The organism is Chryseobacterium sp. JUb7, assembly GCF_024806495.1.
Lineage (GTDB): Bacteria > Bacteroidota > Bacteroidia > Flavobacteriales > Weeksellaceae > Chryseobacterium.
This window is the reverse complement of sequence record NZ_JANUFF010000019.1, coordinates 1-53,667: the sequence shown is the minus strand read 5'-3', so window position 1 is coordinate 53,667 and position 53,667 is coordinate 1. Positions and strand designations below refer to the sequence as shown.

General features: G+C 35.6%; 46 protein-coding genes. 27 read left to right on the top strand and 19 right to left on the bottom strand.

The genetic code is table 11. The annotated features are described in order from the left end of the window. Positions 1 to 629: 629 nt before the first annotated feature. Positions 630 to 2,399 (bottom strand): aminopeptidase P family protein, encoded by a 1,770-nt coding sequence (locus M2373_RS21730; protein WP_259113478.1) that lies wholly within the window; start codon positions 2,397 to 2,399, stop codon positions 630 to 632. Positions 2,400 to 2,785: 386 nt separating this feature from the next. On the opposite strand from M2373_RS21730, the gene M2373_RS21725 reads away from it, so the two are divergent. The 5 genes from M2373_RS21725 to M2373_RS21705 all read left to right on the top strand — a co-directional run bounded on the left by M2373_RS21725 (position 2,786) and on the right by M2373_RS21705 (position 7,317). After that, positions 2,786 to 3,223 (top strand): DUF6526 family protein, encoded by a 438-nt coding sequence (locus M2373_RS21725; RefSeq protein WP_259113476.1) that lies wholly within the window; start codon positions 2,786 to 2,788, stop codon positions 3,221 to 3,223. 205 nt (positions 3,224 to 3,428) lie between these two features. Beyond that, on the top strand, positions 3,429 to 4,532 hold the full coding sequence (locus M2373_RS21720; RefSeq protein ID WP_259113475.1) for a DNA topoisomerase IB: 1,104 nt from the start codon (positions 3,429 to 3,431) through the stop codon (positions 4,530 to 4,532). 80 nt (positions 4,533 to 4,612) lie between these two features. After that, positions 4,613 to 6,238, top strand: coding sequence for an L-glutamate gamma-semialdehyde dehydrogenase (pruA, locus tag M2373_RS21715; protein WP_259113473.1), 1,626 nt, complete (start codon positions 4,613 to 4,615; stop codon positions 6,236 to 6,238). 369 nt (positions 6,239 to 6,607) lie between these two features. Further along, positions 6,608 to 6,829: a cytochrome C551 gene (locus M2373_RS21710; RefSeq protein ID WP_259113472.1), complete on the top strand. Its 222-nt coding sequence runs from the start codon at positions 6,608 to 6,610 to the stop codon at positions 6,827 to 6,829. 281 nt (positions 6,830 to 7,110) lie between these two features. Continuing rightward, positions 7,111 to 7,317 (top strand): hypothetical protein, encoded by a 207-nt coding sequence (locus tag M2373_RS21705; protein ID WP_259113470.1) that lies wholly within the window; start codon positions 7,111 to 7,113, stop codon positions 7,315 to 7,317. A 98-nt stretch (positions 7,318 to 7,415) separates the two neighbouring features. On the opposite strand, the gene M2373_RS21700 is transcribed toward M2373_RS21705, so the two are convergent. Beyond that, entirely contained in the window at positions 7,416 to 8,309 is an 894-nt protein-coding gene (locus M2373_RS21700) for a hypothetical protein (RefSeq protein WP_259113469.1), read from the bottom strand. 276 nt (positions 8,310 to 8,585) lie between these two features. Further along, positions 8,586 to 10,208, bottom strand: a complete 1,623-nt coding sequence (locus M2373_RS21695; protein ID WP_259113467.1) for a helix-turn-helix domain-containing protein — start codon at positions 10,206 to 10,208, stop codon at positions 8,586 to 8,588. 268 nt (positions 10,209 to 10,476) lie between these two features. On the opposite strand from M2373_RS21695, the gene M2373_RS21690 reads away from it, so the two are divergent. Next, on the top strand, positions 10,477 to 11,637 hold the full coding sequence (locus tag M2373_RS21690; RefSeq protein ID WP_259113466.1) for a thioredoxin fold domain-containing protein: 1,161 nt from the start codon (positions 10,477 to 10,479) through the stop codon (positions 11,635 to 11,637). 71 nt (positions 11,638 to 11,708) lie between these two features. Here M2373_RS21690 and M2373_RS21685 read toward each other — a convergent pair whose 3' ends face one another. Further along, positions 11,709 to 13,358: a hypothetical protein gene (locus M2373_RS21685; protein ID WP_259113464.1), complete on the bottom strand. Its 1,650-nt coding sequence runs from the start codon at positions 13,356 to 13,358 to the stop codon at positions 11,709 to 11,711. 202 nt (positions 13,359 to 13,560) lie between these two features. Then, positions 13,561 to 14,583 carry a 3-oxoacyl-ACP synthase III family protein gene (locus tag M2373_RS21680; protein ID WP_259113463.1) on the bottom strand — a complete coding sequence of 341 codons (1,023 nt, stop codon included), beginning with the start codon at positions 14,581 to 14,583 and terminating at the stop codon, positions 13,561 to 13,563. Between the two features lie 73 nt (positions 14,584 to 14,656). Here M2373_RS21680 and M2373_RS21675 point away from each other — a divergent pair, with 73 nt between their 5' ends. From M2373_RS21675 to M2373_RS21650, 6 genes are all read left to right on the top strand, one after another. After that, positions 14,657 to 15,556, top strand: a complete 900-nt coding sequence (locus M2373_RS21675) for a CorA family divalent cation transporter (protein ID WP_259113462.1) — start codon at positions 14,657 to 14,659, stop codon at positions 15,554 to 15,556. Positions 15,557 to 15,732: 176 nt separating this feature from the next. Further along, positions 15,733 to 17,319 (top strand): patatin-like phospholipase family protein, encoded by a 1,587-nt coding sequence (locus M2373_RS21670; RefSeq protein ID WP_259113460.1) that lies wholly within the window; start codon positions 15,733 to 15,735, stop codon positions 17,317 to 17,319. Positions 17,320 to 17,396: 77 nt separating this feature from the next. Further along, positions 17,397 to 18,866, top strand: a complete 1,470-nt coding sequence (locus M2373_RS21665) for an FG-GAP repeat protein (protein WP_259113458.1) — start codon at positions 17,397 to 17,399, stop codon at positions 18,864 to 18,866. A gap of 40 nt (positions 18,867 to 18,906) precedes the next feature. After that, the gene (locus tag M2373_RS21660) at positions 18,907 to 19,248 is read left to right on the top strand and encodes a hypothetical protein (protein WP_259113456.1); all 342 of its coding nucleotides are present in this window, start codon (positions 18,907 to 18,909) and stop codon (positions 19,246 to 19,248) included. Between the two features lie 355 nt (positions 19,249 to 19,603). Then, positions 19,604 to 20,071: a DinB family protein gene (locus tag M2373_RS21655; RefSeq protein WP_259113455.1), complete on the top strand. Its 468-nt coding sequence runs from the start codon at positions 19,604 to 19,606 to the stop codon at positions 20,069 to 20,071. A gap of 72 nt (positions 20,072 to 20,143) precedes the next feature. Beyond that, positions 20,144 to 20,653, top strand: coding sequence for a hypothetical protein (locus M2373_RS21650; protein ID WP_259113453.1), 510 nt, complete (start codon positions 20,144 to 20,146; stop codon positions 20,651 to 20,653). A 112-nt stretch (positions 20,654 to 20,765) separates the two neighbouring features. On the opposite strand, the gene M2373_RS21645 is transcribed toward M2373_RS21650, so the two are convergent. From M2373_RS21645 to M2373_RS21630, 4 genes are all read right to left on the bottom strand, one after another. Beyond that, positions 20,766 to 21,317, bottom strand: coding sequence for a DNA-3-methyladenine glycosylase I (locus M2373_RS21645; RefSeq protein ID WP_259113451.1), 552 nt, complete (start codon positions 21,315 to 21,317; stop codon positions 20,766 to 20,768). Then, complete coding sequence (locus M2373_RS21640; RefSeq protein WP_259113450.1) at positions 21,314 to 21,634, bottom strand: MazG-like protein; 321 nt, start codon at positions 21,632 to 21,634, stop codon at positions 21,314 to 21,316. Before M2373_RS21640 ends, M2373_RS21645 begins: the two co-directional genes overlap by 4 nt. Next, positions 21,621 to 22,550 carry an AraC family transcriptional regulator gene (locus M2373_RS21635; protein ID WP_259113448.1) on the bottom strand — a complete coding sequence of 310 codons (930 nt, stop codon included), beginning with the start codon at positions 22,548 to 22,550 and terminating at the stop codon, positions 21,621 to 21,623. The genes M2373_RS21640 and M2373_RS21635 overlap by 14 nt, the downstream gene beginning before the upstream one ends. 193 nt (positions 22,551 to 22,743) lie before the next feature. Continuing rightward, positions 22,744 to 23,550, bottom strand: a complete 807-nt coding sequence (locus M2373_RS21630) for an SDR family oxidoreductase (RefSeq protein ID WP_259113447.1) — start codon at positions 23,548 to 23,550, stop codon at positions 22,744 to 22,746. 277 nt (positions 23,551 to 23,827) lie between these two features. On the opposite strand from M2373_RS21630, the gene M2373_RS21625 reads away from it, so the two are divergent. The 6 genes from M2373_RS21625 to M2373_RS21600 all read left to right on the top strand — a co-directional run bounded on the left by M2373_RS21625 (position 23,828) and on the right by M2373_RS21600 (position 30,249). Further along, entirely contained in the window at positions 23,828 to 25,432 is a 1,605-nt protein-coding gene (locus tag M2373_RS21625) for a helix-turn-helix domain-containing protein (protein ID WP_259113445.1), read from the top strand. Positions 25,433 to 26,312: 880 nt separating this feature from the next. After that, entirely contained in the window at positions 26,313 to 27,116 is an 804-nt protein-coding gene (locus M2373_RS21620) for a hypothetical protein (protein WP_259113444.1), read from the top strand. 6 nt (positions 27,117 to 27,122) lie between these two features. After that, positions 27,123 to 27,908, top strand: coding sequence for a hypothetical protein (locus tag M2373_RS21615; RefSeq protein ID WP_259113442.1), 786 nt, complete (start codon positions 27,123 to 27,125; stop codon positions 27,906 to 27,908). A 277-nt stretch (positions 27,909 to 28,185) separates the two neighbouring features. Then, a complete protein-coding gene (locus M2373_RS21610) occupies positions 28,186 to 28,791 on the top strand; it encodes a hypothetical protein (protein ID WP_259113441.1) in 606 nt (201 codons plus the stop codon). A gap of 17 nt (positions 28,792 to 28,808) precedes the next feature. Beyond that, the gene (locus M2373_RS21605; protein WP_259113439.1) at positions 28,809 to 29,186 is read left to right on the top strand and encodes a hypothetical protein; all 378 of its coding nucleotides are present in this window, start codon (positions 28,809 to 28,811) and stop codon (positions 29,184 to 29,186) included. Positions 29,187 to 29,235: 49 nt separating this feature from the next. Further along, a complete protein-coding gene (locus M2373_RS21600) occupies positions 29,236 to 30,249 on the top strand; it encodes a TQO small subunit DoxD (RefSeq protein WP_259113437.1) in 1,014 nt (337 codons plus the stop codon). A gap of 131 nt (positions 30,250 to 30,380) precedes the next feature. Here the strand turns inward: M2373_RS21600 and M2373_RS21595 are convergent, their stop codons facing one another. Then, a complete protein-coding gene (locus M2373_RS21595; RefSeq protein WP_259113435.1) occupies positions 30,381 to 30,911 on the bottom strand; it encodes an NAD(P)H-dependent oxidoreductase in 531 nt (176 codons plus the stop codon). A 90-nt stretch (positions 30,912 to 31,001) separates the two neighbouring features. On the opposite strand from M2373_RS21595, the gene M2373_RS21590 reads away from it, so the two are divergent. Then, positions 31,002 to 31,364: a helix-turn-helix domain-containing protein gene (locus tag M2373_RS21590; protein WP_259113433.1), complete on the top strand. Its 363-nt coding sequence runs from the start codon at positions 31,002 to 31,004 to the stop codon at positions 31,362 to 31,364. A 314-nt stretch (positions 31,365 to 31,678) separates the two neighbouring features. Here M2373_RS21590 and M2373_RS21585 read toward each other — a convergent pair whose 3' ends face one another. From M2373_RS21585 to M2373_RS21560, 6 genes are all read right to left on the bottom strand, one after another. After that, on the bottom strand, positions 31,679 to 33,253 hold the full coding sequence (locus tag M2373_RS21585; protein WP_259113432.1) for a DHA2 family efflux MFS transporter permease subunit: 1,575 nt from the start codon (positions 33,251 to 33,253) through the stop codon (positions 31,679 to 31,681). A gap of 346 nt (positions 33,254 to 33,599) precedes the next feature. Beyond that, entirely contained in the window at positions 33,600 to 33,758 is a 159-nt protein-coding gene (locus M2373_RS21580; protein ID WP_259113430.1) for a hypothetical protein, read from the bottom strand. 46 nt (positions 33,759 to 33,804) lie between these two features. Beyond that, the gene (locus M2373_RS21575) at positions 33,805 to 34,908 is read right to left on the bottom strand and encodes an HlyD family secretion protein (protein ID WP_259113429.1); all 1,104 of its coding nucleotides are present in this window, start codon (positions 34,906 to 34,908) and stop codon (positions 33,805 to 33,807) included. 20 nt (positions 34,909 to 34,928) lie between these two features. Then, the gene (locus M2373_RS21570) at positions 34,929 to 36,242 is read right to left on the bottom strand and encodes a TolC family protein (RefSeq protein WP_259113427.1); all 1,314 of its coding nucleotides are present in this window, start codon (positions 36,240 to 36,242) and stop codon (positions 34,929 to 34,931) included. After that, entirely contained in the window at positions 36,226 to 36,852 is a 627-nt protein-coding gene (locus M2373_RS21565; protein WP_259113425.1) for a TetR/AcrR family transcriptional regulator, read from the bottom strand. The genes M2373_RS21570 and M2373_RS21565 overlap by 17 nt, the downstream gene beginning before the upstream one ends. A gap of 300 nt (positions 36,853 to 37,152) precedes the next feature. Continuing rightward, on the bottom strand, positions 37,153 to 38,271 hold the full coding sequence (locus tag M2373_RS21560; protein ID WP_259113423.1) for a DNA polymerase III subunit delta': 1,119 nt from the start codon (positions 38,269 to 38,271) through the stop codon (positions 37,153 to 37,155). Between the two features lie 263 nt (positions 38,272 to 38,534). On the opposite strand from M2373_RS21560, the gene mdlD reads away from it, so the two are divergent. The 5 genes from mdlD (at position 38,535) to M2373_RS21535 (ending at position 44,178) form a co-directional block, all read left to right on the top strand. Next, positions 38,535 to 39,854, top strand: coding sequence for an NAD(P)-dependent benzaldehyde dehydrogenase MdlD (gene mdlD / locus M2373_RS21555; protein ID WP_259113421.1), 1,320 nt, complete (start codon positions 38,535 to 38,537; stop codon positions 39,852 to 39,854). A gap of 198 nt (positions 39,855 to 40,052) precedes the next feature. After that, the gene (locus M2373_RS21550; RefSeq protein WP_259113419.1) at positions 40,053 to 41,336 is read left to right on the top strand and encodes a hypothetical protein; all 1,284 of its coding nucleotides are present in this window, start codon (positions 40,053 to 40,055) and stop codon (positions 41,334 to 41,336) included. Positions 41,337 to 41,338: 2 nt separating this feature from the next. Continuing rightward, positions 41,339 to 41,932 carry an LPS export ABC transporter periplasmic protein LptC gene (gene lptC, locus M2373_RS21545; RefSeq protein WP_259113416.1) on the top strand — a complete coding sequence of 198 codons (594 nt, stop codon included), beginning with the start codon at positions 41,339 to 41,341 and terminating at the stop codon, positions 41,930 to 41,932. 5 nt (positions 41,933 to 41,937) lie between these two features. After that, positions 41,938 to 42,984 carry an anhydro-N-acetylmuramic acid kinase gene (locus M2373_RS21540; protein WP_409013222.1) on the top strand — a complete coding sequence of 349 codons (1,047 nt, stop codon included), beginning with the start codon at positions 41,938 to 41,940 and terminating at the stop codon, positions 42,982 to 42,984. A 147-nt stretch (positions 42,985 to 43,131) separates the two neighbouring features. Further along, positions 43,132 to 44,178, top strand: coding sequence for a squalene/phytoene synthase family protein (locus tag M2373_RS21535; RefSeq protein WP_259113415.1), 1,047 nt, complete (start codon positions 43,132 to 43,134; stop codon positions 44,176 to 44,178). A 44-nt stretch (positions 44,179 to 44,222) separates the two neighbouring features. Here M2373_RS21535 and M2373_RS21530 read toward each other — a convergent pair whose 3' ends face one another. After that, complete coding sequence (locus M2373_RS21530; RefSeq protein WP_259113413.1) at positions 44,223 to 44,612, bottom strand: SRPBCC family protein; 390 nt, start codon at positions 44,610 to 44,612, stop codon at positions 44,223 to 44,225. 40 nt (positions 44,613 to 44,652) lie between these two features. Between M2373_RS21530 and M2373_RS21525 the strand changes: the two genes are divergently transcribed. After that, on the top strand, positions 44,653 to 45,264 hold the full coding sequence (locus M2373_RS21525) for an NUDIX hydrolase (RefSeq protein ID WP_259113411.1): 612 nt from the start codon (positions 44,653 to 44,655) through the stop codon (positions 45,262 to 45,264). Here the strand turns inward: M2373_RS21525 and murF are convergent. Beyond that, complete coding sequence (gene murF / locus M2373_RS21520) at positions 45,257 to 46,528, bottom strand: UDP-N-acetylmuramoyl-tripeptide--D-alanyl-D-alanine ligase (RefSeq protein ID WP_259113410.1); 1,272 nt, start codon at positions 46,526 to 46,528, stop codon at positions 45,257 to 45,259. The genes M2373_RS21525 and murF overlap by 8 nt on opposite strands. Before the next feature lie 65 nt (positions 46,529 to 46,593). Then, the gene (gene gldJ, locus M2373_RS21515; RefSeq protein ID WP_259113408.1) at positions 46,594 to 48,198 is read right to left on the bottom strand and encodes a gliding motility lipoprotein GldJ; all 1,605 of its coding nucleotides are present in this window, start codon (positions 48,196 to 48,198) and stop codon (positions 46,594 to 46,596) included. Positions 48,199 to 48,362: 164 nt separating this feature from the next. On the opposite strand from gldJ, the gene porU reads away from it, so the two are divergent. Next, positions 48,363 to 52,271: a type IX secretion system sortase PorU gene (gene porU, locus M2373_RS21510; protein WP_259113406.1), complete on the top strand. Its 3,909-nt coding sequence runs from the start codon at positions 48,363 to 48,365 to the stop codon at positions 52,269 to 52,271. 59 nt (positions 52,272 to 52,330) lie between these two features. Beyond that, positions 52,331 to 53,494, top strand: a complete 1,164-nt coding sequence (gene porV, locus M2373_RS21505; RefSeq protein WP_259113403.1) for a type IX secretion system outer membrane channel protein PorV — start codon at positions 52,331 to 52,333, stop codon at positions 53,492 to 53,494. Positions 53,495 to 53,667 lie beyond the last annotated feature (173 nt).

The following is a 53,667-nucleotide window of genomic DNA, read 5'->3' as shown; positions in this document are numbered from 1 at the left end:
TATTTTAACAAACATAATAAAAAAACCTACTCCCCCCCCCCCCCCCCCCCCCCTTTTTTTTTTTTTTTTTTTTTTTGCGGGGGCGCCCCCCCCCCCCCCCCCCCACACTTCTCAAATGAGCTCAGACAAATGCTGCGATCGGGGCTAGCATCACGATCTCTTATTTAAAATCTGTCTTAAAATCCAAACCTCATAGGTTTTTAAAACCTATGAGGTTTGGAAATGCCCTACTTATTCATCTGCCACCATTATGAAAAAATCCTAACACAGAAAAATAACCGCTAATGACAATCTATTTGTGATATTGTCTCTATGAAGCTAAAAGTAAAATCACCTCGTTTCTGAGGTGATTCTACTGCTTTGAATTTACTAAGTTGTATATGAAGAATGATTTGTGTGCTTTTTTGTTGATACAAAGATAATCTGAACCTCAATTCATTATCTCAGGATAAACCCTAAAGTTTTATCCGTAAAAATACGGTTGTACAATAAAAAAAGCTTTGCAGTATTACCTACAAAGCTTTTTTCGTTTTGTGACACTCGTCTAACAGGTATACTTGGAAACATTATCTCAAGAAATAATTAAAGTTCCCGAATTGACGAACAGTTTTATCTGATTAAACCAAGCATTAAAGTGGACTTACCAATTCCTGGAACCACTCTTTAACTTCTCCATCAAGATGCGGACCTATTTTTTCTTCACATGTTTTGTGATAAGCGTTCAGCCACTCGATTTCTTTTTCAGAAAGAATTTCTTTTACGATCGTATCTTTAAAGAATGGGCAGAATGTCAGCGTTTCAAACTCATAGAATGTTCCGTGGATTGTTTTTTCAGCTTCTTTTACTGCAATTAAGTTTTCATGACGGATTCCGTAATCACCTTCCAAATAATAACCCGGTTCATTTGAACATACCATTCCTACTAAAAGATCCTGTGGATTCATATCTTTTCTGATATTTTGAGGACCTTCATGAACGTTCATGAAGCTTCCAACTCCGTGGCCGGTTCCATGATTGAAATCTTTCCCCTCCATCCATAGCGGAAGTCTTGCAATAGCATCCAGATGAACACCTTTTGTTCCTTTCGGGAATTTCACCATCGATAAACGGATGAGCCCCTGAAGAACTAATGTTGAATTTCTTTTAAAATCATCAGAAACAGCTCCCAGAGCCAATGTTCTTGTAATATCCGTTGTTCCCTCCAAGTACTGACCTCCGGAGTCTACCAGAATACTTGCATCGTTAGTTACCTCTTTGCTACCTTCGCTTTTTGCCGAATAATGCATAATCGCACCATTATCTTTATATCCGACGATACTTCCGAAGCTTTCGCCCACAAAGTTTTCACCTTCTGCACGGAAACCTCTCAGTTTTTCACCGATAGAAAACTCATTCATGGCCTCTTTTCCGGCATTGTGCGTTAACCAGTACAGGAATTTTACCATAGCAACACCATCTCTCACCATCACTTTTCTGAAACCTTCAAGTTCGGTTTCATTTTTCTGAGCTTTCATTAAATTCCCCGGAACCGGAGCTTTGATGAATTCATTATCTGATTTTAAAGCTTCAAAAACAGACTGATTGCTGTTTGGAGAAACCAGAACTTTTTCGTTTTTAAATACTTTTAAATGATTATAAAATTCTTCATAAGGCATCATTTTGACAAAAGAATCGTCCATCTGCTTTCTTGCTTCCACTTCTAATTTTTCAAGATCCGTGAACAGGATAGCGTCATTTTTAGTAATGATGATATATCCTAAAAATACAGGATTGCTCTGTACATCACTTCCTCTCAGATTTAAAGTCCACGCCACATCATCCAGACTTGAAATAATATGAACGGTAGCTTCCTGATCTTCCATTTTCTGGCGAATAGCAGAAATTTTATCTGTAACAGACTTTCCTGCTCTTTCTACAGGATGTACGAAAATAGGATTTTTTGAAGGTGTTCCCCTTTCCGTCCAGATTTGCTTCAGAAGAGGATTGTCAACAAGTGTTATATTTTTTGAATTTAATTTTTGAGTTAAAAGTTCCCAGTTTGCATGGGCTGTAGCAACAGCATTTACGGCTACTTTACCATTTGAAGGAATTTCTGAGATAATCCAGTCGATATAATTAGGAGTTCCTTCCATTCCATCTTTAAAAAGATCAATTCCTGAACCCTCCAATTCAATGGCAGCCTGTGTAAAATATCTTCCGTCTGTCCAAAGTCCGGCCTTATCTTTTGTAACAACCACAAATCCCGCAGAGCCCAAAAACCCCGATAGCCAAGATCTTTCCTGCCATTCTTCCGGCAGATATTCACTCATGTGCGGATCTGCAGAATATACTATAAATGCATCAACATTATTTTTCTGCATTTCTTCACGAAGCGCAGCTACTTTTTCCTTTGAAGTCATTTTTCAATAATTTTTTAAAGAGGTGAAGTTACGAATTTTTTGAGGTCCGGAAATGAATTCTGATGAGTTTTTTACACTTGTTATGGTTAAAATTTATTTAAATTTCATCGTTCATAAAAGCAGCTTTAAAATATTTTCAACCCTCGGTACCGCATCTGTAAACAGTATTTTTTTATTGCTTATTTAGTTTTTTTAGAGTTTTCATACAAAGACTTCAACACATACAATAAATAAAATTCAATGACTGCTAATCTCTTAAAAATCAACAATTAACCAAATACAAATTTTTCATTTATTTAGGCAAAACAAAACGTTAATAAGTACCACAAAGATCATTTATTATTAAAAATTTAAAGTTTTGGAAAGATTATTGTAGTATATATTTCATGGAAAGCCAGAATTATAAAAATCACAGGAAGTTTTATCCGCCTCATCATTTTATTTATCTCCCTATTTTAATTCTGTCAGATATTTTTGGGATCTATAAAATATTCAATGATGTACAGAATCAGTTGAACTGGATTTTATTTTCTGTTGTTATTTTTCTGATTTTCTATTTGGCAATTATGGTCAGACAGCATTATGCATTGGGACTTCAAAACCGATTGGTAAGACTTGAATTCAAACAAAGATATTTTGAAATTTTCAGTCAGCGATCTGATGAAGTAGAGGAAAAACTGAAATTTGATCAGATTGCAGCATTGAGATTCGCTCATGATGATGAGTTTAAAGATCTTTTATATAAAGCACTCCACGAAGACTTTTCTGGAGATCTTATCAAAAGATCAATTAAAAACTGGCGACCTGACCGACACAGAATTTAAAATAATAAACACCAAAAAATAAATTATCATGAAAAAATTGAGCTTATATAGTATTACAATATTCAGTTTACTATTATTGACAAGTTGTGAAGCAGTAGAAACAATCTTTAAAGCAGGAATGTGGTGGGGAATTATTTTAGTGGTAGGCGTAATAGCTGTTATTTTATGGCTATTTTCAAGGGGTAAGAACTCTTAACCAAAACTTATGGATAATTCAGACTTAGACATTATTTCTCACCTCAGACCTTCTAAGATTGTAAAAATTATGAAAGATCCGGAGGCTTCTGCAAGGGCGGTAAATCTTATTTACACGTCCGATGCAGAATCTGCGGGTATTATCCGAAAAAAACGAGGCAAAAAGTACTCCTATTTCAAAGACGGAGAAAAAATCAAAGATAAAGACGAAATTAAAAGAATCAACGGACTGGTCATTCCTCCCGCATGGGAAAATGTATGGATCTGTGCTTTGGATAACGGACATCTGCAGGCTACCGGTTTTGATGCTAAAAAGAGAAAGCAATACCGCTATCATCCGCTATGGAGTGCCTTGAGAAATCATACGAAATTTTACAGAATGCTTCAGTTTGGCTATGCTTTGCCCGAAATACGTCTGCATATTGAGCAGGATCTTGCCTTACGTAATTTCGAAAAAAGAAAGATTTTAGCTCTTATTGTGAGTCTGATGCAACGAACCAACATCAGAATAGGAAATAATGCCTATGAAAAACTTTACGGTTCTTTCGGACTAACCACTCTAAAGGATAAACACGTAAAAATTAAAGGGCAAAAGATGACCTTTTCGTTTAAAGGCAAAAAAGGAATTATGCATAATATAGATCTTAAAAGCAGAAGGCTTTCAAGGCTGGTTCAGAAATGCAAAGATATTCCCGGGAAAGAACTCTTTCAGTTTGTTGATGAAGAAGGACACCGTCATTCAATAGATTCGGGGATGGTGAATGATTACATAAAAGAAATAAGCGGTGAAGATTTTACGGCAAAAGATTTCAGAACCTGGTCCGGAACTGTAAATGCATTGATCGCTTTTAAAGAAATAGGTTATGCCGAAAACAATACCGAATACAAAAGAAAGGTAAAAGAAGCCTTAGAAATGGTGGCTTCTCATCTCGGAAATACGAGTACCGTTTGCAGAAAATATTATGTTCATCCATTAGTCATCAATCTTTATGAAAATAATTCTATCAAAAAATATCTTGATGAATTGGAAAAAATAGAAGAAAATGACGGCAAAGCAGACCTTACACAGGAAGAAAAACTGGTACTCAAAATATTAGAAAACGAAAAGATGTAAATAGTCTCTATCGATTTTTTGTCCAAATTAAATGTTGTAAATTTGTATCATTAGCAAATTAAAAAATAATACAACGTAATATGTCAAAAGCAATTTCGCAAGTACCATTTGCAGTAAATGAACCGGTAAATTCTTACGCACCGGGAACTCCAGAAGTAAAAAGCCTTATCGCTCAATACAAAAAAATGTGGGCTGAAAAAATAGAAATCCCAATGGTAATCAATGGTGAAGAAGTAAAAACGGGTGATACTGTTCAGCTTCAGTCTCCTCAGGACCATGCGCATGATTTCGGTTTCTATCACAGAGGAACAATGCAACACGTAGATGACGCTATCAACGCTGCATTGGCTGCAAAAAAAGAATGGAATGAGCTAGGTTGGGAACACCGTGCAGCAATTTTCTTAAAAGCTGCTGATTTATTAGCGGGACCTTACAGAGATGTGATCAACGCGGCTACCATGATCGGACAATCGAAAAATGTTCACCAGGCTGAAATTGATGCCGCTTGTGAATTTATCGATTTCTTAAGATTCAACGTAGAGTTTATGACAGAAATGTATTCTGAGCAGCCGGTTTCTGATGCTGGAATCTGGAACAGAGTTGAATACAGACCATTAGAAGGTTTTTGTTTTGCCGTAACTCCGTTCAACTTTACAGCGATTTCAGGAAATTTACCAACTTGTATGGCAATGCTTGGAAACGTAGTGGTTTGGAAGCCGTCTGACAAGCAGGTTTATTCTGCAAAAGTGATCATGGATGTTTTAACAGAAGCTGGTCTTCCAAAAGGGGTAATCAATATGATTTTCACGGATGGAAAAGAAACTGCTGAGAAAGTTTTAGCACACAGAGATTTTGCAGGACTTCACTTTACAGGTTCTACAAAAGTTTTCCAGGGAATGTGGAAAATGATCGGTGACAATATTCACAATTACAGAACTTATCCAAGAATTGTTGGAGAAACTGGTGGAAAAGATTTCGTTATCGCTCACCCGTCTGCCAATGTAGAAGCAGTAGCTACTGCTTTGGTAAGAGGTTCTTTTGAATACCAGGGACAAAAATGTTCTGCGGCTTCAAGAGCTTATATTCCTCAGTCTCTTTGGGCTGATGTGAAAAAAGTAATGGAAACTCAGATCGCTTCTATAAAAATCGGTTCTCCGGAAGATCCTTCAAACTTCGTGAATGCGGTAATCGACAAAAATTCTTTTGAAAAATGTAAAGGATATATCGACAGAGCGAATGCGTCAAGTGAAGCAAACGTTGTGATCGGTGGAAAAGTTGATGATTCTAAAGGTTGGTTTGTTAACCCTACTGTTATCGAAACGACAAACCCTCAATACGAAAGTATGGTGGAAGAAATCTTCGGACCTATCTTATCTGTTTTCGTTTACGAAGATAAAGATTGGGCAGAAACATTAAAAGTTGTAGATTCTTCTTCTCCTTATTCATTAACAGGTTCTGTGTTCGCACAAGATCGTTATGCTGTAAATGAAGCTTTCAAAGCATTGGAAAATGCGTCTGGAAACTTCTATATCAATGACAAGCCAACGGGTGCCGTTGTAGGTCAGCAGCCTTTCGGTGGTGGTAGAGCTTCAGGAACTAATGATAAAGCAGGTTCTAAAATGAATTTACTAAGATGGACCTCTGTAAGAAGTATCAAAGAAACCTTTGTTTCTCCTAAAGATTACAAATATCCGTATCTTGGTTAATAAGTAATGAATAATGGGCAATGAGTAATTGTTGTTCATTGATAAATACAGCCCCGAAATTTTGGTTTCGGGGCTTTTATTTTATGGAGGATTGTTATGATTGAGGGTTGCAGTTATTGCAGGGAGCGAAACGGACTTCTATTGAGCTTGCCTAAACAAAGTAAATGTTTTTATTGCGTCTATTATTAAACAGGATTTCATTCTACCTTAATTCAAATGGTTTTATTATTTTAATTTTTAAAATTTCAACATAAATATTTGAAAATTAACACATTTTAAACTATTTTATTGATATTTTAGTAATTACAAAACCTATTTCGGAATAATTATTGAACTTTTACTTACACACTAACAACAAAATATAAGATTATGAAAAAGTCATTGTTAATAGCTACCCTCATAGGAATATTCGCCGTGAGTTGCGGAACAAAGGAATCATCAATGTCAAAAAACAGTACAGATTCAGCGGCAGTAGATAGTTCAGTACAAAGTGTACCACCTACAACCACGGATACTGTTACCACTACCACTACAAATCCTGATAGTATCAAGATTAAAGATTCCGCTTCTACACCTCCTGCAACCAGATAAAAAATGGTCTAACTTAAAAATGGAAAATTCTCAGATGAAAGCGCTGAGAATTTTTTTATTTAGTTGCTTGTTGATCGCTTTTGCTTGTGAATATTTTGATTTGTTAGAGTTGTATCCTACCCTATTTTAAGTCGCCACTTTGTGGCTCTCTTTGGAATTGGAAATTTATTCAAGATCTTTTATCTTTTATCTTTTATCTTTTATCTTTTATCTTTTATCTTTTATCTTTTATCTTAATATTCATTATATTTGATTAATACTAAACATTAAAAGAAATTACTATGAAAAAATTATGGATAGGAGCTGTTATTGGCTTATTTTTTTTAGGAAGCTGTGCTGATAAAAAGGAAAACAGAGAAGAATTTAAAGATGAGCATGACAAAAGTGCGATGAGAAATGATATGGGAGATTCTGCAGTTGCCAATTCGGAACAGTCTTCTACTGCTGATACAGCAAAAATAAAAACAGACAGTACAAAAGCAAAATAAAACAAAACCGCAGAAATTCTGCGGTTTTGCACTTAAAAAAACTTGACTTGAAAAAAACCGGGCAACCTTCCCGATTATGCTTTTATAAACATGAATAGTTATTGACCTAAATAAATAAAAGTATTAACCACCAGATAAGCAGATCTGTTATCCAAAGCAGCCCCGCTACCTCCTGTAGGAACCGTTGTCGTCCCCGATAAAGAGTGCGTATGTGCACCTCCTGTTGCCGTATTAGAGAGAATACCCACACCTCCCCATGAGGTAGGAGTACTGTTTCCCTGATAATTTCCGGAACCGTTGTTTCCAACCGTAGTACCTCCTAAAAGGAAGCCTCCCTGTCCCGCAGCATGGGAATGCGCACCTCCGCTTTCTGCCATCCCGTTAATCACTCCTACCAGACTGATATTAGGAAGATTCGATCTTGTAAGCGTTAATAAATTTTCTCCCCCTTCACTTCCCAGCATTTCTGTACCACTTTTTGTTTTTAGAACCCTATCTGTTGCATCTGGTAAACTATCCGTAAACCCAAGACTTGTTGCCAATGACTGTGCCTCTGTCGGTAAAGTGGAGACACTTCTTCCGTTAAGCAGATACCATCCGTCATGATCGGCTGCTTTCACAGAATTCTTGATATCACCGGCAGTGGTATGGGTTAAGGTTTTAGGATCACCCTGCATCATTTTTTGCCACATATCTCCATCGAAATAATAAAGCCCTGCTGAAGTGATGTTGGTAGTTTTGGTGGTCACCGAACCTACCGGAGCGGTTACGTATACTACAGTTCCTGCATGCATACTTGAGTATTTGGCATCTCCTGCTCTCAATTGATCTCCTGTGAGTCTCGGGGGCAAAATACCTTCCGCTGTGGATCCGTCTCTCTTTTTTGCAGAGACATCCAGACTCGCTATAGGTTCAGCTGTATTGATTCCTATCTGCGCCAGGGCAAGATTAGATAATACAGATGCCATAACGACTGTTAAAGTTGTTCTCATCCGTTTAATTTGTTACTAATTTTAATGATTTCATGGTTTAGTGTAAAATATTTTTCTCAAAATACTTTATACCGATTAGTAGCTTTTAGTTTTAGTGTTTAGGTGAGCTTTATAGAAGTAGAACAAAATTTCCCGGAAAAAATGTGACTAACTGCAGTATGGATATCTATCTCATAAAACTGGTGCAAATATATGGAAGTGACCACCTTACATAAAACAAATGGTTAGCCATTTTCAGGAAAATGAAAAGAATGAGTAGTTAATATTTCAAATGATTTAATTATTTTCCTGAAAATGAACATTTTTATCTGTCTGATTTTCAGAGTCAAGGTGTTTTATATAGGCGGAAGGTGAAAAATCTGTTACTGCTTTAAAGACAGATGCAAATTTGCTGTGGGAAGAAAAACCACATTCATCAGCAAGAATACTGATCTTATATTGACGGTATTTTTCGTCATTAATAAGTTTATCGACAATATAATTAATCCTTAACCGGTTGATGTACGTTTTAAAATCTGAGCTTTTATGCTGATTGATAACATAGGAAAGATATTTTGTATTAGTATTCAGCTCCCCTGCCAGAAAAGGAAGTGACATATTTTTGTTATTATATAATGCTCCTTTTTCAAATTCATTAAGATGTTCCAAAAGCTTGGTTTCAGTTTCAGAGGTCATCAGCGATTCGTTGCGTTTTTTGACATCCTGATTTCTGTCATCCACTTCTTCAACGGAAATATTAGAAAAATCGTGATCAGACTTCGGTTTTGCCGTATCATTTTTAGGATCTGATAAAATCTGCTGACTTCTGATAATACTTTTGAACTTTGAATGTTGCTTTTTCTGCTTTCGTCTGAAAAATATCAGTAATCCAATAATTCCGGAACATAAAATAATAATTGTAACATTCTTGGCGACACTCATTTCTACGATGCGTTCATGAAATTTATCCTGATCATCAATATTCTGAGGGTTTAAGATTTTACTTTTAGCATTCAGGTCGTCATAAGCCTTCATGTATTTTCTCGTGTAAATGGAGGCTTTTTCAGAATCATCCGTCGCTTCATAATAATCATTAATATTCGCATAGATGGCTTTTTTAAGATCCAGATGACCAATAAATTTTTCCGCAATATCTTCAGCTTTGTTTAAATAAAACTGTGCATCACTCCATTGTTTCTGTTTCAGTCTTATTCCACCCAAACCATTATAATTAAGAGCCAGAATACGGGATGGCTGTTCTATAAGCGCTTCAGACTTCTTATAATAACCTTCTGCGGTTTCATAATGATTAAGTCTAAAATAAATATCTCCCAGAATCTGATTGGAAGCTGCCGTGAGTAATTTATAGTCCTGTGTATCTGCTTTTTCAAAAAAAACTAATGATGCATTTATATAGTCAATAGCTCTTTGAGGGCTACCGGACTGAATTTCATAATATGCCAGTTCCTGATTTAGTAAACCTTCTATTTTATGTTGCTGTTGAGGGTCTTTTATTTTTCGGGCAAATTCAAAACTTTTTAAAGTATACTTTTTAGATCTCTCAAAAAGAGCAACCAATCTGTACTGAACCGCAAGAAACCACGCAACCTGCGATGACCACTCCATATCGTCAGCCTCATCAATTAATGAATTGGCATTTTCGGCGTAGCATATCGATTTTTTAAAGTCACCGATCTGCTGATAAAGATTGGCAGAAAGCATAAGACTTTTGATCTTATCCAAAGGCTGTCGGGAAGATTTATAAAGAGAATCAGCTTTTTTTAATGCTGCAGGATAATTTTTTTGAAATTTTTCAGCAATGGTTGTCTCGTAAAGTTCATCGAAACCAAGTTTTTTCTGTGCAGGAATATTGACTGTCGTGATTATAAAAATCACAAAACCCAGAAGACTTTTAGACATAAATTAACAAATTATTATTTTGATTTTATAATAATTCATCATTTTCACAGGTGTCTTTTTTGTTTTTTACAAAACTAAGGATATTTTACATTTTATTAAAATATAATTAATGTAATTAATTTTTTAAATCAAATTTTAATTATTAGTTCATTTTAAAAACATGCAATAAATAATAAATTTTCCTTATAATTTTTTAGTAACTATTTTTCTATTCTTCCGACTTATGTGTTAACATAATTATTACATTTGTAATCAATAAAAAGTATTTATGAAAAAATTAGCTATATTTTCTTCATTATTTATTGGTGCCTGGGCATTCGCTCAGGGGATTAAATTTGAAGACAGTAATTTTACCGCTATTCTGGCGAAAGCAAAAAAAGAAAACAAACTGGTATTTGTAGATGCCTACGCTTCATGGTGTGGCCCGTGTAAACTGATGGTGAAAAATATTTTCCCTTTACAGTCTGTCGGAGATTATTACAACAGTCACTTCATCAATGCTAAAATTGATATGGAAAAAGGTGAAGGAATAGGTCTGGCAAAAAAATATAATGTAAAAGCCTTCCCTACTTATCTTTTCATCAACGGAGACGGTGAAGAAGTACACCGAACTCTGGGCTATGTGGAAGAAGCAGATTTTATTCAGTTTGCAAAAGATGCCGGAGATCCCAATAAAAGATTAGCGGCTTTAAAGCAGAAATTCGAAAGCGGGGAAAAGGATCCTGAATTTTTGAAAAATCTGGCGGGTCTTACTATTTATAATGATGCCGAATTTGCAGGAAAAGTTCTGGAACGTTATTTCAATGGTAAAACCAATCTAGATCAGGAGGATATTCAGATTTTACTTGCCGGAACTCAAAGCAGCGAAAGTGCTTTATACAAAATTTTCCAAAACAAGAAAGCAGAGATTATCAAAATTCTTCCCGCTGAAAAATATGAGGCAATTGACAAGAATATTAAATTAAATACAATTGTTAAAAAATCATATAACGCAGACACAAAAATATGGAATGACAGCTATTTCATAACCGAATCAACAAAATTCTTATCTAAAGATGAAGCTGAAAAACTATTAAAAAGAGCGAAATCCAGCAGAGCCTTAAAGAATAAAGATATTCCAACTTATGAGAAATTAACACTGGAGCTTTACAAAGATCCTTCTTCGGCAAGTTCTGAAGAATTAAATTCACTGGCGTGGAATTACTTTGAAAATGTGAGCAACAAATCATCATTGGAAAAAGCTGTAACTTGGGCTCAGGAATCTGTAAAGAAAAATGAAAATTTCGCGAATACAGATACTTTAGCGAATCTTTACAACAAAATCGGTGACAAGAAAAATGCTAAACTTTGGGCTGAGAAATCGGTCCAGCTGGCAAAAACTACAGGACAGGATTCTTCTGATACTGAAAAATTATTACAAAGCTTATAAGCTATACTAAATTTAAAATAGAAAAGACGAATCCTTGATTCGTCTTTTCTATTTTAAAGAACTAATTCAGATTAGTCTATTCTTACAATACTGAGGACAAAAGGAGCAATTATATTCGTTGTATTTGGTGTAGAACCAAACGTAAGTCCATCAAAAGTCAATGTATTTCCGGCATTCATTTTAACTAAAGCCGAATTCGTCACAGAAATTGATGACGGAGCTCCACTCACCTCAGGTAACGGTACTTTTGAAGATTGTAAATTACCATATGCACTACCATTCAAACTGATTCTGGCATACGCCATATATCCGTCTCCTCCATCTTCAGTATTCCCTCTCTGAGGATAAACAATTTGAAAATCTACTTTATAAAGACCTGTAGCCGCCGCTGTAAAAGTATTGCCTGCAAACTCATTTAAGTTATCAAATGTTTCTGCTGCTGTGGCAATATTTGTAAAAGTATTATTGACCGTTATTGTAATATTTCCTGTCGCTCTCACTGCACTTATACTTGAGGAGTTTCTTAATTGTACGACCCCGGTGCTGTTAACAGCCAGTGTACCTGCGGATCCTGAAGAAACCTGAAGACCTTCCAGCCTAACAGGATTGGTAGCATTTACATGCAATATATTAGAAGGAGAAGCCGTCCCGATTCCCACATTTCCAGACCTTATAGAAATGACCCCACCTGCTGAATTATTCACAATAGTACCTCCTAATGACATGTCTCCATTGTCATTAAACACCATTCTTCGTACATTATTCACCCGGTCAACAACTTCAAAAGAATTTGAGGCACCTGTTGTGCCTCCTGTAGAAGGAGCCAAAGCCCAGGCAGAAGTTGTATTACTAAAACGAGACTCACCTCCATCTACATGAAATCTGGATGCAGGCGAAACAGTTCCTATACCAACTCGCCCGGCATTAGCATCTGTGAGATACATTAGCTCATTGGGAGTAATCCCTACACTAAAAGACATATATCGAGGCCCTACAGCTGTTCCTGTACTTGTATCTCCAAAATTAATACGAGAAATTGTCCCCGGAAAAATAGAAGATGAAGATTTCATATTGATTCCGTAATTATCGGCGCGGTTACCATATCCGAAGCCATCTTGACCAACATTGATATCCAAAGCATTCTTCGTTGCTGCTCCTGTAAGAGCTGCATTTAAGAGTTGGCTACCCTGCACCTGCAATTTTACGGTTGGCGCAATAGTTCCAACTCCTACTCTATCATTTGCAGCATCTACAGAAAATGTACTTCCATCAACAGAAAAAGCATTTGCGGCAGTTCCAACAAATGATAATGTATTACTACCCTGTGTTACTATTCTGTTATCAGTAAGTGTTCCGTCAGAGTTATAAATATTGACTACAGAATTCGGAGTACTCGAAGGATTAAGTTTCATCCATACTGTTCCGTTAAAATAATAATATCCTGTAGCATCTATATTGACAGCCGTTCCCCCAGTTGTACCGGTGGCTACACTATTTACATAGATCAAAGTAGACGTAGGAACGGATGCCATACTTTGTGCTCGCTGCCTATCGACTCTAGGAATTAAGATACCATCCACATTTGTATCCGTTCCCACTGGATTTTTGGCTGTAATATCTAGCGTTGAAGCAGGAGCACCATTATTAATTCCTATTTGCGCGTTCACTTGACTATAGTATCCAGACAAAGCAACTATAATCGATAATGATAATTTTTTCATATCTCAAGTTTTATGGTTATTATGTTTTAGTGTTGTTTAAAAATATAAAAAAAATAATTAAAAATTCAAAATTCAGGGATATATTTCATATAAATTTAACATACACAGCACATTAACAAATAAAAACTCAACAAATAATTAAATTACATTATAAAAAAAGCGAATAATAAATATTATCCGCTTATAGTTATATTGAAATATTTTAGTATTCAAACAGAACACTTCCCCAGGTAAATCCACTTCCGAAAGCAGAAAGAAGAACCAAATCTCCTCTTTTAATTTTCCCCAGTTCGATAGCCTCATTTAAAGCAATTGGAATTGACGCCGCCGTTGTATTTCCATATTTCTGAATATTATTATGGATTTTTTCATCCGGCAGACCAAACTTCTGCTGCACAAACTGAGCAATTCTCAAATTTGCCTGATGCGGAATAAACATATCAACATCTTCAATCGTTTTTCCTGCTTTATCGAGCGCCTCCTGCATAGTCTCCGGAAATCTTGTCACGGCATGTTTGAAAACAAAATTTCCATTCATGATTGGGTAAACTTCCTTATCCGTTACATTTTCAGGTTCTTTTCGCATTCTGTCGCTCCATCCGAATTTAGAACCTGGGAATTGCGTACATAATTCATCGGCAAATTTTCCTTCGGAATGCATATTGACAGCTAAAATATCTCCTGCATTCTCATCTTCAGTTGCAGAAAGCACAATAGCTCCCGCTCCATCGCCAAAAATAACGGAAACCCCTCTGCCGGCATCTGAAAAATCCAATCCGAAAGAATGAATTTCAGCTCCGACAACCAGAATATTTTTATAAGTCCCTGATTTAATGAAAGCATTAGCCACACTCATTGCATAGACAAACCCTGAACACTGGTTTCTTACATCCAGAGCGCCAATGGTGTCACACCCAAGCATATCCTGCAATAATACTCCACAACCCGGAAAATAATAATCCGGAGAAAGAGTGGCAAAAATAATATAGTCGATATCTTTAGCTGTTAAGCCCGCTTTTTCCAGCGCTTTTTCTGATGCTTTGAATCCAAGATAAGCACTGGTTTCCTGAGAATCATTTCTGTTTTCCCGATGCCTTCTTTCTTTGATACCTGTTCGCTCCGTGATCCATTCATCATTGGTGGTCATTAATTTAGCTAGATCATCATTGGTAACAACGTTATCTGGAACATAAAATCCAATTCCTTTTATTGTACTTTTAATCATATAGTTTTTTTAATTTTGGCAAAGATAAACTTATTTAACACATAGTATTTCAAAATATTACTATTTTTATTGTATGCCAATTAACACCATATACAGAGATTCCCAATGCGAATGGGTGGATGTAGAAGCTCCTACAGCAGAAGATTTAAAGTTTCTTCATGAAAGATACGAGATCAATAATCTCCTTCTGGAAGATACCTTAGACCCCAATCACTTACCCAAATATGAAGAAGACGGAAATGTAAGATTCTTCCTTTTGCGCGAAAGTACAGAGCTTGAAAGGAAAAACCTCAACACCATAAGTGATATCAGTACCAAAATCGGTATTTTTATCATCAACAATACTATTATCACCATCCACAGGATGAAAACCAAGAGTATTGCCCAAACCAAAAAACAACTTACCTGCAGCCAGAACGAAACCAGTGCAGAAAAAATTGCATTGATGATTTCTTTGCTGATCATGAAAAGCTTTGATGATGAAGCCGTGAGTCTCTTTGAAACGATGGATAACATCGAGAACGAAATTTTCCTTAAGAATACCAACCATACCAACCAGATCCGCAGATTATACAAACTGAAAAGAAAATCCGGCTTAAATTCCAGAGTCCTTACCATTTCAACTGATGCTATCGATAAGTTTAAACTTCTTGGGTTACAGGATTCTGAAGTCGTAGATTTAAAAGACAAACATAAAGATGTGGTGGCCGATTTTGACCATTTGAATATCCAGATAACCAACTTGATTTCAATGTTTTTGGCGCTCTCCGATCAGAAAGCCAATCAGGTGATGAAAGTGCTGGCAATATACTCTGTTTACTTTTTGCCAATTACCTTTATAGCAGGTGTATACGGAATGAACTTTGATAATATGCCCGAACTGCATACGAAACACGGTTATTTTTACACATTAGGTTTAATGGGCGTTGTTGTTATCTGTACTTTTATCTATGCAAGAAGAAAACAATGGTAATTTTACTATTAAATCAAGGGGAAAACCCTGTAGTTTTAAAATATCAACATTGCTAATTTTATGATGTCAAATCATAGTTTCCATTATAGCAAATGAAGTAATGTAATACGTAAAATTATTTAAATGAGATCGCTTTACTGACGGTTCACAATGATCAAATCCAAAACAACTAAACCATGAAAACCGAAACTCTTAATAAAATCCTTGAAGAAAATATTCTGTCTAAAGAATCTAAAGTAAAACTTCAGGCTCTCCATGAAAATATTTCCTCCAAAGAGTTTTCTGATCTGCTGGATGCCCATGGACACCAATATATAGAGTTTGTACAGGAAGGCGGCGGTGTTTGGGGAAGTGCATTAGTAGGTTATCTGTATGGACTGGAAATTTTTGGAATACGCTTTTTAAAGGTCGCAGGAACCAGTGCCGGAGCGATAAACACTATGCTTATTGCGGCCTGCAAAACAAAAGAAGAAGCCAAAAGTGAAACAATCAAAGACATTCTTTTCAACTGGGATTTTTCAGATTTCATGGATGGTAAGCCGTATGTAAAAACGACTATTCATTCGATGCTTAACAATAAGAATTTCATTAAGACCAATGCAATCATCGCAGCGATTATTATGGGAATTCTTGTGATTGCGCCTTTTGCCATTCAGTCTGAGACCACTTTGCGGGCAAAGCTTCTTTTTCTCGTTCCGATCATCCCGATTGTTATTGCCTTTTTATATCTAAGAAAATTATACAATGACCTGAAGAAAGCCAATTCGGGACTCAATCCGGGGAATACCTTTTTGAATCAGATGAAAGAAGTTTTGGAAAGCTTCGGAATAAAAACAGTTGCAGCACTTAACGAAAAGTTTGTAAAATCCGGTAAGGATCTCCATCTCAATTACCGTTACGGAAACGGAATGGAATATTATGCCATTGCGCTCAACAGCATTGAAGAAATAAGAGTTAATAACAAAGATCACATCGATGAGGTACGATATAAGATATTCTATGACAGCGCCGTTAATAATGAATATTATAAGCAAGATCCTTTTTACAAATTAAAATCAGAATATATTGTTATCACCACTGATATCAATGCCAAAATAAAAGTAGAACTTCCGACAATGGCCAATTTATACTGGTCAGAAGAAGAATTAAAACATATCAGCCCTGCCGAATTCGTACGAGCATCAATGTCGGTTCCTTTCTTTTTTGAACCCTTCCAAAAGCCTATCAATAAAGATGATGACTCTGTAAAATATGCGTGGAAATACTGGATGAACACCACACAGGAAAACATCAATCCCGTCGGAGTATTTATAGATGGTGGCAGCATTTCCAATTTTCCGATTGACCTTTTCCACTCCATAGATATTTTTTATCCGAGAATGCCTTTGTTTGGGGTACAGCTAACCAGCGACTCCGATATTCTTTCAGAAAAAGGAAAAACAAGTGAAGAAATATTAAAATCACCTTTATCTTTTGCCGGAAATATCATCAGTACTTTAAAAGGTTTTAATGATAAAACCTTTCTTACCAAGCATACATTTTATCATCTCTTCAGCATTCAGACTGTCAATTGCGGAACGAGCAGCTGGCTCAACTTCTTCATGAAAAAAGAAGAAAAAGAAGATCTCTTCAACAGAGGTTTTGTTGCTGCCCTCGATTTTCTCAATCAATTTGACTGGGAAAAATACAAATGTGAAAGAATGATGGTTTCTATGAAAGAGAAAAAAATTCTGAAGGAAGAGGATACTCCGACTGTAGGATAACTGTGGCATCAAAAAAATATTTATTTTTGCAACAGATTAAAGAACAGTCAATCAAATTTTTAATAACCATACTACTCATGAGAAAATTCTCTATTATTTCTTCTTTTTTGATACTTACTCATCTTTCAGCCCAAAGCTGGACGCAAACTTATAAACTAACCCCTATTGAGAGAAGAGGTGGTGATTCTTTTGGATTTGATTTGTTATTGAAAAATAATTTTTTATACAGTTCCGCTTACGGAAATACCTATGACGCTAATGAGCAAAACAGCATTTTTAAAGCCGGAAGTTTTTATGTTTATGAACGTCTGAACAATACATGGGTAAAGAAAAACAAACTCGTTCCCAATGACCGCGAAAGCAGTGATGAATTTGGAAGAAAATTTGCTTTAGCCGATGATAATAAACTATTCATAAGCTCATGGCAAAAAAAATCCGGAACAAGTTTTGGCGTCGGAGCAGTTTATCTTTTCAATAAAGACAATAACGGAAATTGGTTTCAGACTCAGAAAATCACTCCTCCTACAGCAACTGCTTATACTAATTTCGGTAACAGAATGAGCGCAGATTCCAATACTTTAGCAGTGGGTTCTCAGGGATCAAATGTTAATATATATGAATATAACAACAGTACACAAAAATTTGATTTTAAACAAACTTTAATCTCTACTTATAATGCTGATGTGCATGTTTATAATGACAGAGTATTTGCAGGAGTTTCAACACAGACTGTGAATGGAACTGCAAATGCAGGGCAGGTTAATATTTACAAAAAAAGCGCATCTACGAATAGCTGGGAAATCAATCAGACGGTTAATTCTCCCATTGCAGGCGAGACACAATTTGGTTTTACCACGTATGCCAATGGTGATTATCTTTTTGTAACGGCCGCATATTTCGCCAGATTTGTCGCTGTTTATAAATTTAATCAATCCACAGATCAGTACACTTATATTCAGACGATCAGTAATGGATCGGGCTATTTCGGTTCAGAAATTTCAATGGAAAACAATACGCTTGCCATTGGTGCACCGGGAGCAACCAATGTACTTTCTACAGGTGGAGGAGCCGTGTTTGTATATAAGTTAGAAAACAATCTTTGGGTAGAAAAACAAAAGATCTATAATAGCGACTCCAACCCATATGATGGTTTTGGATATGGATTGAGTATCAATAATAACAATATTGCTGTAGGTGCTCCTGATCACGATTTTGACTCGGCAGGAAACAACATCAGTGCAAGTGCCGGTGCCGTATATTTTTTCAATGATCCTGCAAGCCTGGGAACCCATGAATATATTTCATCCGATTCTTATCAGGTATTTCCCAATCCGTTTGCTAAAAATATATCAATTCAGCTAGACAAAAAATATGATCATGTCACGGCAGAAGTCTATGATATGACAGGGAAAAAAATCTACTCGAATCATTTTTCCCACCAACAGAATCTTGAATTAAATTTAGAATTTTTGACATCCGGAACTTACCAGATTAATATTTTTTCAAAGGAAAAAAGGATGATCAGCTCGAGAATAATCAAAAAATAAAAGCAAAAAAAAGAATGATTATCTTAAATAACAATGAAAAATGAACTGGGTCATCAGGAGTACAAAAACAATCAGGTTTCATACCAATTTACATGAAATTTTAAAACCAATCTGGAATGATCTAACCGAATACGACTGGGTTTTGTCAGACTTAGATTTTATATCTGACGAAACAATTCCTATTAATTTTGATCATGATTATTTTATATTGAACCAAGAGCAGTTTAAAGAACTTTATCAATCATATACTCAAATTATATGGGGTATTATTTCTGCAGTTCCAAAAAATATTGATTTAGACAAAAACCTGATTGCCGAACTGTCAACTGAAGATAAAAAGGTTTGGATAAAGGACGATTTTTTATCGCCGAATCTTTTTTAGAAATTGTAGCACTTGACAGTGGATATACTATTATAAAGTTTAAATATGAGAAAATTTCCCATAGATTTAAAGAATATTTTCAGAATGAAGCAATAGATTTACAAAAATTTAACGAAAAGTACTTTTGAAAACCCAACCACACCACAGAACCTTTTTCTTTTCAGGAATTGTTATGATTCCGGTTTCTGTAATCATGTTTATTAAAGGAATAGGAACGTTTGTTTCTCATGGTAATTTTTCTAAGATTCTGATAAAACCTCCGAATTTAGCTTTATCTTCTGGTTACCCATTTTCATACTCGGATTTCTTTTTGCCTAACAGGAATAATTCTAAAAATATTTAAATCAAAAACACCATGACACACAATGATCTGATTCTCCATCATCTCAATGAAACCCGAAGACGGAGTATTATTCTCTGGAAAGGACTTCCCGAAGAATTCTATCACTGGAAACCCGACCCTGATGCCATGACTGCAATCGAAATGATAAGACATGTTCTGCAGGCCGATTATGGCTGGAATATGATCATCAATCAGGAAGATATGAGCAATTATAAAACACCCTGGGAAGGGAAATTATTTCTCAATGTAGAAGATGAACTTGAATTTGCAGAACCTCACCGGCAAAATTTTTTATCAAGCATCGGAAAATTTTCTGAAAAAGAGCTTTCAGAAACAATCATTATCCATCCCGGAAACGGAACTGAAAAATTACTCGGAGCTTATCTTTTAAGAATTGGATATCACGAATCTGTGCATGCAGGACAGTTTTTATCTTATCTCAGAACAATGGGCATTGAGAGACCTTTCATTTGGGATTAATTTTAAGTAATAAAATGATTTGACGTCATATTTTTCGTAGATTTAATACTTATAACCATCAAATATTATCCTATGAAAAACTCAATTCTATTATTTATATTCTTCTTAGCTGCCAATTTCGGGAACTATATCAATGCTCAAAAAATATCAGACGGGCAAACCATTGATGTCAACGGAATGAGTGTTACATTTAATATTTTAAACAAAGAAACAGTACAGGCAGGAGGAAAACCATTTGACCGCTATAAAGTTTCTGCTTCCGTAAAAAATAATTCTGAAAAATCTTATACGATCAGACTTTCTTCTTTTCCGCAAATCGTCAATAATATCGGACTGGTAGAACTCGACTGCATCAATGCAACCGGTGCAAAACTGACTTCAAAAAAGATCGAACTGAAGATGAAAGCACAAATCATCAATGTCACCTATTCCGCTTATGATAAATCAGGAAAATTTGTCAGCAGCGTCATTCCGATCACTGGAAGTTACTATTTTGATGCAGGAGATACAATAAGTGATGATGCGATTTTCATTGTTCCGCAAGGTGAGAAACCTGATATTTCGGTGAGAAGTCTGAAGTAGAATCAGTACAATATATGCTTCGGCAGGCTCAGCATGACATTTCTAATATTACTATCTAATTAATCGTATTTTTTAACAACGTCATGCTGAGCGGAGTCGAAACACCCAGATATTATTCACTTTTCCACATGGGTTTCTGCTTTAAGATATCTTTGTAAACAGCACAATTTTCCGAATGAGCCCCTTTCAAATAACCAATACTCATTAAAAATTCATTGACAATCTCACCGCCGGTAAATTTGAAGGTCTTTTTAAATAATTTCATCCATTCCTGAAGAGTTTTAGGATGATGATGCTCCAGCCATTTTTCAAAAGATCCGAATTCTTTTTGCAGCTCAACAATTGTTTTTGCATTTTCAATAGCAGCATTCACCTTTAATTTATTTCGGATAATGCCGGGATCACTTAATAATCTTTCACGGTCTTCCTCGGTATAAGCTGCTACTTTCTGAATATTAAAATGATCATAAGCCAGCCTGAAACTTTCCTCTTTTTTCAAAATTGTTTCCCAGCTTAAGCCAGCCTGATTGATCTCCATAATTAATCTTCCGAACAGTTCATTATCATCATGAATAGGGAAACCATAATGGTTATCATGGTATTTTTTGTGCAGTTCTCTTCTGCTTTCCGGTTGCATTCCGTTAATTGCCAGACAATAACTCATTTCAGTATATTTTCAGTTCTAGTTAAAAATTTTTCAAGGGCATCCTTGATATCAATTCCGGTTCGGTCTGCCAGGATAATCAGCCACCAGATATTTTCCCCTAATTTATGCTCCAGTTCTTCTGCAGAATCAGGTTTTGTCCATGTTTTCTGATGTGACATTACATCTCTTCCCACCAATCCTGCATCGGAAAGAAAGGCCAAAGCATCCTGCTCTACAGTCCACTCATTTCCATTTTGCTGAATTTCCAGCTGGTGATATTTGTCTCTGATATCCAGAGAGCGTTGTATGATGCTCTCAAAATTATTTTGATCCATTTATATTTTTTTGTATTGATTCTTTATATTGATTCGGACTAAGTTCCGTTTTCTTTTTAAATAATTTACTGAATGACTGAGGATGTTCAAAACCCAGTTGATAAGCCGTTTCTGAAACCGACAACTGCTCATCTGATAAATATTGCTTTGCTTTTTCGATCAATCGGTCATGAATATGTTGCTGGGCATTCTGTCCGGTATCATGACGGAGCATATCACTTAAGTATCTTGGAGTAAGATTCAGTTGTGAAGCGATATACTCTACCGTAGGAAGTCCTTTTATTCCTTTTTGGTTATCAAAAAAATCATTCAGAATATTTTCCATTTTAGAAAGCATATCACTGTTTACGGCTTTTCTTGTGATAAACTGCCGGTTATAAAAACGGTTGCTGTATGTCAGTAACAATTCAATTTGAGAAATAATCACATCCTGACTGAAATGATCAATTCTTTCATCAAGCTCGCTCTGAATAGCATCAAAAACGGTGGTGATTGTTTTCTTCTCTTTTTCTGAAAGATAAAGCGCTTCCGAAGCCGAGTAAGAAAAGAAACCATATTTTTTTATTTTCTGAATAACCGCATAAGATCTGAGAAAATCAGGATGAATATGTAAAGACATTCCGCTATAATCGGATTCTTCCATATCCATTTTCAAAATCTGTCCCGGAGAAACAAATGACATTCCGCCAGATTCAAAATCATAATATCCCTGTCCGTAACGAATTTTGCCATTGAATTGTGTTTTAAATGAAATTTTATAAAAATCCAGCTGTATTCCATTTGCAAAATCTTCAGGATCAAATTTCGCATGACCATAATCTATCACACTGATCAGCGGATGTAACGGAGTTTCCAGTCCCATCGCCTGATGTAATGCCGACAGAGATCTAAAATGTACCGGAAGTTTTATTTTCATAATGCAAATATAAGGTGGGTTTATGACAACTGTCTGGCAGGAGAAGTTTTTTGAGTTAGAAGGTTGGAGGAGGGAAGCTGGAAGTTTAAAAGATAACTATTAATTTTTCAGACCTGTCAGGTTTTTAAAAATATTCATCAAAGGGCACCCCAATTAAAACACGCCCACAACCTTCCTCTTCCCTCTTCCAACCTTAAAACACAAATCCAGATCTCACTTTCTGCACCTGATTTTCAACACCATTTTTCATTCTTTCAGAGTACAGTTCATTAGCATCTTTTCCGGCAACATATCGAAGCTGCTCTTTTTCGTCTGTGGCTGCTTCAAAAATAGTCTGTGCAATATCTTCAGGTTTTGAATATTTTGCAACCTGCTCCGGACTGTAACCTTCCTGAACTTTTGAGATTAATTTTTGATAAGATTCATGAAAAGCTCCATCCAGAGAGCGGCCTGCAAAATCAGTCTGAATTCCGCCGGGAGCAACAACTTTCACTTTAACATTAAACTGAGCAAGTTCATAAGCCATACATTCTGAAAAGCCATCGACGGCAAATTTTGTAGCACTGTAAACCGAACAAGTCGGAAAGCCCATTAAGCCGAATGTAGAAGTAATGTTAATGAAAACACCTTCATTTTTTGCTCTGAAATAAGGCGTAAACGCTTTTGTTACACGAATAACACCCATTAAGTTTGTTTCGATCTGTCTTTGAATCTGTTCATCTGAAAATGCTTCCAGTGGTCCGATCAAACCGTATCCTGCGTTATTTAGGACGACATCCACAGAATAATTTTTAAGAATTTCAAAAACCGTATTTTCCAATTCCTCTTTCTTTGAAACATCAAGCTTAAAAACCTTTATATTTTCAAATTGATCCAATTCTGTCTCTTTTTCAGGGTTTCTCACCGTTGCAATGACTTTCCAGCCTTTAGAATGAAATAATTTTGCAGTAGTTTTTCCCAGTCCTGATGAAGCTCCTGTGATGAAAATTGTTTTTTGCATGTTAATCTTATTTAAAATTGATACAGCAAAGATCTTCAGAAACAAAAATTAAAAGGTAGCCTTATTGAGTTTGTTCGTAGCTGTTTTGACGAAATTTCCAAATCAAACAATAAATAATTTATCTGCCGTATGTAAATTTTACAAATTAAAAATCTCATTTCCAGCACCTACCATATTTAACAATAAATTTAATCATAATACTTATTTTTTAACATATCTTTGTTAAAATTAATCAAAATAGAATTATACAGGAAAAAAATTAACATTTAATTAAACTATGGCTAAAAATATACTAATTATCATCTTCCTGTATTCTACTATACTATGGGCTCAGAAAAATAATGACCCTTTTGAGCAGCTTTATATGAAAACAATGAGAGATGTTGCCGGAAAAGATATCAATCGCGCGCTGAAAATTGCCGATTCTATGACTGCTGCTGCAACAACTCCTCAGCATAGAGGAAGAGGTCTTATGCTGACAGCCAGCCTGTATTTGCAGCAAAATAAAAATGAAGAAAGTATAAAATTTGCAGAAAAAGCAAAAACCATTCTCGACACATCGGAAAACATAGATTTAAAGGCAAAAATAAGAGGTCTGTTAACTTCTGAATACCGAATTATAGGCCTTAATAATAAGGCAAAAAAATATGCAGATGAAGGTCTTGAATTGGCCGATAAAATTACAGATGAACAAAAAAAAGCACAGGTAAAGTCTCTGTTTTATCAGGAATTGGGCTATTATGAAATGGAAGAAAAAAATTACAGACAGGCCATTCAGAACCTTAACCAATCTCTCGATTATCTATCAAAAATACCTGATGATAAAATTAATCTGGGGAAAACCTATCAGCTCCTGGGAGAAAATTATCTGGAATTACACGATTACAAAAATTCAGATATCTATCATCTAAAAGCAATAGAAATTTTACCGGAAGGATATATTGGCAGCGCATTAAGCTTTATCGGACTGGGGATATCAAAAACTAATCAAAAACAATATCCTGATGCAGAAAAATACCTTCTAAAAGGATTGCAATATGCTGAAACGTCTGATCACCCGGCAGCAAAAAGAACAGCATATGATGGACTTGCACATTACTATGACGATATAAAAGATTACGAAAAAGCCAATATTTATAGAAAAAAATACGTAGAAGTATTTAAGAAAACGGAGACTAAATATAATAAAACGGTTGATAAAGACTACAATAAAATTGAAATAGAAAAAGATCATTATGCAAACTGGAACAGTAAAAAAAATATTGTTCTCGGTATTGCTACCTTATCAATTTTAAGCCTGATGATCATTTTTATCATGAATAGAAAGAGGCAAAAAGAAGAATACCAAAAATTTAAAAGCATTATTAATCATTATAAAGAAAAGGAAGAATACGTTTTGGAATCCCGTATAATCACCTCAGAAATGGAAGAAACCGAAAATGTGGAACAAGAAACCGTTACAGAAGAGGCAAATACAGAAAGTAAACAGATGGACATAGCCATCAGCAAAGAAACAGAAGCCAAAATCCTCGAACAGCTCAATCATTTTGAAAAAGATGAAATGTTTAACAACCCTTCTATTTCTCTTTCATTTTTGGCTGCGGAATTCAACACCAATATCCGGTATATTTCTTATGTTGTTAAAAAACACAAAGGCGCTGATTTTAAAAGCTATATCAATAAACTGAGGATCAATTACATCATCCACAAACTGAATACCTCATCAAAATACCGAAAATATAAGGTGAAAGCTTTGGCTGAAGAATGCGGCTTTGCATACCACAGTAAGTTTGCTACTGTTTTTAAATCCCTTACAGGAATTTCACCTTCTACATTTATTACTTTTATCGAACAAGAAGAGGCAAAGAATAATAAAAAGTAATTTCGATACAATTATTAATTTTTTACATTGATCTGTACCATTTTTTGGTGCAGATCTTTTTGTAAGGATCTCGTTTATTCAAATCCACCACTCGAAAAAATTGAATTTTATTATTTTTCAAGATTTACATCCCATTTTCAACACAATTAAAAGTAATAAAAATCAACAACTTAAAAATAAAAACTTTCTCTTTTTCGAAAATGGAAAGCATCTTTCTTTCTGAGAAGAGCTGGTCAGGATAAATTTGTAAAGCAATAAACCACATCAATGATCCATTAAGATGGGTAAAGACTTGACAGAATTTACGAAACACATGTTTTAAAATATCATCTGTGGAACAATAGGTTGGTAAGCTGAATACGGGAGATTTTCTTCCGTATTTTTATTTTCCTGACAGTCTTCATATCAGTCTCTTTACTGAGCAACTAACGACCATTATAAATAAATATCATTGTGTCGGGCACCCAAACATCAGCTTTAAGCTAATATGATCTTCCAATCAGATATTTTTACCCATGATAGGTTTTAAATCTTTTTCGGAAAACTTATACAAGTTCAAAGGCAGGTGTAGCATAGACCTATTAAACATCCATTTAATTTTGTTTTTTTTAATGACATTTTTTATTTTATATTAAATTTTTACACTAAACAATCATCATTATTAAAGCCAATAAAAAAATTACAGGACAAAGAAAATACAAAACCACCGTTCTGACAAAAATTATTACAAATTTTAAACACCACAACATTTAACTGTAAATCAATATTTTAAAAACAAAATATTTTCTTTTTTCCGAAAAACAATAGCCTATCACTTTTTTTTAACCAAGTCTTCCGATAAATTTGCATCCAATGTCAAGCATATTAAAATTTTAAAACAATGAAAAACAAAATTACTGTAGTGTCTGCTCTTCTTTTTTTTGGAGCTTCGTTCGCACAGGTGGGAATAAACACATCCAATCCGCAAGGGATATTTCATGTGGACGGAGCTAAAGATAACAACAGTGCTGGTGCACCGACTGCCGCTCAGCAACTCAATGATTTGGTCGTTACAAATGCAGGCAATGTAGGAATAGGAACTACAACTCCGACAGCAAAACTGGAAATTAATTCGGGAACCTCCAATACAAGCGGACTTAAACTAACCAATTTGACTTCTGCAACACCTATTTCGACAGGACAAACCATTGGAGTAGACGCTTCAGGAAATATTGTAACCCTACCCAACCCTACCGCAGTAAGTGTGACAACTGCAGAAGTAGCTTCCACAACAGGTGCAGATTTTAATGTGGTCAGCAATGCAGACGTTATAGTCTCAGGATCATCACAAACCATCAATGTTCCTACCGATCATAAAGCGGTATTCATTAACTTTATGCTGGGTATAGATTTTGTCGGAACTACTCCCACAGGAACAGGAGCAGGCTATTTCAGAGCGATGCTCTATATTGATGGTGTTGCCACCAATACCTATCTTATTACTCAGGAGCCTCTTTCAACAGCAAGTCCGAATACAGGCGGGCAGCAACTTCAATATACTTTAAACGCCGTGAAAGAACTTTCAGCAGGATCCCACACCCTTGATGTCAGGATGAGGAGAACTTTAGATAATGGTACGCCAGCAGGAACTGTAAATGTATGCCGACCTATTTCAATGTCATTTAATGCTTCTTTCCTAAATTAAGAATTTATGAAAAAGTATCTATTATTGGCAGGTTTTCTAGTCATCAATACTTTATCTGCACAGTTGGGAATAAATACCAATAATCCTCAGACCGCTTTTCATGTAGACGGTGCTAAAGACAACAATTCTTCCGGGGCTCCGACATCCGCTCAGGCACTCAATGATTTTACAACAAGTTCTTCAGGAAGGGTCGGTATAGGAACTGCAGATCCTGGTGATCTGATGGAAGTGAATTCCGGGATTGCAAATACAAGTGGTTTAAAGTTTAGGAATCTCACCTCAGCAACTCCCGTTTCAGCAAGCGGACAACCTTTGGGTGTTGACTCTTCCGGTACTATTATTACCGTTCCGAAGCCTTCTACCCCAAGTGTCGTTACAGCGGAGGTCGCCAACACATCAAATACAGCTTTCCTTGTTAATGATACGGCTTATACCACAATTCCGACTTCTACACAAACTCTGAATATACCAAGCGGAGGCAAGGCCGTATTTATCAATGTAATGTTAGGGGTAGATTACGGAGGTTTTCCTGCGGGAGGCGGGGCCGCTTATTATGAAGCAAGGCTGTTTATCGACGGTGCGCCCACTAATGTATATTTAATAGTTCAGGAAAAAGATCAGGGAGGAAGTAATGCTCAATACACGTTCAGTACTGTTAAAGCTCTATCTGCAGGCAGTCATACCATTGATGTTAGAATGACCCGGTCTTTTAACAACGGGACTACATCAGGAGCTCAGATGAGTTGCCGGATTATGTCTTTGTCTTTTAATGCATCTTATATCAACAATTAAAAATATGATATTTTGTAATGAAATTCTCCCTCGCTTTTCATTACACTTAAAAATACAAATGTCTTTATAAAAGTGATTAGGGAACAGAATATTTTCAGATTACAGTTCCCTTGATTTTAAGTTAGGTTATTCCGAACCTGTTCTCATTGAGCAGGTTCTTTTATGCTTAAAGTATTTTCATATTTACTTCTCATCAATATAAAAGACAACATCTTAGTCCTATTTTACTGTCAATCATTAGAAATAATTGGTATTTTTGGGAGTTTATAACCATCTAATGAATAAGCTATTTTTACTATTATTTACGATATTTTCAATACATTATTTGCATTCTCAGTCTACGAATGAGCTTGATAAAGTTTTAAAAATAGAAGATCTGAAATTCAACAAAAATGAAATTCGGGTTTATAAGCGGTTTGCATTAGCTTCGGGTGTAGAGCTATTCAGATTTTACATGGATGATTCAGGAAACTGGAAAGCCGAATTTTATGAGACGATCGACATTTCAGAAAATAGAGAAGACGAACTAGTAATAGATAAGATTACGTTAAATCCATTAAAAAACCCTAAGCTAGTCTGGCTTCAAATTCTTGATACAAGTGTCATTTATCTTCCTCAATGGAAAGCATTTACTTATAAACTTAAAAAAAACTTACATGATTACAATATAATTGAAGATGAGATCACTTCATCAATACAAACCACTCATATTTTGGATGGAATTTCTTATTACGTGAAAATAAAGAACGAAAAAAATGAAAATGAATTTTCGTATTCAAACCCGGAAGATTACTTAAAAATATATCCCAATGTGGATGAACTGATTTCGTTTAAGGAACTGTTAGATTTATTAAGAAATGATTTCAAGATATTTCTTAAATAAATCTTAGATTTGTAAAAGTGTTACATCCCAAAGCACATATCGCCATTTATAAAACAGCTGTAGTAATCTTACTTCTGATGTTTTCGCTGTCGCCGTGTGCCGTTAAAAGAGATCTGCTTGGTATTTTTGATATTCAGCATGTAAGCACTTTAAACAAAACCAAAACAACGGTTAGTTCCACAGCAGGCTGTACTTTTAATCTCCATCATGCATCTTCAAAAACTCTGTTTTCAAAAGCGGATTTTAAATTAAGAACGGAAGATTTTCCATGCTTTCTGATTCAGGCGATCTCAGAAAAAGAACAGATCCCGCTTCATCATTATTCAAAAAACAGTACAGGAAACAGTCCTCCGAAATATATTTTATTCAAACGGTTGAAGTTACATCTGATTTAGATTTATTTCAAAATCATTTTTAACAACAATTCGTAATAAAATATCATTCATGAACAATAATACAACAACTCAGCCTTATCATTTGGCGGGTTTATTCTCTTTGTCCATTCGCCTTGTTATTGGCTGGACATACTTTTCGGCTTTCTGGAGAAGGCTTATCCTCGAAAATAAATTAATTCCTGATGAAGCAGGTTATATCGGTGAAAAATTCAACCATTTTCTTCCAAATGCGTTAGGAATCAAACCTATTATAGAATATCTGGTCACCCATCCTGATGCATTACAAACCTCTATGATGACATTTACTATCATAGAAGCCGTCGTAGGATTATGTCTCATCCTTGGTGTATTTACCCGATTAATGAGTATTGGAGTCTTCGGTCTTGCATTGGGAATTTTGCTTGGCTCAGGATGGATCGGAACAACCTGTCTGGATGAGTGGCAGATTGGTATTTTGGGCATTGCCGGTGGATTCACGTTATTTCTCACCGGAAGCAGTTTTTATTCCGTTGATGAGTTTTTTTTAAAGAAAAATTTAAAATTTACCCACAAAAAATGGTTTCAGTGGCTCGGATCTGGGAATCTTCCTATGAATAACGCGAAAGCTTTTGTATTGGCCGGTTCGATCGTCATTTTTGGATTAACGCTTTTCACCAATCAGTATTTTCATGGAGGTGTTTGGGGTAAACTGCACAATAAATCTGTAAAACCCAAGATTGAAATCTCAAATATCTCATTAAAGAACAAAGATCTTAAATTTCAGATTTACAGAACCGAAGGAGTAGATGTTTATGGCTCATTTCTTATCGGAGTTCATATTTTAGATGAAAACGGAAAGATTTTAAAAGCATTAAACCATTCTGAACTTTCCCATTTTCAAAAAGAAAATATCTTCAATCATTATGTGGCAAAAGTAAAGCCGGGAAAACACAGTTTAATTATTCCATTGGGGTCAAAAGCTGATTTGACAGTACATATTGATGACATTTCAGATCAGAAAAAGATCCATACCTTAAAACTGATTGACATCAGCGGTATTGAATGGACTGCAGAAATTGAATAATTTAATTTAAAAATTAAAATACCTCGACGGGCCCGGCATGACATTTTTTAATAATCTTACGCATAATTTAGCGTTTAATATTAGCAATGTCATGCTGAGGCTTGTCGAAGCATTTTTTAATCTATATAAATTTATAACCGATCAATAAAGTCCAGATACATCGGTACACTTCTTTCTACCCATTCCTGAGAAGGATCCTGCTCCAAGCCGTAATAGACAAAAGGTTTTTTATAATCAGCATGGATGTATTCAAAAGTCAGTTCGAAAGGTCTCGTCAGCTCATTCATGGTATATTTATATTTTCCCGAAGCACTAAAACCTTCATCATCAATTCCGGTAGATATAGCCAGAGCAATCTTCTTCCCTCCTACTTTGTATCCGCTTTTGCTTCCATATGCCCATCCGTATAAAAGCACCTCATCAAACCATTTTTTCAAAAGAGGCGGACTGCTGAACCAGTAAAACGGAAACTGAAACACAATCCTGTCATAAGATTCAATCAGCTCCTGCTCTTTTTCAACATCAAATTCTCCGTTGGGATAGGCTTTATATAATTCATGAACACTATATTTCTCGGGAAATTTATTCAGTTCTTCTATCCATCTTTTATTAATCACAGAGGTTTCCATATGGGGATGAATAACGATTATTAATGTTTTCATATTTAAAATTTTCTTTTACAAAAATAATAGGTGTAACTTACATTTCGGATATTAGCCACCAATTGTATGGTACTATAAAAAATGTAAGTAATGACTAAAATAAAGGAAACATCAACCAATTTTGCCAATAAAAAAGCACTGTCAGACGAATGTCCGGAATTATATGCTTCCAATGTAATCGGCGGACAGTGGGCACTTGCCATCTGCTGTTACCTCATCAACGGTAAGCTGAGGTTTGGAGAATTGAAAAAGAAACTCGGTAATATCACAGAACGGATGCTTACCCTTCAGCTACGAAGGTTAGAAGAAGACAAAATACTGACAAGAACTGTATTTGCGGAAGTTCCACCAAGAGTGGAATACGAGCTGTCAGAAGTCGGATATCAGCTGAGACCAATCATTGAAGAATTGGAAAAATGGGGAAATCTTCATAAGGAAAGAATGAAGGGGTAAGGAAGTGGGAAGATGGGGATAGAAGTTATTTGTGAGATAGTTTAATGATTTATTTATAGTATTGAAGGCTCTCTGCTTTCAATAATGCTTCTCAGCATGACAGTGCTGGGAATAGACTTTTATAATGAATAATTTAACATGAAGGTTTACGTTATAAACTCACCTAAATGGATTTAGAGGAATACGGAAAGTTATCCTTTCAATGATGCTTCGACGGGCTCAGCATGACAATGCCGGAATTGGCTGTTAATACTTAGTGTTAAAATACAAAAACCTCCACAATTGCGGAGGTTTTATTATTATTCAAATAAAATTTAGTGTACACCACTTAAATCTATTTTTTCTTTGCTTTTTCTCTCTTTAATAAAGAGGATAAACGGAATACATATTAAGAATATTACTCCTAAATAAAGGAAAACATCCATGTAGGAAAGTACAGTCGCCTGTTTCGTCACCGATAAATCAAGCATTTTGTATGCGGCATTCATCGCAGCATCTGGAGTCATTCCTTTTGCCATGAAACTTCCTTTTAAAGCCTGTAATCTCTGCTGAACTGCAAAATCCGTTTCATCGAGATGCGAAATTAAATTCACCCTGTACTTCTGACTGGCATTAGCAATAAACGTAGTAATTGCTGCAATCCCAAATGAACCTCCAAGCTGTCTCATCATCCCTGTAAATGCGGCTCCCTGACCAATTTCCTGACCTTTCAATGTACTTAATGACAGTGAAGTGATCGGAATAAACAGTAATCCAAGACCTGCTCCTCTTACAATCAACATCCAGAAGAAAGCATCTTTACCGGTATCCGGCGTCAGGATTTTGTAACCCCAGAAGCTGTATACAAAGAAGATGAATAATCCTAAAGCAACAAGAATCTGCTGTTTCGCACCTTTTGCCAACAGTCTACCGATAATCGGCATCATGAAAGCTGTAGTCAGTGCTGCAGGAATCATCAAAGCTCCTGACTGCAAAGCCGTCCACCCTAAAATACTCTGTGTATACAAAGGAACAATAAAGGTAGAACCATACAATCCGAATCCTAATACAAAGGACATGACGGTACCGATTCTTAAATTACTGTTTTTCAAAACCCTAAGCTCTACAATAGGATATTTGAAGGTGAGTTCTCGCCACAGAAATAAAATAAATCCTAAGACTGCTGACGCTGTAAATAATACAATCCATCCACTGGCAAACCAGTCTTCTTCATGACCTCTTTCCAGAATATACTGCAATGAACCTACGGTAACAGCCAATAATGCAATACCCAGCCAGTCTACATCTGAAGCTTTACGTTTTTCAGCATATTTCGGACTTTTCACAAACTGAAGTGTCATTAAAGTCGCTGCAATCCCGATAGGAATATTGATATAGAAAATATACGGCCAGCTGAAATTATCTACGATATATCCTCCAAGAGGCGGCCCTAATGTAGGACCAATAATTACTCCAAGACCATAAATCGCCTGAGCCATACTTCTTTTTTCAATCGGATAAGATTCCGTAATAATGGTCTGTGAAGTTACCAACAAGGCTCCTCCACCGATTCCCTGCATCAGTCTGAAAAATACCAGCTCCCAGATATTTGTTGCGTTTCCGCACAGAAAGGAAAATATGGTAAATATAATGATGGAAGCAGCGAAATAGTTTCTTCGTCCGAACTGTTGCGACAGCCAGCTTGTCATCGGTACAACAATTACGTTACCGATAGCGTATGCTGTGATCACCCAGCCGACTTCAGAAAGTGTAGCTCCCAGATTCCCCTTCATCTCGTTCAGGGCAACGTTTACGATCGTGGAGTCTACAATCTCAAGCAGAGCACAAAGAATTGCCGTAATCGTGATGATTACTCTTCGGGCTCCATATTCTACTAATGAATCTTGCATAGTTTTTTATTGGTATTAAAAAATTAAGAGATTATGAGATTCAGAAATTTTTAAAAATCAGAACAAGTTTTTTACTAACTAACTTTGTTCTTTATTAATCATTAATTTCTGTATTAATGTGGTTTAAAAAATTTAGGTTTTGGCTAAACCGACTGAAGACATTTTAATGTTCTAAATTAAATTTAATCATTAAAAATCCCACCAATACAGCAATTTCCAAATCTCCTAATTCCTTAATATTTTAATTATTTTTTAAAAGTGAATTGTCAATTATCAATCAACTACGTTGTCTATTTTACTACTTCATTTCCAACCCATCATTGATTTTCATCTACAAAACCGGTGTCTATTTCATCGTCAGTTTTCTGCTTCTGCATTCAAATCCATCTGCAAAACTCCTCTTCATCATCAACTTCATTGCCTCATTTTCCCCTTCATTACTGAAATCTTCCACAAGACCGGCATCAAACTTCATGATCAATTTTACTACTTCATTTTCATTCACAATTTGACTTCCTCTGCAAAATTGACAATTCACTTATGATATTATGTTATTTCAAAGAAACCTCTGCTTTTACGTTCATTCCTGTTCTCAATCTTTTTGCAATGTTTTTATCAAGGTTTACAAAATCGATTTTTACAGGAAGTCTCTGAACTACTTTTACGAAGTTTCCACTTGCGTTATCCGGAGGAAGAATAGAGAAAGTAGCACCTGTTGCAGGAGAGAATGAGCTTACCACTCCGTCAAATTCCTGGTCAGGGAAAGCATCGATCTCGATTTTCACTTTTTGTCCTTCCACCATTTTGTCAACCTGAGTTTCCTTGAAGTTAGCCACCACCCATTTTTGGTCGTTTTTAACCAAAGCAAATAACTGAGATCCCGCCTGAAGATACTGTCCTGCCTGAATTGGAACTTTTCCGACGAAACCGTCTTCAGGAGCAACAACTACCGTATATGACAGGTTTAATTTTGCATTTTCCACATCAACTTCTCTTTGTTTGGCAACAGATCCTGCAACACTGATTTGCTGAGAACTTGCAGCTGTCTGAGAAGAAGCGATATTGGTTTGCTGAGCAATCTGATTTCTTTGATCAACCAAAACCTGTAGCTGTCTGTCAGCCGTTTGTTTTGCGGCCAAAGCCTGTTCATACTGCTGTTCTGTAATCGAGTGATCTTTCACCAATACAGAATATCTTTTTAAATCCTGGGCCGTTTTCCAAACGTTCACTTTTGCAGCTTCAATCTGTGCATTTGCTGTTGTTACTGCCGCTTCAGAAGAACCAATATTTTTTGAAGTCGCCGTTGTTGAAGCCTGTGCATTAGAAATATTACTTTTTGCAGTAGACAATGCAGCTTCAGCTTGCTGAAGAGCCATTTTCTGATCTCTGTTATCTAAAATAACCAGCGTATCACCTTTTTTTACAAACTGATTGTCTTTTACTTTAACTTCCGTTACATATCCTGAAATTTTAGAAATTACAGGTGCCAGATTGGAAGCAATCTGAGCATCATCAGTCTCTTCATGAACTTGTCCGTAAGAGTATGTTCTGTATCCGTAGATCCCTCCTACTACTACGACAACCGCCAAAATTATCGGGAATACTAAACTTTTTTTCTTTTTAGGTTCAGTCGCTTGTGTATTATTATTTTCCATTGTTGGTATAGTTCTTAATTTTATTTAATTGTTAAAGTTCCGGTAGTCTGTAATAATTTTCTGTACGCCAGTGCTGCATCTGCTTTTGCGTTAATAACTCCTACATTTGCGGCAATCTGAGCGGCATCAGCATCCAATAATTCCGTCATGGTTGCCAGACCGTTTTCATATTTGTTTTTTGTGATTCTGTAGTTTTCATTAGCCTGTTCAGCAGATTTTTCGAAAACAGAAATTCTCTTTTTAGAATAATCTGTATTTTGGTATTCTCTGTTGACATCAAGCTTAATATTATCATTTAATAATTCATTGTTGGCCGCCAATTGCTTTTCTCTTGCCTGAGACTGCTTTAATGAAGAATTTTCTTTCCAGATATTTGATAAATTATAAGAAATTCCCACTCCTACGTTCACCGCATTGTAAATCGTAAGAAATTTAGGAATATCAGCTGCTACATAGCCTCCGGTAAATGCAATAGAAGGAAGATTTTCTGCTTTCGCTGCTTTCGATCCCAACTCAGCAGCTTTTCTCTGCTGTGCCAAAGCCTGAAGGTCTTTACGGTTTTCTCTTGCTTCGTTTACATAAAAGTCAACAGGTTTCACCTCTTCTCCTTCTTCGATGTAATTTTGGTCAACCTCAATCTCAGTGGTTTCAGGAATACCTAATAATAAATCCATATTGATATTGGCAATATTGTAATTATTTTTAGCTTCCAGCAATTGCAGCTCAATGTTTGAAGTCTGAAGATTAGCTTTCAAACGATCATTTCTTGCAATAACTCCATTGTTTTCAAGTTTAAGGAAAGTTTCATCACGCTTTTGAGAAGCTGTAAGATTTTCTTCTAAAACTTTAATAGACTGGTTGGCTTTAAATAAGTTATTATAAGCCTGAGCTACATTATAAGCAATGGCTATTTTATCATTCTCCGTGCTCAATTTCGATGCTTCCACCAGATATTTTGCCGATTGAATTCCGTATTTTATTCTTCCGCCACTGTAGATGGGAACACTCAGATTAGCAGATCCGTAAGCGACCTGGTGGACTTCAGGACCACCCGCTGCGGAAACTCCGGGAAGTTTTAAATCAACATTCGGTTTTATCGGAAGGTACATATAGCTTCCTGAAACTTTCAATTCGGGAAGTTGTCTGTTTTTTGCTTCCAGAAGATCAGCGGTAGCCTCTTCGATCTTAGCTGCGTCGATCTTCAGATTTTTACTGTTTTGGATACCCAACTGCACGGCTTCATCAAGAGTCAAAGTTTTTTTCTCCTGAGCATTTGTGTTTGCAAACCCTACAAATAGGGCAAGTGCAAGGACTGAGTTATTTATTCTCTTCATAACCTAAAAGGTCTTTTAGTAAATATTTAATATGTTTATTAAGTTCTGTGTAAAACTTTTCGTCAAAAGCTTCTTCCTCTTCTGTATCATTCAGGAATTCTTTATACATTTCCTTTGCATTGGATGCATAAAACAAAGTTCCGCTTATAGTAGAATGAAGAAGATAAATTGGAGGGTTCTTCGTAAAAATTCCTTTTTCCAAACCACTTTCCAATATTTTTGAATACATCATTAGAAACCCCATTTTTGTCTGCTTCAAAAATTCTATCATGTGAGGATTCTTGGTATGAAGTTGCTCCCGCTGCATGATTCTGTAGAAACATTTATGGTGCCTAACCCTTCCTGAGAACTGGTCAACAATTTTTTCTACTTTTTCCCATTCGTTGATATCGGTTCTTTCCAAAATATCTTTCGAAAAGAATTGCCCCTCATTCATCCTGTATTCAACTAATTTTTCATAAAGCTTTTCTTTTGAACCGAAATAATACGAGATCATAGAAATATTTACATTCGCTGCTTTAGCAATCTCCCGCGTGGAAGTTCCTTCAAAACCCAACTCGGCAAAGAGCTTTTCGGCAGCATATAATATATTTTCTTCTTTTGAAATCATTTATACTCTCATTTTTTCAAGGCGCAAATGTACAACGGATTTCTGATAAATCAAACGATTGATTGATTTTTTAATATATTTTTAATATTAATTATTATAACTAATTCATTGATAAACACTTATGTAATATTTATAAAACTAATAAACATTATAGATTTTGTAAGTTTAAGCACAAATATCATTCAAATATTAACCAGAAAGCATGTTAAAGGAGTAATTTAAAAATTTGGAAGTATAAAAATTACAGTTTCTTTATTGATTATGAAATAAAAAACTCCGGCAATCTGCCGGAGTCTATTTTTATGAATTTTTATGGATATATCTTGATAATTTTATGCCTAAATCGGTCCAGATTATTTTAGGATTTCCGTTTCGCGTTAAGTGAAGATCGGCGGTATTGATTTCTTCCAGAATATTTTCAATATTTGCCCCACTGATAAATTTTGAAAAGCCTGCCCAGTTAAATCCATTGGCATCAATTTTTTTATACACCAAACCTTCCGACTGATAATTCTGAAGCAATGCCAGTCTGAAAATTTCCGAACAGTAGTTTAAAAAATTCTTCTGTTTTTCTCTGTTCCAGCCTGCAATTTCTCTTGCCCACAAAATGATGTTTTTCAAAAAGCCAGGTTTCTTTTTCACCATAAAAGCATCACGCACCCACTGGATAAATAATTTCTCAAACTCTTCATCCTTGCTTCCCGAATTCAAAAGCTTTACAGCGTCATTTAAATCTCCCTGAGCTTCGTGAGTAATTTCTCTTATTTTTTCATCAGAAATATTAAATTTCTTTTTCAAATAAGCCTTCAGATCTTCATCCTGGATTCTGGGAACTTCCACAATCTGTGTTCTGGAAAGAATCGTTGGAAGAATATCGTTGGTACTTTCTGCGGTAAGAAGAATAATTGTTTTCGCAGGTGGCTCTTCCAAAAATTTAAGGAATTTATTGGATGCGGCCACATTCATCTTATCTGCTCTCCATACAATCAGAATTTTGGTACCTCCTTCAAAACTCTTAAGAGAGAACTTTTGATTTTGATCATCAATTTCATCAGCTGAAATGAAAAGCTGCTTATTTTCAGATTCCAGAAAAGCTGTCCAGTCATCATAACTTGCATATGGAGAAGTCATGATCATCTCTCTGAATTCTTCGAATTTATTTTTACTTAAAGAGTTTCTGTTATCTGTAAAAACGGGAAAACTGAAATGTAAATCAAGGTGATTCAAATGCTCTACTTTTGAAGCGGCATGCTCATTTTCCTGACTCAAAACCTCCTTAGCATATGCCAGAACCATAGGCAGTGTACCATATCCTTCTTTTCCTGTGAAAAGCTGGGCGTGGCTCACTCTGTTTTCGGCGATACTGTCTCTGAGAAGTTTTTTCAGGTTTTCCTGTCCGGCAATGTTCTCCCAATTCATGCTTCAAAGATAAAAAATCTTCGCTCATTTTTTTTAATTATACTTTAATTTAAATTTAATATTCTTAAAAAGAACTGGCATTAATTTTTCATCAGTTAAAACATATTATAGGAAATATCAATAATAAAATTAGATTAAAAATTATTTTAAATTGCACACAATATAATTTCCTACAATACATTTGCATTGCCATTTTTCTCCATAAAATCTGAATTAAAATATTGTGTAATTTTAAACTTACATCAATCAAAATAAATAATAAAATGAATAAAGAATCAGAACAGAAAATAAAAGGAATTTTCGAAAAACAAAAAGCTTTTTTCAAAACCAATCAGACCAAAGATATAGAATTCAGAAAAACTCAGCTGAAAAAATTTCGTGAGGTATTTTTAGATCATACCGATGCTCTTTGTGAAGCATTAGACACTGATCTGGGGAAAAGCAGAAAGGAAGCAGAATATGTAGAAATCCAAATCGTTATCAGTGAGCTGGATTATCTTCTGGAAAATATTGATGAATGGGCCAAGCCCACCTTTGTGGATTCTAAACCTCATTCTTCCGGCGCTGACGTGGTAAGTAAGATCACCTATCAGCCCTATGGCGTCAATTATATTATCGGACCTTTTAATTACCCTGTACAGTTGACTTTCAGTCCGCTGATCGGAGCTTTAATATCAGGAAATACAGCCATTATCAAACCTTCTGAAAATACCCCTCATGTTGCTCAGGTTATTGAAAACATTGTGAAAGAATCGTTTGATGAGTCTTACGTAGCCGTTATTCAGGGAGCCATTGAAGAAAACACGCTTCTTTTAAGCTTTCCGTTTGATTATATTTTCTTCACAGGAAGCCCGAATGTCGGAAAAATAGTAATGAAAGCAGCGGCTGAACAACTAATTCCTTTAACTCTGGAATTGGGAGGAAAATCTCCTACCATTGTTCATCAGGATGCAGATCTTGACAAAGCAGTCACAAGAATCTCTTACGGAAAATGGATTAACTGTGGCCAAACCTGTGTTGCTCCTGATTATATTTATATTCATGAGTCTGTAAAAGATACTTTTATAGAAAAATTTAAAGCCTATTTAAAAACAACCTATAATAATGAATCATTAGGAAAAATCGGAAAAATTGTGAGTCCAAATCAGATCAAACATCTTGCAGGATATTTGGAAGCCGCTCCCGAAAAAGTAATTTATGGTGGAAAATATGATCTGGAAACCCGTCATTTTGAAGCCACTTTAATGGATAATGTTACCTGGGATGATCAGGTTATGCAACAGGAAATCTTTGGTCCTATTCTTCCGATCATGACATATTCTGATATTAATGATGCATTAGAAGAAATCAATAATCGTCCAAAACCTCTGGCTCTGTACATTTTCAGTGAAAATAAAGAATTTGCAGAAGATGTTTTAAACCGTACGACAAGCGGAGATGCTGAAATCAACAGTAGTATTATGCATGTAGGTTCACATTATTTACCCTTTGGCGGTGTCGGAACTTCAGGAATGGGAAAATATCACGGAAAATTCAGTTTTGAAAATTTCAGTCACAGCAGATCTGTTCTGGAAGTAAAATAAATTTCGGTACAATCAAAACCATATAAAAAGGCTGTTCTTTATCTGAGAGCAGTCTTTTCTGTTTAATTTAAACTGTATTAAGAATGTCGAAAATTGCATTTTCTGTGTAAAGAACAGCCCTTAACAAACTTTAACCTCATGAAACTTTTACAATTCATTAATATTTAAGATATTTGCGCATTGTTTTAAAAATAAAGAATGAAAAAAATCTTTGTACTATCATTCATATCGGTTGGATATTTCCTAAATGCGCAGAATTTGAGTAACTCACCTTATGCCACTTATGGAATTGGAGATGTAAAATATGATAATACGATTGAAACTGCCTCTATGGGAGGTATATCAACAGCATTTATAAGTGATTTTACCAGTAATTTTAATTTTGCAAACCCTGCAAATAACTCCAATTTCGAGCTTACAAGTATAAAACTTGAAGCGACTAACGAAAACAATTACTTCAAAACCGATTATAATAATACGAAGTCTACAAAACATTCTACGTATTTGTCTAATATATCTTTGGCTTTCCCGATATCTTCCAAGATAAAAATGGGATTGTCTTATCAGCCTTACAGCTCTAAGAGCTATGATATTCTGAATACAGAAAACCTAGCTGACGGAAATGTTATGGCCAACAGGTTCAAAGGAAGCGGTACACTAAATACGGCACAGATTGCTTTATCATATAAGGTAAGTGATCATTTCGGAGTTGGGGCAAGAGCAAATTATTACTTCGGAAATCTTTACGATCTTAATGAGCTAGCCTATTCCAATGCAGAACTGATCAATGGGTATGAGACTAAAAACAGCATCAAAAACTTCAATTTTACTTTAGGAGCAAACTATCAGCTTATTGATACCCGTAACGACCGTAAATGGACATTTGGTGCAACCACGACTTTCGGTAATACCAGCAAAATGAATACGGATTATACCAACAGTACGTATTTCTATTCCGATGCTGCAGGGACTACAAAAAGCAATGAATCAATCATCGAACAAAAAAGTTCGAGCTCTAAAAACCTTATCCCTTTACAAGCCTCATTGGGTATAGGATATGGTGAAGAAAATAAATGGTTCCTTTCTCTTCAGGGAGATTATAAAAAAGGGGAAGCCATCAACTATTTCGGAAACTCTCTTGACCTTCAGGATTCTTACAGAGTATCAGCCGGAGGTTGGTATCTTCCGAACTATAACAACTTCAGAAGCTACTTCTCAAGAGTAGTCTACAGATATGGAGCTTTCTATGAAAAAGGAAGTTTACAGATTGCCGGGACAAACATCAACAAGTTTGGAGTTTCTGCAGGGGTATTGCTTCCATTCAAGAACAGCAGTATCACAAGAATGAGTGGTCTTGAACTGGGACTTGAAGTTGGAAAAAGAGGAACTCTTAAAAATGACCTGATCAATCAAAACTTTATCAACTTTAGAGTTGGTTTCAATTTTGCTGATAAATGGTTCAGAAAGCGTTTACTTGAATAAAAATGAAATCTGTTAAAAATAACATATCATATAAAAATATAGCATATCTTTTTAGTTGTGCTATATTTTTTGTATTGACATCCTGTGAGGAGGATCTTACAAAAGCTAATGGCAATCAAAGCAAGAATTTTCCTTCACAGATCATTAATAATGCTAAAATCATCCAGAGGGATTCCGGTTTTGTAACGCTTAAAGCACTGGCCCCCATCATTGAAAAATATGAATTGATAGACAGCCCGTATGTTGAAGCCCGAAAAGGAATTAATATTGAGTTTTTTGATAAGAAAAAACCTAAAGTTCCGGGAAAACTTACCGCCAAATATGCCAGAATTTATGAATACAAAAAATTCTATGAAGCTAAAGGTGATGTAAGAATCACAACCAACGAGGGACAGAAATTTGCTACACAAACCATATACTGGGATCAGAAAAGAAACCGTATTTACACTCATGATACCGTTTTTGTCACTATGGAAGACGGATCTACGCTGGTAGGAGCCAATGGAATGACTGCTAAAGACGATTTTTCTGAATATACTTTCTATAAAAACTCAGGAAACTTCAGTACCAAACAAATATCAGAATCTAAAAAATAGACCGGATGATGACTTTTCAGGCGATTGGATTAATGTCCGGAACCAGTTTAGATGGTCTTGACATTTGTTTTGTAGAATTTAAAAAACAAAATAACTGGACTTTCAGGATTCTTAACGCTGAAACTGTTCCCTACCCTCTTTTTTGGGAAGAAAAACTGAGAACTGCAATCCATCTTTCTTCGGAAGAACTTCTGGAGCTTAATTCCGAATATGGTTTTTATCTTGGAAAAATAACCTCAGACTTTATTCAAAAGTATCATCTTAAAAATATTGACCTGATCGCTTCTCACGGTCACACTGTTTTTCATCAACCTCAAAAAAAATTCACTTTACAGATCGGTGACGGAAGAGCAATCAAAATAGAGACCGGTTTACCTGTAATCTATGATTTCAGAACACAGGATGTTTTGATGGGCGGAAACGGAGCTCCATTGGTTCCGATCGGTGATGAACTTTTATTTTCTGAATATGATGCGTGCCTTAATCTAGGAGGTTTTTCAAATATTTCATTACGGGTAAACCAGCAAAGAATCGCTTTTGATATTGCACCCGTCAATATTATATTAAATTACCTGGCTAAAGACCTCAATAAAAATTTTGACGAAAACGGAGATCTTGCCAGAAAAGGAAAAGTTATAGACGAACTTTTACGACAATTAAATTCATTAGACTTCTACAACAGAAATCATCCTAAATCTTTAGGTATTGAATGGTGTAATCAATATATTTTCCCGACATTCAACGGAATTGAAACCATTGATCTTTTGGCCACTTTCACAGAGCATATCGCCCTGCAGATTTCGAATATTTTGAATCAATATCCTATAAAAAACGTTCTTTTTACAGGTGGCGGGACTTACAATACCTATCTCATTGAAAAAATAAAATCAAAAACAACCGCTGAAGTCATTATTCCGGAAAAGGATATTATTGACCATAAAGAAGCTTTAATCTTTGCATTTATGGGAGTTTTAAGATTTAATAATGAGATTAATGTAATGGCTTCAGCAACAGGAAGTTTAAAAGATCATTCTTCGGGGATCATTGTATAGCCAATTCTTACTTTTCACTATTTTTTCATTATCAATACTAAAAACGCAATAAAAAAAGCCACCTATTTATTGCAAAAAATCCAATATAAATCATTATTAAATTAAAATTAATCATAAAAACAGCCTCTTTTATATTAAATTTAATTTATGGAAATGAGAACACCCTTACCCACTCATGAAATATTTTTATTTCATGAAGCTGACGCATGTCTTACTGCTTTATTCCCCCGCGTTTCACGTACTTTCGCTTTAACTGTGCCTGAACTTCCAGCTCCGTTACGAACAGTTGTGATGAATGCTTATCTTTTAGGTCGTATATTAGATACCATTGAAGATGATACCGTTCTGACCTTAGACCAAAAATTTTATTACGGTCAAAAGCTGGTTAAAATCATTGAAACGAAAGAAAATATAAAAGAATTTGCGCTGGAATTAGCTCCTAAACTTGCAGGTCAAACACGGAAAGCTGAATTGGAACTTATTCAGCATTTGCCATTAGTAATAGGAATGATATCTGCATTCAGCGAATTACAGCAGAAATCAATTGAACGCTGTATGCGCCTGATGTGGAATGGAATGCAAAACTTTTTGAAACGAAGAAGCTTAAACGGACTGGAAACTATGGAAGATGTCAATGATTATTGTTATCATGCTGCAGGTGTCGTCGGAGAAATGCTTACTGAACTTTTTGCCGATTATTCCGATGAAATCGCAAAACACAGTAGTGAAATGCAAAAACTGGCTATATCATTTGGAAGAGGGCTTCAGATAACAAATTTCCTATATGACCATTGGGAAGACCGGCAGGAAGGTCTTTGTTGGTTTCCACGTGATCTGTATAAAATGAACCTTACGTATTTAAAGCCTGAAAACTATGATGAATCTTATGAAAAAGCGCAGACGAAATTAGCAAGTATAGCGCACGAAAATCTAAGAGAAGCTTTACAATACACTCTTTTAATTCCAGAATCAGAACCGGGAATACGGCGTTTTTGCTACTGGGCTATTATCTTATCTGTATTTGCCCTTCGCAGAATAGAGAAAAAGCCATCGTTTTCTAAAAATGCAGAAATAAAAATACCCCGAACCTGGGTAATGATCATGATTTTAATGACGCGTATCTTTGGAGTAAAAGATCAGGTGCTTATTCAATTTTTTAATTTAGTGTCGCCTAAATTTGATAGTACCCAATAAGTCTGAATATAAAAAAACCTTCATTTCTGAAGGTTTTTATGATCTTATTTATAAGCTTCGATCTTATCAGTCAAAGTATTGATAAAATTTTGTAAAGGTTTTTCGACCATCATTTTGATAAATGGATTGAATTTTCCTTCAAATAACATTTGTACTTCAGTTTGGTTTTCGTTAAGAGGATTCAAAGTGGCCGTTAATGAAAAATCCAAGCTTGAACTTGCAGACTTTAAAACTGCCTTCTGATCATTCACTTCATCTATTTTCAGGGCAATTTCCGGCATTCCCTGTAATCCGAATTTAAATCCGTCTTCTCTGGTTTCAAACTTTTGAAGACCATCCGGCATAAAATCTTTATAATTTTCAGGAGATTTTAGGAGTTCGCTTAGTTCTTTAGATGATTTATTAACAATAATCTTTCGTCCTTCTAAATTCATTTTTTATTTTTGTATTTAAATTCTTAATTCTTACAAATATATGTATAAAGTTTTTGTGAACGAAAAAAAATTATTACTGTCTAAGCAATCTGAAAACTTAGAAAAAACGCTTGGATACGAAAACGTCACAAGCTTGGAGATTGCTTTGGATCTCTTAGAGAATACATCTGTAACTGAATTGAATGTATTTGGAGAAAATATCGATGAAATCTGGACGAAATTTCAGGGACTCTTCAGAATCATTGAAGCCGCCGGAGGGGTTGTAAATAATCCGGAGGGAGATGTTCTTTTCATCAAAAGACTCGGAAAATGGGATCTTCCGAAAGGTAAAATGGAAAAAGGAGAATCCCGTGAAGAATCTGCAGTAAGGGAAATTGAAGAAGAAACAGGATTAAAAGATGTTGAGCTGGTGAGATTCATCAATAACACTTACCATATTTATGTGGAAAGAAATGGTGATAAAGTTTTAAAATGTACCCATTGGTTTGAAATGGACTTTAACGGCGAAGACACCTCAAAACCACAGATTGAAGAAGGTATTACCGAGGTAGCATGGAAAAACACCGCTCAGATTGAGGACGAAGTTTTCCCAAGTACATTTAAAAATATAAAACTGATCGTCAAAGAATTCTGGAATACAAAGACTAAATAAAATCTATTGCTTTTTCCAGAGCGATTCCTCTTGATCCTTTTAATAGAATATTTTCAGACTGAATTTTATTCTCTTTAAGATATTCTATTAATTGTATCGTATTTTCAAAAGATGTTTCTGAAGCATTTACATTGCTGAAGTTTTTTCCAACAGTAATAACTTGGTCAAAATTCAGTTCCTGAGTCAGCTTAAGGATGTTTTGATGTTCTTTTTCGCTCTCCTCTCCCAACTCCAGCATATCTCCGATAATCACTGTTTTAGAACCTTCAAAAGTAACAAAATTATTCAAAGAAGCTGTCATAGAGCTAGGATTGGCATTATAAGTATCCAGCACTAATGTTTGGTTTTCTTTTTTGACAATCTGAGAACGCATATTCGTAGGAGTATAATTCTCGATAGCCATTTTGATCTTTTCAAAATCGATTCCGAAATGAAGACCTAAACTGGCCGCAGCACAAAGATTGGTAAAATTATATTCACCGGTAAGTTTAGAGACCGCTTTTTTACCGTCATAGCTTAATCCTACAAAATGTTCTTCTGAAAACAATCCGAACTGATAATCGGAAGTACTTTTCCCAAAAGTAATTTTTGGTGAATAATTTACTGTTTTATCCGCCTGAATAGGATCATTTTCATTAACTAATATCGTCTGAGCATGGTTTTCAAGATAATCATACAGTTCAGATTTCCCTTTTATCACCCCTTCAAAGCCTCCGAAGCCTTCTAAATGAGCCTTTCCGAAGTTGGTAATATATCCAAAATTGGGTTGCGCAATTCCGCATAAAAGCTCAATTTCTTTCTGATGATTGGCTCCCATTTCTATAACAGCCATTTCGTGTTCTGGCTTAATAGACAATAACGTCAAAGGAACACCGATATGATTATTTAAATTTCCGTAGGTATACTGTACGTTAAATTTCTGCGAAAGGACAGCATGAATGATTTCTTTAGTCGTCGTTTTTCCGTTACTGCCTGTTAATCCAATAACAGGAATTTGAAGCTGCTTTCTGTGATACACTGCAAGCTCCTGTAAAAACTCAAGTGTGGAACGAACATAGAATATATTTTTATCTGTATTCTCAAAATCCTGCTGCTCTACAATAACTGCCAATGCCCCATCTTCAATAGCTTTCTCTGCTACTATTGCAGCATTGAAATTTTCTCCGGAAAATGCAAAGAAAATATCATTCTTATTAATCTTTCGGTTATCAATAGTGACCTTTTCTGATTGTAAAAATATCGGATAAAACTGTTCTATATTCATAGGCCAAAAATAAAAAAACCTTACGGATTATCGTAAGGTTTTTTATAAGTATTTTTTGATAAATATTATCTTCTCGTTCTAGCTTTGTCGTTTCCTCTAGCATCCTGAGCTACACGGAATCCAATCCATCCGTAGGCTCTGTTCTGATCTTTATATCTTCTTTGCCCCGGATCTAACCAATATGCTGTATCTTGCCAAGAACCACCTTTAATAACTCTGATATCATTCGTCATTGAAGAAGTTCTTTCTTTTTTATCTTTCTGTAAAATTACTTTACCTGCAGCGTCTACGATAAATCTTCTTTCAGGCGCATTGTACATGCTCTCATTATTATTCGTAGAGTCAGACGCACTTCTGTAATCCAGTGAAGACTGTCTGTCACCATCTCTGTAGTTTCTGTAGTCAGCAATAGTTTGTCTTTCAAACTGACCTGGTAAGTTTTTGTAAACTAATCTTCCGTCAGCCAAAGTATCATATTTGATATTGCTCTCGTCTACCATTTTGTAAGTTCCGTCGCCGTTTCTTACGATAGCTTGAGGCATATTTCCTCTGTAGTAGTTGAAATCACTGAAATCTTCATCGATGATTGGTCTGTATACATCAGCAGTCCATTCAGCAACGTTTCCATACATACCATAGATCCCAAGGTCATTTGATGGATATTGTCTTACATCTGAAGTTCTTGCAGAACCGTCATTTTTCCAACCTGCGATACCTGAGTAATCACCTGTTCCCATTTTGAAGTTTTCAAGGAACATTCCTTTATCTCTTCCTTTAGTACCTCTCAATAATTCAATTTCAGGTTTTTTACCTTTATATTGATTGTACTCTCTGTTTTTAGCCATACCCAATGCTGCGTATTCCCATTCAACTTCTGTAGGAAGTCTGAATTTCTGAACCATTGCACTGCTTGGAGACCTGTTTGCAGCTAACAATCTTTGATTGGTAGTTTTGATACCATTCTTTTGCTGCATTCTCTTTTCGTTTATGTAGCCTTGCATTTCAGGATCATTCGATTTGAATTTGTCCATGTTAAATGCAGTACCTCCCTGATTGTTTGATTCGTTGATATACAAATCTTTCGCGATGATACCAGCCTGCATTAAAGCTTTTTCGTTTGCTCTGTCTGATAACCACTCGCAATATCTATTGGCCTGAGTCCAAGAAACACCTACTACAGGATAGTAGTCGAATTCCGGAGAACGGAAATAGGTTTCATTGTAATCATTTCTAGATAATTTGTTGTCCCATAATAAGGTATCCGGTAAAGCACCGTTATAGATTTCCTTAAAACTAGGATCACTTGGTGGGAATACATACTTCAACCATGTCAGGTATTCGCGGTATTCGTAGTTAGTAATTTCTGTTTCTCCGATAAAGAATGAGCTTACCTGCATTCTGCGAGGCGAGTTATTCCAATCGTGCATAACATCATCTTTCACTAATCCCATGGTAAAAGTTCCACCTTCTACATATACCATTCCCGGCCAACCTTTCTGCTTTTGTTGCTTTCCTGCAAAAAACCAACCTTGTTTTTCGTTTGGCTTCCAACCTGTCTTGCTGACAAATTTTTTAGTACCGCCACCTTTGTTAGTACCTCCGCCACCACAACTGGTTAATGCAAGTGTAGAACTTAATGCTATTAATGAAAACAACTGTAGTTTTTTCATAGTCGATATAAATATTTTCAAAGTACAAAGAAAAAATAAATTATTCAATAAATCAAATAAAGATTTGATTTTTTTGAAAAACGTTAACAAATTAATTTTATTGTATCGCAATTTAATTATAAAATTTTCATTTATTTTGTAATTTAGAAATTTCAAAAATAAACATGAGACAAAAAATTACGATTTTACTTCTAATTAATTTCGTATCAATGATTTACGCCCAAAGAATCTCTATTGAATGGAGCGGATCAAAAGTTCAGGACTTTGGTGATACAAAATTAACTCTTCCCAACATTAAAAATGAAGGACTTTCGTTCAGCCAAAATAACATTTTTATAGTAACTAAACAAAAAATTGGCGAAAGACAGATAAAAATAACCAATCCTGTCTGGGAGAGTGTTTCCACCAAAGATCTATTCGATTTGAGTAAAGATCTTTTACCGGAACGCGAAATCAGTGATGTGGATTATTATTATTTTGAGGGTGACCGATATGCCAGCATTAATGTTTCTTTGCTAAAAAGAGTAAACGGTAGAATTCAGAGATTATCTTCTTTCGAAATTTCAGAATCAGGATCTTCTATCAGCAATTTCAGTGCGGCAAAAGTAGGAACTACCAACAATCCTTTGTCCAGCGGAAATTTTTATAAAATAAAAGTTGACAAATCCGGAATTTTCAAGATTACGGCTCAGTTTTTAAGTGCCAATGGTATTAACCCCTCTTCCGTGAATCCAAAAAATTTCAGAATTTATGGAAACGGAGGAATTATGCTTCCCGAATTTAATCAGGATACAAAATACAGTGCACTTCAGGAAAATGCAATCCAGGTAGTCGGTGAAGATGACGGAGTATGGAATGATGGGGATTACGCTTTATTCTATGCACAGGGACCAAACGGATACAACCTTTACAATAACAGTAACGGTAATGGTTTTAAGAGATCTGAGAACAGAAATGACTACAGTAATAACGTAAAAAATATTTACGAAGATTTTTCATATTACTACATCAACTTTGATAAAGGTCCCGGAAAAAGGGTTCAGCCTCTGGATGTCAACCTTCCGACCACTAACCTTATTACCCGATATGACGACTATCAGGTAACGAATGTTGATCAGAAAAATTTATTAAAAGTAGGACGAATCTGGGTAGAAGATACTCCTTTCACAAGCCCCAAAGCGATTACATTTAATACAAAAACACCTATTCAGGGAGGTGATGTTATTACTTTCAGAACACAGGCTATCGGTTTTAAATCACAACAAAACAGCCTTGAATTTAATATCAATAACCAAAGTCCTTATACGGTAGCGGTCCCTGCAAATACGGCCAACTCCAATTATGATTTTTATCCTTCAAGATATTCAGGAACGGTCTCAAATTTAAGCGGAACACAAATTACATTTAATTATAAACCTAATATTACGGTAAATCCTAACGGGACTTATTATTTTGATTATGTAGAAGTCCAGTACAAAGAAAATCTTACCTTCAACGGATCTCAGATGAATTTCAGAGATTTCTCTTTGGCAAGCGGAAGTAATACAAATTATGGGTTCAGTGTTTCAAATGCATCAGGAATGGAGCAGATCTGGGATGTTACAGATATTACAAATGCCAACAGAAGAGTCAATAAAGCCACAGGAAATGCTACTTTTAATTTCGGATATATTGCAGCAGACCAGAATTTCAATAATGAATTTGTCGCTTTTAAAAACGATGCAGCTTTCAGTCCTCAGTTTGTAGGAAGAATCAATAATCAGAATCTTTCGGCATTACAGAATGTAGATTATCTGATTATCACTGCACCGGAACTGATGGGACAGGCACAAAGAATGGCTAATTACCATCAGACAAAAAACAACTACAATGTACAGATTGTAGATACTGATAAAATTTATAACGAATTTGGAAGCGGAAGCAGAGATCTTACGGCCATCAGAGATTTTATTACTAAATTAAATACTCCTCTCGGAGCTTTAAAATATGTTTTAATCATCGGTGATGCTTCTTACGACTATAAAAACAGAATTGCAAACAATTCTAATGTCGTGTCAAGTTATGAAAGTGAAGATTCCGCAGATTATATCAACTCTTTCGTAACGGATGACTATGTTGTGATGACAAAACCTCAGACCGCCTCTTCCCTGTCAAACAATATGCCTGATCTTCCGATCGGAAGAATCCCTGCAGCCAATAATACGGAAGCAGGTAATATGATTGATAAAATTCTTGCTTATTATAACAGCATGTCGGGACAGTCTACTCCATTTGGAGAATGGCGTATGAAACTTGACTTCGTGGTAGATGATGACCATGATGAATCTCCGAGTAATCCTGTTCCTTTCCATACAGTAATGAACAATACACTGGTAGATGTTTTTGAACAGCCTTCTTCGACGATTCTTAGAGAATATAATGTACGAAAACTGTATTTAGATGCTTTCCAGGCACAAAGTACGGCAGGAGGACAGAGATACCCGCAGGTCAATCAGGCAATTTCCAATGATATCGGAAACAGCTTATATCTGTTCTATTTCGGACATGGCGGAATTAATGGCTGGGCTCAGGAGAGAGTTCTGACAACAGATGAGATTCAGAATGCCAATAATTATTCGAATGTATACAGCAGATTTCCTTTCGTATCAACCATCACTTGTGAATTCACGCTTTGGGATGAGCCAGGAACATTCTCTGCAGGAGAACAATTCATGAAACTGAAACAGGGAGGCCCTGCAACGATGATTACTTCAAGCCGTGCAGTAGGTATCGGATACGGAATCGATTTTACCAATCTTTATACAAAAGAAATATTCAAATTAACGGGTGACGACTTCAATACATTAGGAAATGCCCATTTGAATGCCAAGAAACTAAAACCGGGAGATTCAAACCACTTAAAGGTAAATTTACTGGGTGACCCGGCAATGAAATTAAGCAGACCTCAAAGATTATTGGTTATTGACGGCATCGATACTCCGGTTCCGGGATTAATCAGAGGATTGGATTTTGTAAAAGTAAAAGGTCATATCAACAATCCAAACGGTACGATTAACACAACCTTCAACGGAAGAGTGGTAATTAACATATTTGATAAAAGGTTAAACAAAAAAACTTTAAATAACGACGGTAACCTTACTGTTTTAAATTATACAGAAGAAGGAAGTGCTATCGTAAAAGCGTCAGGAACTGCTGTAAACGGGGTTTTCAATGTAGAGTTTTATGTTCCGAAAGACATCAATTATGCAGTAGGTGAAGGTAGGATTTTGGGATATGCGGATAATAAAAACTTTGATGTATTCAACAATCAGGCAGTACAGGTAGGAGATATCAACCCTAACGGAATTAACGATAATGAACCGCCAAAAGTAAAGCTGTATATGAACAATACCAACTTTGCAGAAGGTGGAATTACCGATCAGAATCCGATGTTGCTGGCTTGTGTTACGGATGATACCGGAATTAATTCTACAGGATCTGGTATCGGTCACGATATTACTGTATATTTGGACGGTCAAATTATTAACACGGTTGTATTGAATGACTTCTATGCTTCCGGAGAAGGAAACGGATGTTTAAGCCCAAGTTTAGCAGACTATCAAAAGGGGAACGTAACCTACCCTTTCAGAAATTTAGCGATAGGTCAACATCAATTAACATTTAAAGTTTGGGACATAAACAATAATTCGACCACCTCTACGTTAAACTTTGAAGTTAAGGATGAAGCCGATCAGCATTTGATCATTAACAGACCTTTAAACTGGCCAAATCCTTTTACCAATAAAACGTACATCCAGTTTGAGCATAATTGTGATGATATCCTGGATGTAAATGTTCAGATTTATACAATAACAGGAAAATTGGTGAGAACTTTATCAACACCTGTGGTTGCAGAACCTTTCCTACAGGGCTTTAGAACGCCTCGTCAGGCAATAGAATGGGACGGAAGAGATGATTTTGGGTCAACAGTAGCAAAAGGTACGTATATTTTTAAGATATTTGCAAAAAGTCAAAATCAAGAAAAATGCAAAGGAAGTGCTACAGCTATAGAAAAAATGGTACTTTTGAAATAATTTAAAATAATAATACTAATCATATTTATAAAAAACTGATAATATATAAAAGACAACATATGAATTTAACTACTAAACTGCTTTTAGGAATTGGGTTAGGTGCTGGTTTTTTAGGCTACTCTCAAGATTTGAGTCTAGTAAGACCGGTATTGACGGGAGCTCCCTTTTTAAGAATCGCGCCGGATGCAAGATCCGGAGGTATGGGAGACCAAGGGGTTGTAACCTCGCCTGATGCATTTTCTCAGTTCTGGAATGCTGCGAAATATCCTTTTAGCAGAACAAGTTCTTCCGTAGGATTAAACTATACTCCTTATATGGGAAAACTTACTAATGATGTGTTTTTACTATATGGAGCGTTCCATAAATTCTTAGGGCAGGAAGAAAGATCTACCATCTCTGCGAGTATCTATTACTTCAATATGGGTGAAGTAGACCTTACTCAATTAGTAGGAAATGACGTAACTTCAATGGGTACTTCGAAACCAAACGAATTCTCTATTGATATTGCTTATGGTCTTAAACTTTCAGATTCTTACTCAATGGCTGTTACGGGTAGATATATCCGTTCAGATTTAGCCGGAGGGTTCAACACAGATACGACACTTAAGCCGGCCAACTCATTTGCTGTAGACATTTCAGGATACTATACATCTCCTAAGTTTTCAGGTTTAGGAAATATGGATGGTAAACTGAATGCAGGTTTTGCAGTTCAGAACCTTGGTCCTAAATTAGACTATACAGGAAATGAAGAATCAAGATCTTACCTTCCGACTATGGCAAGATTAGGGGTTGGTTATGACATGTACCTTGATGATATGAACCGAGTTGGAATCAGTGTTGAAGGTTCTAAAATCTTAGTTCCTGGTTCTGAGTTTGTAGGAATGGACCCTAATACAAGACAACCAATCTATGCTGTACCAAACGTAGGTGTAATGCAGGGGATCTCAAAATCTTTCAAAAACAAAAACTCAATCATGTATAGCGGTGCTTTGGAATATTCTTATGACAATGCATTCTCAGTACGAACAGGTTATTTCCATGAAAGTGAAGAGCAGGGAGCAAGACAGTTTGCAACAGCAGGTATCGGTTTAAAATACCGTTCTTTCGGACTGGACATTTCTTACTTAATCAATATGTCTAAAATTAATACGGCTTTGGATAACACACTTCGTTTCGGTCTTACCTGGAACATCGGTGATGAAACTTCTAACGTAGATTATTAAGATAACATATCTTTTATAAATACAAAGCTCCATTTTTATGGAGCTTTTTTCTTTTAAGTTTATTTCAGGGTTTCGGGGGGGGGGGGCGGCCCCCCACAAAAAAAAAAAAAAAAAAAAAAAAAATAAAAAAAAAAAAATTTAAAAAAAAATTATGTTTTATAAGATGATTGAAC

What these genes read in the sequence shown, in the direction of transcription:
- M2373_RS21610 (WP_259113441.1), top strand. Translation starts at nt 28,186, where the DNA reads ATGAATAAGCTATTTTTACTATTATTTACGATATTTTCAATACATTAT.
- M2373_RS21655 (WP_259113455.1), top strand. Translation starts at nt 19,604, where the DNA reads ATGACACACAATGATCTGATTCTCCATCATCTCAATGAAACCCGAAGA.
- M2373_RS21630 (WP_259113447.1), bottom strand. Translation starts at nt 23,550, where the DNA reads ATGCAAAAAACAATTTTCATCACAGGAGCTTCATCAGGACTGGGAAAA.
- M2373_RS21640 (WP_259113450.1), bottom strand. Translation starts at nt 21,634, where the DNA reads ATGGATCAAAATAATTTTGAGAGCATCATACAACGCTCTCTGGATATC.
- M2373_RS21690 (WP_259113466.1), top strand. Translation starts at nt 10,477, where the DNA reads ATGAAAAAATTAGCTATATTTTCTTCATTATTTATTGGTGCCTGGGCA.
- M2373_RS21585 (WP_259113432.1), bottom strand. Translation starts at nt 33,253, where the DNA reads ATGCAAGATTCATTAGTAGAATATGGAGCCCGAAGAGTAATCATCACG.
- M2373_RS21595 (WP_259113435.1), bottom strand. Translation starts at nt 30,911, where the DNA reads ATGAAAACATTAATAATCGTTATTCATCCCCATATGGAAACCTCTGTG.
- M2373_RS21680 (WP_259113463.1), bottom strand. Translation starts at nt 14,583, where the DNA reads ATGATTAAAAGTACAATAAAAGGAATTGGATTTTATGTTCCAGATAAC.
- M2373_RS21540 (WP_409013222.1), top strand. Translation starts at nt 41,938, where the DNA reads ATGATGACTTTTCAGGCGATTGGATTAATGTCCGGAACCAGTTTAGAT.
- M2373_RS21710 (WP_259113472.1), top strand. Translation starts at nt 6,608, where the DNA reads ATGAAAAAGTCATTGTTAATAGCTACCCTCATAGGAATATTCGCCGTG.
- M2373_RS21730 (WP_259113478.1), bottom strand. Translation starts at nt 2,399, where the DNA reads ATGACTTCAAAGGAAAAAGTAGCTGCGCTTCGTGAAGAAATGCAGAAA.
- porV (WP_259113403.1), top strand. Translation starts at nt 52,331, where the DNA reads ATGAATTTAACTACTAAACTGCTTTTAGGAATTGGGTTAGGTGCTGGT.
- M2373_RS21665 (WP_259113458.1), top strand. Translation starts at nt 17,397, where the DNA reads ATGAGAAAATTCTCTATTATTTCTTCTTTTTTGATACTTACTCATCTT.
- M2373_RS21560 (WP_259113423.1), bottom strand. Translation starts at nt 38,271, where the DNA reads ATGAATTGGGAGAACATTGCCGGACAGGAAAACCTGAAAAAACTTCTC.
- M2373_RS21695 (WP_259113467.1), bottom strand. Translation starts at nt 10,208, where the DNA reads ATGTCTAAAAGTCTTCTGGGTTTTGTGATTTTTATAATCACGACAGTC.
- porU (WP_259113406.1), top strand. Translation starts at nt 48,363, where the DNA reads ATGAGACAAAAAATTACGATTTTACTTCTAATTAATTTCGTATCAATG.
- M2373_RS21660 (WP_259113456.1), top strand. Translation starts at nt 18,907, where the DNA reads ATGAACTGGGTCATCAGGAGTACAAAAACAATCAGGTTTCATACCAAT.
- M2373_RS21575 (WP_259113429.1), bottom strand. Translation starts at nt 34,908, where the DNA reads ATGGAAAATAATAATACACAAGCGACTGAACCTAAAAAGAAAAAAAGT.
- M2373_RS21565 (WP_259113425.1), bottom strand. Translation starts at nt 36,852, where the DNA reads ATGATTTCAAAAGAAGAAAATATATTATATGCTGCCGAAAAGCTCTTT.
- gldJ (WP_259113408.1), bottom strand. Translation starts at nt 48,198, where the DNA reads ATGAAAAAACTACAGTTGTTTTCATTAATAGCATTAAGTTCTACACTT.
- M2373_RS21525 (WP_259113411.1), top strand. Translation starts at nt 44,653, where the DNA reads ATGTATAAAGTTTTTGTGAACGAAAAAAAATTATTACTGTCTAAGCAA.
- M2373_RS21600 (WP_259113437.1), top strand. Translation starts at nt 29,236, where the DNA reads ATGAACAATAATACAACAACTCAGCCTTATCATTTGGCGGGTTTATTC.
- M2373_RS21590 (WP_259113433.1), top strand. Translation starts at nt 31,002, where the DNA reads ATGACTAAAATAAAGGAAACATCAACCAATTTTGCCAATAAAAAAGCA.
- M2373_RS21685 (WP_259113464.1), bottom strand. Translation starts at nt 13,358, where the DNA reads ATGAAAAAATTATCATTATCGATTATAGTTGCTTTGTCTGGATACTAT.
- M2373_RS21725 (WP_259113476.1), top strand. Translation starts at nt 2,786, where the DNA reads ATGGAAAGCCAGAATTATAAAAATCACAGGAAGTTTTATCCGCCTCAT.
- lptC (WP_259113416.1), top strand. Translation starts at nt 41,339, where the DNA reads ATGAAATCTGTTAAAAATAACATATCATATAAAAATATAGCATATCTT.
- murF (WP_259113410.1), bottom strand. Translation starts at nt 46,528, where the DNA reads ATGAATATAGAACAGTTTTATCCGATATTTTTACAATCAGAAAAGGTC.
- M2373_RS21620 (WP_259113444.1), top strand. Translation starts at nt 26,313, where the DNA reads ATGAAAAACAAAATTACTGTAGTGTCTGCTCTTCTTTTTTTTGGAGCT.
- M2373_RS21700 (WP_259113469.1), bottom strand. Translation starts at nt 8,309, where the DNA reads ATGAGAACAACTTTAACAGTCGTTATGGCATCTGTATTATCTAATCTT.
- M2373_RS21530 (WP_259113413.1), bottom strand. Translation starts at nt 44,612, where the DNA reads ATGAATTTAGAAGGACGAAAGATTATTGTTAATAAATCATCTAAAGAA.
- M2373_RS21615 (WP_259113442.1), top strand. Translation starts at nt 27,123, where the DNA reads ATGAAAAAGTATCTATTATTGGCAGGTTTTCTAGTCATCAATACTTTA.
- M2373_RS21635 (WP_259113448.1), bottom strand. Translation starts at nt 22,550, where the DNA reads ATGAAAATAAAACTTCCGGTACATTTTAGATCTCTGTCGGCATTACAT.
- M2373_RS21570 (WP_259113427.1), bottom strand. Translation starts at nt 36,242, where the DNA reads ATGAAGAGAATAAATAACTCAGTCCTTGCACTTGCCCTATTTGTAGGG.
- M2373_RS21720 (WP_259113475.1), top strand. Translation starts at nt 3,429, where the DNA reads ATGGATAATTCAGACTTAGACATTATTTCTCACCTCAGACCTTCTAAG.
- M2373_RS21650 (WP_259113453.1), top strand. Translation starts at nt 20,144, where the DNA reads ATGAAAAACTCAATTCTATTATTTATATTCTTCTTAGCTGCCAATTTC.
- M2373_RS21625 (WP_259113445.1), top strand. Translation starts at nt 23,828, where the DNA reads ATGGCTAAAAATATACTAATTATCATCTTCCTGTATTCTACTATACTA.
- pruA (WP_259113473.1), top strand. Translation starts at nt 4,613, where the DNA reads ATGTCAAAAGCAATTTCGCAAGTACCATTTGCAGTAAATGAACCGGTA.
- M2373_RS21675 (WP_259113462.1), top strand. Translation starts at nt 14,657, where the DNA reads ATGCCAATTAACACCATATACAGAGATTCCCAATGCGAATGGGTGGAT.
- M2373_RS21550 (WP_259113419.1), top strand. Translation starts at nt 40,053, where the DNA reads ATGAAAAAAATCTTTGTACTATCATTCATATCGGTTGGATATTTCCTA.
- M2373_RS21645 (WP_259113451.1), bottom strand. Translation starts at nt 21,317, where the DNA reads ATGAGTTATTGTCTGGCAATTAACGGAATGCAACCGGAAAGCAGAAGA.
- M2373_RS21705 (WP_259113470.1), top strand. Translation starts at nt 7,111, where the DNA reads ATGAAAAAATTATGGATAGGAGCTGTTATTGGCTTATTTTTTTTAGGA.
- M2373_RS21535 (WP_259113415.1), top strand. Translation starts at nt 43,132, where the DNA reads ATGGAAATGAGAACACCCTTACCCACTCATGAAATATTTTTATTTCAT.
- M2373_RS21670 (WP_259113460.1), top strand. Translation starts at nt 15,733, where the DNA reads ATGAAAACCGAAACTCTTAATAAAATCCTTGAAGAAAATATTCTGTCT.
- mdlD (WP_259113421.1), top strand. Translation starts at nt 38,535, where the DNA reads ATGAATAAAGAATCAGAACAGAAAATAAAAGGAATTTTCGAAAAACAA.